At 60.9% G+C, this 57,671-nt stretch carries 46 protein-coding genes (2 of these 46 cut by a window edge); 19 read left to right on the top strand and 27 right to left on the bottom strand.

What is annotated here, in order from left to right; genetic code table 11:
- From HX783_RS06585 to HX783_RS06575, 3 genes are all read right to left on the bottom strand, one after another.
- Positions 1 to 428: the 5' portion of a dermonecrotic toxin domain-containing protein gene (locus HX783_RS06585; RefSeq protein WP_177016360.1), read on the bottom strand. It extends 4,642 nt beyond the left edge of the window; the window shows 428 of its 5,070 coding nt (coding positions 1-428); it begins with the start codon at positions 426 to 428; its stop codon lies beyond the left edge, outside the window.
- 119 nt (positions 429 to 547) lie between these two features.
- On the bottom strand, positions 548 to 3,640 hold the full coding sequence (locus HX783_RS06580; RefSeq protein WP_177016359.1) for a biosynthetic peptidoglycan transglycosylase: 3,093 nt from the start codon (positions 3,638 to 3,640) through the stop codon (positions 548 to 550).
- A 209-nt stretch (positions 3,641 to 3,849) separates the two neighbouring features.
- Entirely contained in the window at positions 3,850 to 4,152 is a 303-nt protein-coding gene (locus HX783_RS06575; RefSeq protein ID WP_177016358.1) for a DUF6124 family protein, read from the bottom strand.
- Positions 4,153 to 5,434: 1,282 nt separating this feature from the next.
- Between HX783_RS06575 and HX783_RS06570 the strand changes: the two genes are divergently transcribed.
- Positions 5,435 to 6,856 (top strand): amino acid permease, encoded by a 1,422-nt coding sequence (locus tag HX783_RS06570; RefSeq protein ID WP_177016357.1) that lies wholly within the window; start codon positions 5,435 to 5,437, stop codon positions 6,854 to 6,856.
- Positions 6,857 to 6,979: 123 nt separating this feature from the next.
- Here HX783_RS06570 and HX783_RS06565 read toward each other — a convergent pair whose 3' ends face one another.
- From HX783_RS06565 to HX783_RS06545, 6 genes are all read right to left on the bottom strand, one after another.
- Positions 6,980 to 11,485: an NEL-type E3 ubiquitin ligase domain-containing protein gene (locus HX783_RS06565; RefSeq protein WP_256347114.1), complete on the bottom strand. Its 4,506-nt coding sequence runs from the start codon at positions 11,483 to 11,485 to the stop codon at positions 6,980 to 6,982.
- Positions 11,486 to 11,515: 30 nt separating this feature from the next.
- Positions 11,516 to 13,411: a dermonecrotic toxin domain-containing protein gene (locus HX783_RS29915; protein ID WP_256347113.1), complete on the bottom strand. Its 1,896-nt coding sequence runs from the start codon at positions 13,409 to 13,411 to the stop codon at positions 11,516 to 11,518.
- A 63-nt stretch (positions 13,412 to 13,474) separates the two neighbouring features.
- Entirely contained in the window at positions 13,475 to 14,614 is a 1,140-nt protein-coding gene (locus HX783_RS06560) for an OpgC family protein (RefSeq protein ID WP_177016356.1), read from the bottom strand.
- Between the two features lie 132 nt (positions 14,615 to 14,746).
- Positions 14,747 to 15,043 carry a cupin domain-containing protein gene (locus HX783_RS06555; protein ID WP_177016355.1) on the bottom strand — a complete coding sequence of 99 codons (297 nt, stop codon included), beginning with the start codon at positions 15,041 to 15,043 and terminating at the stop codon, positions 14,747 to 14,749.
- 65 nt (positions 15,044 to 15,108) lie between these two features.
- A complete protein-coding gene (locus HX783_RS06550; protein WP_177016354.1) occupies positions 15,109 to 16,728 on the bottom strand; it encodes an FMN-binding glutamate synthase family protein in 1,620 nt (539 codons plus the stop codon).
- Positions 16,729 to 16,931: 203 nt separating this feature from the next.
- Positions 16,932 to 17,696 (bottom strand): LuxR C-terminal-related transcriptional regulator, encoded by a 765-nt coding sequence (locus HX783_RS06545; RefSeq protein ID WP_177016353.1) that lies wholly within the window; start codon positions 17,694 to 17,696, stop codon positions 16,932 to 16,934.
- Between the two features lie 93 nt (positions 17,697 to 17,789).
- On the opposite strand from HX783_RS06545, the gene HX783_RS06540 reads away from it, so the two are divergent.
- The 5 genes from HX783_RS06540 to HX783_RS06520 all read left to right on the top strand — a co-directional run bounded on the left by HX783_RS06540 (position 17,790) and on the right by HX783_RS06520 (position 22,754).
- Entirely contained in the window at positions 17,790 to 18,611 is an 822-nt protein-coding gene (locus HX783_RS06540) for a carbon-nitrogen hydrolase family protein (RefSeq protein ID WP_177016352.1), read from the top strand.
- A gap of 196 nt (positions 18,612 to 18,807) precedes the next feature.
- The gene (locus HX783_RS06535; protein WP_177016351.1) at positions 18,808 to 20,133 is read left to right on the top strand and encodes an APC family permease; all 1,326 of its coding nucleotides are present in this window, start codon (positions 18,808 to 18,810) and stop codon (positions 20,131 to 20,133) included.
- 200 nt (positions 20,134 to 20,333) lie between these two features.
- On the top strand, positions 20,334 to 21,674 hold the full coding sequence (locus tag HX783_RS06530; protein ID WP_177016350.1) for an HD domain-containing phosphohydrolase: 1,341 nt from the start codon (positions 20,334 to 20,336) through the stop codon (positions 21,672 to 21,674).
- A 169-nt stretch (positions 21,675 to 21,843) separates the two neighbouring features.
- The gene (locus HX783_RS06525) at positions 21,844 to 22,254 is read left to right on the top strand and encodes an NUDIX domain-containing protein (protein ID WP_177016349.1); all 411 of its coding nucleotides are present in this window, start codon (positions 21,844 to 21,846) and stop codon (positions 22,252 to 22,254) included.
- Positions 22,248 to 22,754 (top strand): GNAT family N-acetyltransferase, encoded by a 507-nt coding sequence (locus HX783_RS06520; protein WP_177016348.1) that lies wholly within the window; start codon positions 22,248 to 22,250, stop codon positions 22,752 to 22,754. The genes HX783_RS06525 and HX783_RS06520 overlap by 7 nt, the downstream gene beginning before the upstream one ends.
- A gap of 113 nt (positions 22,755 to 22,867) precedes the next feature.
- Here the strand turns inward: HX783_RS06520 and metR are convergent, their stop codons facing one another.
- A complete protein-coding gene (gene metR / locus HX783_RS06515) occupies positions 22,868 to 23,785 on the bottom strand; it encodes a transcriptional regulator MetR (protein WP_122773596.1) in 918 nt (305 codons plus the stop codon).
- A 193-nt stretch (positions 23,786 to 23,978) separates the two neighbouring features.
- Between metR and HX783_RS06510 the strand changes: the two genes are divergently transcribed.
- On the top strand, positions 23,979 to 24,998 hold the full coding sequence (locus tag HX783_RS06510; RefSeq protein WP_177016347.1) for an alpha/beta fold hydrolase: 1,020 nt from the start codon (positions 23,979 to 23,981) through the stop codon (positions 24,996 to 24,998).
- Positions 24,999 to 25,056: 58 nt separating this feature from the next.
- A complete protein-coding gene (locus HX783_RS06505) occupies positions 25,057 to 25,710 on the top strand; it encodes a DsbA family oxidoreductase (RefSeq protein ID WP_177016346.1) in 654 nt (217 codons plus the stop codon).
- Positions 25,711 to 25,781: 71 nt separating this feature from the next.
- On the opposite strand, the gene HX783_RS06500 is transcribed toward HX783_RS06505, so the two are convergent.
- Complete coding sequence (locus HX783_RS06500) at positions 25,782 to 26,552, bottom strand: MipA/OmpV family protein (protein WP_177016345.1); 771 nt, start codon at positions 26,550 to 26,552, stop codon at positions 25,782 to 25,784.
- Positions 26,553 to 26,783: 231 nt separating this feature from the next.
- Between HX783_RS06500 and HX783_RS06495 the strand changes: the two genes are divergently transcribed.
- Genes HX783_RS06495 through HX783_RS06470 form a run of 6 tightly spaced genes read left to right on the top strand, consistent with a single transcriptional unit; the run spans position 26,784 to position 34,040 of the window.
- Entirely contained in the window at positions 26,784 to 27,485 is a 702-nt protein-coding gene (locus tag HX783_RS06495; RefSeq protein WP_159954476.1) for an MtnX-like HAD-IB family phosphatase, read from the top strand.
- Positions 27,478 to 28,872, top strand: coding sequence for an aspartate aminotransferase family protein (locus HX783_RS06490; protein ID WP_159954477.1), 1,395 nt, complete (start codon positions 27,478 to 27,480; stop codon positions 28,870 to 28,872). The genes HX783_RS06495 and HX783_RS06490 overlap by 8 nt, the downstream gene beginning before the upstream one ends.
- Positions 28,869 to 29,735, top strand: coding sequence for a carboxylesterase (locus tag HX783_RS06485; RefSeq protein WP_159954478.1), 867 nt, complete (start codon positions 28,869 to 28,871; stop codon positions 29,733 to 29,735). Before HX783_RS06490 ends, HX783_RS06485 begins: the two co-directional genes overlap by 4 nt.
- A 15-nt stretch (positions 29,736 to 29,750) precedes the next feature.
- Complete coding sequence (locus HX783_RS06480) at positions 29,751 to 30,875, top strand: GNAT family N-acetyltransferase (RefSeq protein WP_177016344.1); 1,125 nt, start codon at positions 29,751 to 29,753, stop codon at positions 30,873 to 30,875.
- Positions 30,875 to 32,653, top strand: a complete 1,779-nt coding sequence (locus HX783_RS06475; protein WP_177016343.1) for a HAMP domain-containing sensor histidine kinase — start codon at positions 30,875 to 30,877, stop codon at positions 32,651 to 32,653. Before HX783_RS06480 ends, HX783_RS06475 begins: the two co-directional genes overlap by 1 nt.
- Positions 32,643 to 34,040, top strand: a complete 1,398-nt coding sequence (locus tag HX783_RS06470; RefSeq protein ID WP_177016342.1) for a sigma-54 dependent transcriptional regulator — start codon at positions 32,643 to 32,645, stop codon at positions 34,038 to 34,040. Before HX783_RS06475 ends, HX783_RS06470 begins: the two co-directional genes overlap by 11 nt.
- Before the next feature lie 142 nt (positions 34,041 to 34,182).
- Here HX783_RS06470 and HX783_RS06465 read toward each other — a convergent pair whose 3' ends face one another.
- From HX783_RS06465 to HX783_RS06430, 8 genes are all read right to left on the bottom strand, one after another.
- Positions 34,183 to 34,521 (bottom strand): GlpM family protein, encoded by a 339-nt coding sequence (locus HX783_RS06465; protein ID WP_177016341.1) that lies wholly within the window; start codon positions 34,519 to 34,521, stop codon positions 34,183 to 34,185.
- Positions 34,521 to 35,870 (bottom strand): sigma-54 dependent transcriptional regulator, encoded by a 1,350-nt coding sequence (locus HX783_RS06460; RefSeq protein ID WP_256347112.1) that lies wholly within the window; start codon positions 35,868 to 35,870, stop codon positions 34,521 to 34,523. The genes HX783_RS06465 and HX783_RS06460 overlap by 1 nt, the downstream gene beginning before the upstream one ends.
- On the bottom strand, positions 35,867 to 37,768 hold the full coding sequence (locus HX783_RS06455; RefSeq protein WP_177016340.1) for a sensor histidine kinase: 1,902 nt from the start codon (positions 37,766 to 37,768) through the stop codon (positions 35,867 to 35,869). The genes HX783_RS06460 and HX783_RS06455 overlap by 4 nt, the downstream gene beginning before the upstream one ends.
- 171 nt (positions 37,769 to 37,939) lie before the next feature.
- Entirely contained in the window at positions 37,940 to 38,674 is a 735-nt protein-coding gene (locus HX783_RS06450; protein WP_007916729.1) for an amino acid ABC transporter ATP-binding protein, read from the bottom strand.
- Entirely contained in the window at positions 38,671 to 39,342 is a 672-nt protein-coding gene (locus tag HX783_RS06445; protein ID WP_053254637.1) for an amino acid ABC transporter permease, read from the bottom strand. The genes HX783_RS06450 and HX783_RS06445 overlap by 4 nt, the downstream gene beginning before the upstream one ends.
- The gene (locus tag HX783_RS06440; protein ID WP_159954486.1) at positions 39,342 to 40,088 is read right to left on the bottom strand and encodes an amino acid ABC transporter permease; all 747 of its coding nucleotides are present in this window, start codon (positions 40,086 to 40,088) and stop codon (positions 39,342 to 39,344) included. The genes HX783_RS06445 and HX783_RS06440 overlap by 1 nt, the downstream gene beginning before the upstream one ends.
- A 194-nt stretch (positions 40,089 to 40,282) precedes the next feature.
- Entirely contained in the window at positions 40,283 to 41,209 is a 927-nt protein-coding gene (locus HX783_RS06435) for a glutamate/aspartate ABC transporter substrate-binding protein (protein ID WP_177016339.1), read from the bottom strand.
- A 409-nt stretch (positions 41,210 to 41,618) separates the two neighbouring features.
- Positions 41,619 to 43,940, bottom strand: a complete 2,322-nt coding sequence (locus HX783_RS06430; RefSeq protein ID WP_177016338.1) for a TonB-dependent siderophore receptor — start codon at positions 43,938 to 43,940, stop codon at positions 41,619 to 41,621.
- A 126-nt stretch (positions 43,941 to 44,066) separates the two neighbouring features.
- On the opposite strand from HX783_RS06430, the gene HX783_RS06425 reads away from it, so the two are divergent.
- Entirely contained in the window at positions 44,067 to 44,792 is a 726-nt protein-coding gene (locus tag HX783_RS06425) for a tetratricopeptide repeat protein (RefSeq protein WP_177016337.1), read from the top strand.
- A gap of 46 nt (positions 44,793 to 44,838) precedes the next feature.
- On the opposite strand, the gene glpD is transcribed toward HX783_RS06425, so the two are convergent.
- The 4 genes from glpD to HX783_RS06405 all read right to left on the bottom strand — a co-directional run bounded on the left by glpD (position 44,839) and on the right by HX783_RS06405 (position 49,922).
- Positions 44,839 to 46,377: a glycerol-3-phosphate dehydrogenase gene (glpD, locus tag HX783_RS06420; RefSeq protein ID WP_177016336.1), complete on the bottom strand. Its 1,539-nt coding sequence runs from the start codon at positions 46,375 to 46,377 to the stop codon at positions 44,839 to 44,841.
- A gap of 252 nt (positions 46,378 to 46,629) precedes the next feature.
- The gene (locus HX783_RS06415) at positions 46,630 to 47,385 is read right to left on the bottom strand and encodes a DeoR/GlpR family transcriptional regulator (RefSeq protein ID WP_010212755.1); all 756 of its coding nucleotides are present in this window, start codon (positions 47,383 to 47,385) and stop codon (positions 46,630 to 46,632) included.
- Positions 47,386 to 47,480: 95 nt separating this feature from the next.
- Positions 47,481 to 48,986: a glycerol kinase GlpK gene (gene glpK / locus HX783_RS06410; protein ID WP_177016335.1), complete on the bottom strand. Its 1,506-nt coding sequence runs from the start codon at positions 48,984 to 48,986 to the stop codon at positions 47,481 to 47,483.
- An 81-nt stretch (positions 48,987 to 49,067) separates the two neighbouring features.
- Entirely contained in the window at positions 49,068 to 49,922 is an 855-nt protein-coding gene (locus tag HX783_RS06405; protein WP_177016334.1) for an MIP/aquaporin family protein, read from the bottom strand.
- A 326-nt stretch (positions 49,923 to 50,248) separates the two neighbouring features.
- Between HX783_RS06405 and ybaK the strand changes: the two genes are divergently transcribed.
- Positions 50,249 to 50,719 (top strand): Cys-tRNA(Pro) deacylase, encoded by a 471-nt coding sequence (gene ybaK / locus HX783_RS06400; RefSeq protein WP_177016333.1) that lies wholly within the window; start codon positions 50,249 to 50,251, stop codon positions 50,717 to 50,719.
- Positions 50,720 to 50,861: 142 nt separating this feature from the next.
- Here the strand turns inward: ybaK and HX783_RS06395 are convergent, their stop codons facing one another.
- Both HX783_RS06395 and argF read right to left on the bottom strand, forming a co-directional pair.
- Positions 50,862 to 51,971, bottom strand: coding sequence for an ABC transporter ATP-binding protein (locus HX783_RS06395; protein ID WP_177016332.1), 1,110 nt, complete (start codon positions 51,969 to 51,971; stop codon positions 50,862 to 50,864).
- Positions 51,968 to 52,888, bottom strand: coding sequence for an ornithine carbamoyltransferase (gene argF, locus HX783_RS06390; protein WP_177016331.1), 921 nt, complete (start codon positions 52,886 to 52,888; stop codon positions 51,968 to 51,970). Before argF ends, HX783_RS06395 begins: the two co-directional genes overlap by 4 nt.
- A gap of 433 nt (positions 52,889 to 53,321) precedes the next feature.
- Here argF and HX783_RS06385 point away from each other — a divergent pair, with 433 nt between their 5' ends.
- Both HX783_RS06385 and grxD read left to right on the top strand, forming a co-directional pair.
- Positions 53,322 to 55,430 (top strand): molybdopterin oxidoreductase family protein, encoded by a 2,109-nt coding sequence (locus HX783_RS06385; protein ID WP_177016330.1) that lies wholly within the window; start codon positions 53,322 to 53,324, stop codon positions 55,428 to 55,430.
- Between the two features lie 84 nt (positions 55,431 to 55,514).
- Positions 55,515 to 55,853 (top strand): Grx4 family monothiol glutaredoxin, encoded by a 339-nt coding sequence (gene grxD / locus HX783_RS06380; protein ID WP_106577269.1) that lies wholly within the window; start codon positions 55,515 to 55,517, stop codon positions 55,851 to 55,853.
- A 183-nt stretch (positions 55,854 to 56,036) separates the two neighbouring features.
- On the opposite strand, the gene bfr is transcribed toward grxD, so the two are convergent.
- On the bottom strand, positions 56,037 to 56,507 hold the full coding sequence (gene bfr / locus HX783_RS06375) for a bacterioferritin (RefSeq protein WP_053133448.1): 471 nt from the start codon (positions 56,505 to 56,507) through the stop codon (positions 56,037 to 56,039).
- Positions 56,508 to 56,708: 201 nt separating this feature from the next.
- Entirely contained in the window at positions 56,709 to 56,927 is a 219-nt protein-coding gene (locus tag HX783_RS06370) for a bacterioferritin-associated ferredoxin (RefSeq protein WP_010564137.1), read from the bottom strand.
- Positions 56,928 to 57,170: 243 nt separating this feature from the next.
- Between HX783_RS06370 and HX783_RS06365 the strand changes: the two genes are divergently transcribed.
- Positions 57,171 to 57,671, top strand: the 5' portion of a protein-coding gene (locus tag HX783_RS06365) for a peroxiredoxin (RefSeq protein ID WP_003172097.1). It continues 102 nt past the right edge of the window; 501 of the gene's 603 nt are visible here — the first part of the coding sequence; its start codon is at positions 57,171 to 57,173; its stop codon lies beyond the right edge, outside the window.

Here is a 57,671-nt window from a genome sequence, read left to right as displayed (position 1 = left end):
TGCAACGCCGCGTCCAGCAGCGACACCGTGCGGCTTTGCACGCCGCCGCTGAGGTTCTTGACCCACCACGCTTGCTTGGCCGGCGCATAGAGCCGCAAGCAGGTGCGCTGCACATCCACGTCGAGGTTGTAGTGCCGTTTCAGCGCGGCTTTTAACAAGGGCTCGGCAAACCCTTTGAGGTCGGTGACCGGGGTCAGTTTCTGGTCGACCAGCGTTTGGGTTTTCCAGTGTTCGGCTATCGCGGTTTTCAACAGCTGGTGCTGCTGGGGCGAGGCGCTTTTGTACCAGGCCGGAAGGCTTTTCCGGCTGGTTTTCAAGGCGTTGATGCGTGAGGTTGAGACTGTTTTTATCCAGTCGGGCAAGGCGTCCCGGATCAGTTCGTAGTGCGGGCTTTGAGCTTCGAGGGACGTGGTAGCAAGTGTCGTCATGACGGTGTTTTCTGTGGCAGGAAGGGCCCTCAGACTAGGCCCGTGCAGGGGCCTGCCAGGCGGTAATTGTCTATCGACAGGCGCTGCCGAGCGGCCTGCTGGTCAGCCCGGCGATTTTTTCACTGCCGACTAGCCATCGGCGCGCACAGTGTCTGCTCACCCGGCTTCAAGTACGGCATAAGAATCGGCGCCATGCCCTTGAGCACCTGCACGGGCAGCGCCGAGGTGAAGCGGAAGCCTTGCGCCGAGCTGCCGGGTACAAACGCGGTGAGTGTGCCGAAGTGCCGGTCGCCGATGTAAAACACAAAGGTGGCGGTGCGGTTGATCGACTTGGAACTGAGCACCCGCCCGCCGGCGCCGATGGCTTCGATGCGGTTGTCGCCGGTGCCGGTCTTGCCGCCCATGGCCAATGGTGTGCCGTCGTCCAGCTTGAAGCTGCCGGCCACGCGCTTGGCGGTGCCGGCATCCACCACTTGCGACAACGCCCCACGCAGCGCCCGCGCGACTTCTATCGGCATCACGCGTTTGCCTTCGGCCGGGTCGTTGATGACCTGGGTTTCATAGGGCGTGCCGGCCGCAAAGTGCAAGCTGTCGATGCGTACCACTTTTGCGCGCAGGCCATCGTTGAGGATGATCCCCATCAGTTCCGCCAACGCCGCCGGGCGGTCGCCGGAACTGCCGATGGCCGTGGCCAGGGACGGCACCAGGTGATCGAACGGATAGCCCACCGCCTGCCAGCGCTGGTGAATTTCGAGGAAGGCTTCCACTTCAAGCATGGTGCGGATACGGCTGTCGCGGGCGCTCTGATGGCGGCTCTTGAACAGCCAGCTGTAGACCTCCTGGCGCTCGAACTGGCTGGCTTTGACCACCTCGCTGAAGGACGCTTCGGGATGGTTGAGCAAGTAACCCAGCAGCCACAGGTCCAGCGGGTGAACCTTGGCGATGTAGCCCTGGTCGGGCAGGTCGTAGGTGCCGGGGCGGTAATCGTTGTAGAGCTTTTGCAGGCGTTCGTCGCTGAGTTTTTCGCCGGTTTTGACGCCGGTCAGGTGCGCGCGCACAAACAGGTTGAAGCTGGCCTGGCTGGCCTCGGGCAACAAGTAGCGGTGCACGGCGGCCAGGCGAATCGGCGTGGGGCGCAGGCCGTCGAGGAACGTGTCGAGGCGCGCCTGGGTGTCTTTCTTCTGGTACTTCTTCCAGAACTTGCGCAGGAAAGTGGTGCCTTCGCGGTCGGCGAAACCGGCGAGGTATTCCTGGCGGCGCGGGTCGCTGTCGTCCTTGAGCAGCGCGGCGCTGTTGTTGGCGCCGGAGTAGGTGGTGAAGCGCACCAGGTCACGCATCAGGCGAATGAACGGCAGGTTGATCGACTCGCGCAATGCGTCGCGCAGGGTCGGGCTGCGGCCGTTGTCTTCGTTGCGAAAGTTATGGAAATGATGCAAACCGCCGCCGGTGAAAAAGCCTTCATTGGGGCTGGCCGAGTAAGTGCGGTTGAGCGCGGCGTCGAGCATTGTCGCGAGGTCATGGTCGGGGTTTTGCGCCAGGTAATCCACGGCCCAACGCGAGAGCGGATCCTGTTCGGGCACCTCGACTTTTTTCAGCGCAGCGGGGGCGAGCGCGGCGTATTTGTCGTGCAGCTCGGTGATGATTTGCAGGTAAGTGGTCAGCACCCGCAACTTGGCGGTGGAGCCCAGTTCGAGCTTGCTGCCTTCGTTGATGTCGAAGGGCTGGTCGGTGTTGTCGGTTTGCACGCGCACCCGTGAGCCGTCCGGGGTCAGCTCGAACAAGGTGAAGCTGTAGCGCACTTGCGCGGTGTTGGCCGGGGTCAGCAGGCGTTCGCCGAGCAGCCCGACCTGGCGCGCGAAGTCGGGGTCGGCGAGGTGCTTGAGGTAATCGCTGACCTGGCCCTGCAACGGTGCTTGCAGGGTAGTGGTGGCCGACAGGTCGAGGCGGTCCAGGTCGTACAGCGGCCGGTCGAGCAGGGCGGCCAGGCGCGCGCGGGCCATGCTGATGCCTTTGTTGGTTTCCACCGGCTGCACGGTGGGTTGTTGCACCCAATCGCGGTAGCTGACGCTGGCCGCCAGCGCGGCCTGCAACAGCGCAGGGGTAATGACGCCGTTCTGCGCCAGCAGGCGCAGATGGCTGTTGGTCAGCTCGGCCAGTTCTTCGCGACCTTTGGCCAGGTAGTGAGAAGGGCGGCGTTGGGCAATGATCAACGACAGCACTTCCCGCAGGGCCAGGCCTTGTTCGGCGCTGACCGGGCCGACCAGCGCCTGGTTGACCCTGTTGAAATCGGCGCCGTACCACACCCGCAAACCTTCGGCCAAACCATGCACTTCGCCGTGGCCGGGCACCGCCGACAGCGGCACGCTGTTGAGGTAGTCACGCAGGATATTCTGCCGCGCCGGCAAGGTTTGCGGCCCGTCGCGATAGGCACGCACGGCGGCGGAAAACATCTGCCGCAGTTTTTCCTCGCCCGACACCGTCAGGCCATCCGGGGAGTGGCGGTATTTTTCCAACTGCGTCGCCAAGGTGCTGCCACCGGCACTCTGGCCGGGCAGGTGCAGCACTTTGGCGGCTTGCGACCATGCGGCCTTGGCAAAGCGCGGCCAATCCACGGCGGGGTTGGCCTGGGGCTGGCTGGGGTCAAGCAGGTCGCGGTTTTCGATGAACAGCAGGCTGCTGACCACCACCGGTGGAATCGCCGCGAAACTCGCATACAGCTGTTGTGGATAGTTGTACTGGTACAGCGGTTCGGCGCGGCAGTCGGTAATGGTCAGCCCGGCCTGGATTTTTTCCGCATAGGGCACAAACAGGCCTTTGGCGCTGTAGTCCATCAACGCGGGCGAAAAGCGCGCCTGGGCCTCAATGACATAGCCGCGCTTGAGCAGGCGCGGCAGAAAAGTGCCGAGGTCGCTGTAACCCAGGCGGCGGTCGAAGGGGCCGGCGCCGGGATAGCGCATGGCCTGGCTGGGGCCGGGCTCGACCTGCCACGTGAGGTCGTGTGCCAGGCGGCTGAGCTGCTGGGCCTGCAGGCGCGAGGTGCGCATCTCTTTAACGGCAGCAAACCCCAAGGCCACCAACGCCATCAGCACGATCAACCAGAACAGGCGCCGCACATAGCGGGGCCTGGGTTTGTTTTTGGGTAGAGGCGCTGGGTCCGAACTGCCTTGTAATTTCGCAGCCTTGCTCGATTCGGTTTGCCACAGTGCGCCCATAGTCGATTGATCCTTAACGCAGATTGATCGGACTTGTATGGAGCTTAGTCGCTGGGGGCTGAGTGCGAGGGAAATGTGTGTGATCGTTCCCACGCTCCGCGTGGTAACGCACCCTATGACGCTCCGCGTCACGATTTTAGGAGCCGGACGCAGAGCGTCCGTAGCGGCATTCCCACGCAGAGCGTGGGAACGATCAAGATCAAATGTGTTCAGGCAGGCGTTTTTACCGGGTTCAGGCACTCGATAGAGCGGTCCACGGTGGTCTTGGCCATTTCCAGCAAATGCCACACCGCCAGAATCTTCGCCCGCTCGGGGCCAGGCAGCAGCTCACTGCAATCGAGCGTTGTGGCCGAAGCGCTGTCGAGCAAGCTTGCGGTGTAGAGCAGGGCGTCTTCGAAGCTCAGGTCTTCGATGTGAACGCCTTGGGTGGGCAGGTAATGGTCGATGGCGCGGTTGAAGGCGGCGCGGGCTTTGGCTGAAGTGTGGGGTGGGTCGGGGACGATTTTTTTCATGGGTTAATTCCTTGTGTGAAATAGGAACCAACACCTGTCGCGACTAAACGATGGGTGGCGGCTGTACGCAGGTTAGTCGACCGGCCACAAGGAAACCGGCGCACCCGAAGGTGCCCTGCGCACAGCCACCATAAACTTCATGTGGCCATGCGCCTTGTGTCAATCCGAGCGACTAAACCCGATCACTGATGAGCAGTGACGGACCGCAGACTAGCCATCGATTCCAACAGGCACAAGGCGGCAGGGATTGTCTAGGAAACGTCCTGCAATTTAAAGAGACGCGCCTTGCTGGCCTTTTAAAAAACCATGACCAGATGCCACTAACCCCACCCATTGATCGTTCCCACGCTCCGCGCGGGAATGCCCCCTGTGACGCTCCGCGTCACGCCTTCAAGGGCCGGACGCAGAGCGTCCGTAGCGGCATTCCCACGCAGAGCGTGGGAACGATCGCGGAGATCGACGGTGTTGATCGTTCCCACGCTCCGCGTGGGAACGCACCCTGTGACGCTCCGCGTCACGACTTCAAGAGCCGGACGCAGAGCGTCCATAGCGGCATTCCCACGCAGAGCATGGGAACGATCGCGGAGATCGACGGTGTTGATCGTTCCCACGCTCCGCATGGGAATGCACCCTGTGACGCTCCGCGTCACGCCTTCAAGAGCGGGACGCAGAGCGTCCGTAGCGGCATTCCCACGCAGAGCGTGGGAACGATCGCGGAGATCGAACCCCACCCATTGATCGTTCCCACGCTCCGCGTGGGAATGCATCCTGTGACGCTCCGCGTCACGACTTCAAGAGCGGGACGCAGAGCGTCCGTAGCGGCATTCCCACGCAGAGCGTGGGAACGATCGCGCCAGATGCCACTAACCCCACCCATGATCGTTCCCACGCTCCGCGTGGGAACGCACCCTGTGACGCTCCGCGTCACGACTTCAAGAGCCGGACGCAGAGCGTCCATAGCGGCATTCCCACGCAGAGCGTGGGAACGATCATGCACCTAGTGCGTGGGAACGATCGGGCAGTGGCTGTGCGACGTTTTGCCGCTCAATGCAGGTTAGATGCTCCTGTAAAATTGCAATTTGACCGGCACTTCCCCTAAATTGCCCCGTTTTTATAGTGAAAGAACCTGCTCTTGGCTTTTTATACTGCACGCCCGTTGATCTTGCCTGGCAAGAAGGGCCCGTCCATGAGGCGGCCCCGGTTTCGGCAAGGGCGCAGGCTTATCGGTTTGCACCCTGGAGACTCGACGGACACTCCAATAACAAAATGAGGTTGTACCCTTATGCCAGTCGGCAACCCACTGCCCCATGGCGAGACCGCTCAAGGCGGCCCGCTCAAACGCGAACTTGGTGAGCGGCATATTCGCCTGATGGCCCTTGGCGCCTGTATCGGTGTCGGCCTGTTCCTCGGCTCGGCCAAGGCGATTGAAATGGCCGGCCCGGCCATCATGCTGTCCTACATCATTGGCGGCCTGGCGATCCTGGTGATCATGCGCGCCCTCGGCGAAATGGCGGTGCACAACCCCGTCGCCGGCTCGTTCAGCCGTTACGCCCAGGATTACCTCGGCCCGTTGGCGGGCTTTCTCACCGGCTGGAATTACTGGTTCCTGTGGCTGGTGACCTGCGTGGCGGAAATCACCGCCGTCGCCGTGTACATGGGCGTGTGGTTCCCCGATGTACCGCGCTGGATCTGGGCCCTGGCGGCCCTGGTCAGCATGGGCACGATCAACCTGATCGCGGTCAAGGCCTTCGGCGAATTCGAGTTCTGGTTCGCGCTGATCAAGATCGTCACCATTATTGCGATGGTCATCGGCGGCGTCGGCATCATCGCGTTCGGCTTCGGCAATGACGGCGTGGCGCTGGGCATTTCCAACCTGTGGGCCCACGGCGGCTTTATGCCCAATGGCGTGCAGGGCGTGTTGATGTCGCTGCAAATGGTGATGTTCGCCTACTTGGGCGTGGAGATGATCGGCCTCACCGCCGGTGAAGCGAAGAACCCGCAGAAGACCATCCCGAGTGCCATCGGTTCGGTGTTCTGGCGCATCCTGCTGTTCTACGTGGGCGCGTTGTTCGTGATTCTGTCGATCTACCCGTGGAACGAAATCGGCACCCAGGGCAGCCCGTTCGTGATGACCTTTGAGCGCTTGGGCATCAAGACCGCCGCCGGCATTATCAACTTCGTGGTGATCACCGCCGCACTGTCCTCCTGCAACGGCGGCATCTTCAGCACCGGGCGCATGCTCTACAGCCTGGCGCAAAATGGCCAGGCGCCGGCCACCTTCGGCACCACCTCGAGCAACGGCGTACCGCGCAAGGCGCTGCTGTTGTCGATTTTCGTGCTGTTGCTGGGCGTGCTGCTCAACTACATGGTTCCGGAAAAGGTCTTTGTGTGGGTGACGTCCATCGCCACCTTCGGCGCGATCTGGACCTGGCTGATGATCCTGCTGGCTCAGCTGAAATTCCGCAAAAGCCTGAGCGCGGCCGAAGTGGCCGGCCTCAAGTACCGCATGTGGCTGTACCCGGTCAGTTCCTACCTGGCGCTGGCGTTCCTGGTGTTGGTGGTGGGCCTGATGGCGTACTTCCCGGACACCCGCATCGCGCTGTACGTGGGCCCGGTGTTCCTGGTGCTGCTGACGGTGCTGTTTTACGTGTTCAAGTTGCAGCCGACCAAAGCCGGCCTGGGCGCAACCTGTAGCCAGCAGTAAACCCTTAACCTGTGGCGAGGGAGCTTGCTCCCGCTGGCCTGCGTAGCAGGCCCATTTTCAGGGCCGCTCCGCGGCCCAGCGGGAGCAAGCTCCCTCGCCACAGGTGATCAGCGTTCGCCAGACTTAGGCGTGTTGCAAAGCCGCTTGTGTGGCGACGGTCAGTTGCCGCACCAGGCGGTTCTGTTCTTCCTGCTCCAGGTCCACCAGTGACTGGCGCCGCTCCAGATACTCGTCCGAACGTTTGTCGGGTATTTCCTCATTCAGCTGCCTCTCCTTGTGCTTGATAGCGTCCTTGACCGTAGAAAACGGCTCCGGGTGACTCCTGGCCAGGTATTCGATCCAGAACGCTTGCATCAATAACCACTCCTGCAAGGCCTCGGTTTGGCCCAGCCGGCGCAGTTCACTGCGCGCATTGTCGAGTACGTCCTGGGTGACGTCCTCAGCGGCGTACAGCAACTCCAGCGGCTCGAAGGGCAGTTTGAACTCATTGGCCAATTGGGCGCGGAAGTAAATGATGACTTCGGCCCGATCAACTTCCAGGCCGGCCGCTTCCTGACTGCGAATGAACCTGTCAGTAATCTCGTCCAGTTGGTCCAGATAGAAGCACCCGTTGGACAACGCGATCAGAGCTCGGTCGGCGTCGTAGGTGCGACTTTGTTCCTTGGCCCGGTGGATCCGATGTTCAAGCTCCATATTGGTAAAGGCCAGCAAGGCGCTGTCACCGCACTGGCCGGCGCCTCGGGTCTTGAGGCAAACATTATTGCGCAGCTCCGTGGACTCGCCCATGGCCAGCAGCAAGGTCCAGACGCGTGCGGTCAGCGCTTCCCGAGACGCAATCGACGACCTGTAGGCATGGGTCTTGGGCAGGTCCCGCAGGACCTGGAACACGTCGTCTGCACTGACCTGTTCATTGGCGAGCAGTTGTTCCCATAGCAATGTGCGTTCGGCCTGTGCGGTGACGGAGACGCCGGCCAGCCATTGGCTGACCTCGTTCGGTACAACGGGTGCGTGCTGTATTCCTGGTAGTGCACCGCCCAGCCGGATGCCCTCACGCTGCCAGTATTCGTCAAGCAGCACCTGCATCCCCGGTTCCAAGTCGTTGCCATGCAGCACGGTATTGCGGTTGGTGCCGCGCATGCGCGCATCGGTGAACAGCACGAGGGGCACGCTGGTGATCAGGTTTTCCTGCAACAACAATGCGTGCATGTCGGGCCGCCGTTCGGCGCCAATCGGCCACTGGCTGATACCGGTGCGTTGCAGGCTCAGGGTGCGCAGGCGCGTCATGGCACTGACATCCGGCGTCAGTTCCAACGGGTTGTCGTTCAAATGCAACTCGCGCAAGCGGGTCATGCCGGCCAGGTTTTGGCGGGACTCTTGCGTCAGTCGAATGTTGTTGTCGTCAAGGGTCAGGTGTTCGAGCTGGGTCATGTCGGTGATGCTGGTCGGCAGTTCGGTGAGCCCGCACTCGACCTGCAGGTACCTGAGGTTGGCGAACTTGCTAAGGAACGCGTTGCCGGTAGCGGGGAACGCGTCACCCGTCAGCATCAGCGATTCGATGTGCGCGAACCCTCGCGTACCCAGGATAAAGTCAGCGTCGGGCAGGTCGTTACCGTCCAGTTGCAGCACCAGGTGGTGCGTGTCAAACAGACCGTTGTCGAAAAGTTGCCGGGTTTCTCGGCGCCAGGCGCTGCGGATCTGTTGGGCAATGAAGCGCCGCCTGCCGAGGTTTACGCCCTGGGGGGCGTTGGCGTCGTTGGCATGGGGCGCTTCGGCCCAGCGGGTCAGGCCGTAGTCCAGTGCCTGGTACTCGGCCTTGCGCCGCTGCAGTTCGAGCAACGCAGCGGGTTCGCTCATGCCCAGCTCGGCTATCAGGTCATTGACGCCGGCCCGGCTGAGGCTGGGGTAGAGCTCGCGCACTTTGCTTTGCAGGTCAACCGGCTGCTGGCTGCTGAACGACCACAGGTTTTGTAATGAGAAAGGATAGGCGCTGAACGAGGTGTCAACCTGCATGGGCGGTTGCAGCCAGAAGGGAACATGGGGGATGCCCAGCAGGGCCTTGATGGCGATGCGTTGGTTAAGGGCCGCATCGGCGATGCCGTTTTGCAAGGTGGATAGGTCGCCGCCCCCCAGCACTTGGTGGATGGCGCTCAGTAAGCCCTCGCCCATGCCGCTGATCAGTTGCCCCTGGTCGTCGCAGGCTTGGTAACGCCCGTCGACCTTGGCCAGCACTTTGCGTTGAGTGCCATCCAGATGCCCTGCGCTGCTGAGTAACTGGCCGCTGGCGTCGCCTTGATGGATGTCCAGCCGCGTGTTGGCCGGCCAGCCCGCAGCCGAGGCGAGTACGTGCAGGATGATGGTTTCGCTGTCGGGGTTGCCCGAGGATTGCAGGTACAACCCCTCAAATGCGCGGTTCAGGCGTACATCGTTGCGGGTCAGGCGCACCTGTTCGGCCAGGCGCAGGCCGATCTCGTCATGTTCGTGAAGTTGCTTGATCTCGCGTGGGCTGGCTTGCTCCAGAATCGCGTCGAGGGCGCTGCCGGGCAGGTCGGGGTAGTGCTGTTTGAAGCGGCGTTGCAGCACCGTGCCGTTGTTTTCGCTTTGGGCGTAGAGGCTGTCGAACAATTGCGTGCGCTCGCGATAGGCATGTTCCGCGACCTTCCTGGCCAGTTTGAACAGGCGTTCTTCAAGGCTTGCGGGTAGCTCACCCAGCAGGGCGCGTATCACGGTGTCGTCTTTGGCAATGTTGGTCAGCGGGGCGGACCCGCGGCTTTGCCTGACGGTCATTTGTAGTGTGTGTGCGGCGCCGACGTTGGCACTCGGGAAGCTGCGAATGATTTGGCCGTCAGTGTCGACCACTTGCAGCACGTGGCTCTTCGGCCATTCGCGCAGGGCGCAGACCAACAGTAATTGCAGCGCCGGCCGTGCGTTGCCGGTGGCCGAGTAGGTGGTCATGGCCTGGATAAAATGCTCGATTTCGCGTTCGATGCGAAAGCGTTTGCTGGTGTCTGCCAGCAGCGGCGGCGGTGGCCGGTTAGCGCTGTGCACCTCGCGCAAGGCGCGCGCCGGGGTGTCGGTGACCCGCAGGATGCGCGCGGCGGTTGGCTGGTCGACATAGTAGCCCAGTGGGCCGAGGCGGTAGAACAGCGAGTAGTCACTCCAGGCTATTGGGTTCTCGCTGGACAGTCGCCACGCGCCTCGACGGTTGTGCTCAAGGCGCGGGGTGTCGACGCCGACTTTTTCCGGGTGCTTGAGGCGCCATTTGAGCAGCGTGTTATCGAAGGTGATCGGGTACAGCGAGCCGTACAGCGGCATCAATTGCTGGCCCTCGTAGTCGTACAGGCCTTCGGCACTTGGCTGCAGGTCGGAGGGCAGGACGAGGCGCTGTTCGTATTGGACCAGGGAGGTGTTCAGCAGGCTGATGTGGCCGTCGGGGCTGCGTTGAGCACTCATCAAGTCGCCGAGGGTCTTGCGCAAACCTTCGGCATCACTGGCCGATTGCATGCCCAGTTGCAGGCGTTCGTGGGGTTGCAGCACCGAGCCGATAGCCAGGTAAAAACTGTCCACGGCCGGTGTCACCGGGATAGGCCCGCCGTTGAGCATGTCGTAGGCTTCGTAGCGGCCTGCGCCGTAATGCAGCAGTTCGACGGTGGTGTCATCCGGCCCGGTGGAGACGTAGCTATCGGCCTGCCTGCCTTTGCTCATCTCGGTGACCACGAAGTGCCGCTTGAGCGTGTTGCGCACCAGGCTGGCGGCAAACTCACGGGCCCATAGGTCGGTGTCGTGATGGAACGCCCGTGGGTGGTAGAGGCCGTCGATGACCGCGTCGATCCGTAGAGCGGTGCGGTGGTGTTCCAGGCTTTGCCTCACCGACGCGGGCAGCTTGCCGTGGCTGAGAAATTCGGTTTGCTGCTGCGGGTTCAGGGGCGTCTGCAGCAACAGTTGCTGCAGGTTGGTGGGCGTCAGCGGCGGGTACAGGTCGCGCAGTTTTTGCAGCACCGGGGTCAGTTCCACCAGCGGTGGCGCGACCTTGATCGCCACCAGGTCGCGGGCGCTGTCGGTCACCGGGACTTCGTCGCGGGCTTTGCCGGCGTAACGGGTCATGGCGCTGAACAGGTCCACCTGGCGCGTCTTGGCCAAGGCGCTGATCTGCAACCGCAGGCGGGCGATACGCTGCGCCAGGCTCAGGTGTGTGCTGCCTTCTTTGCCCAAGGTGGAATTGCCGGGTTGCCTGGCGATAATCAGCTCGAACAACTGCTCCTGCGGCGCGGCGCCAATCGTCGTGTCGCCCAACGCCAAGTAGGTGCCGTCATCGCGTCGTGTGAGGTCGATGGTGTGGGCGATGGGCGGCGTGTAACGGTTGCCGGCATAGGTCTCAATGTGGCTGCCCGACTCATCATGCACACGGATGATCGCGTCCTGCGGCCAGGTCTCAAGCTGTGTCAGCAGGCACAGCACGCTGCTGTCGGCATGCGGCGGCATATGGCCGCGACGGTGGAAGTCGTGGATCAATTGCTTGATCAGTTGATCGACCTGCAGGCGGCGCACGCCTTCGGTGAGGTTAATCGGCGCGGGCTCGCCGCTCCAGATGCGATTCAGTGTGGCGCGGCTGGGGGCGGTGCTGCGCAGCATGCGCTCCATGGCAGCGCGAGGCACCGGGCTTTAGCCTTCGGGCAGCATGCGTTCGGTCAACTCTACGTCCGACAGGGTGTGAGCATTTTGCAGGTCCAGCGTCCAGGCTTGCTGCGCCGGGTCGAAGATAATCGGCGGCGCGTAGGCACCGCTGTTGTGTTGCTTGAGGGCCATGCGCTTGGTCTGCGGATCAAGGTGCACCTCCACCACCACACGTTGCTGGGCATGGACCAGCCAGACGTATTGATTGCCCTTGACCTGATACACGCCTTGAGGGTTGGCGACCTGGCCGTTGAGCAGGTTCTGGTCCAGCGTGGCATAGGCACTGATATCGGGTTTCCACAGCTCGAATTCGCCGTCGGCACGCTGCACTTTGCGTGGGTTGCCCAGGCTCTGCATTAACCCGTTGATACGCTGGCGATGGACGCGGCCGGCCGTGGAGATCAACAGGCTGTTGACCGCCAGGTCGGCAACGTCGGTTATGGCCGCGGCAAAGTTGCTCGCGTCACCCTGGGCGGCTTCAGTGATGCCGACCACCACGCTGTAGGTGAGGCTGCCGAACACCACCACTTGCATGATCCGGTTCAACCCGGTGACGCCGCCGGGTACGGGCGTGAGCAACAGCTGCAGGATTTCGTCGGCGACCGCGGCGGCGCCGTCGATCACGGCTTGCAGGTCACGTTCGGAGCGGGTGGTCGCCAGGGTCGACAGGTTGGCGTGGTAACGCTGCACCTGGCGCAAGGCAAAGGCGTTGGCCAGGCTTTTTACCGGGCCGGTTTTCGGGTCGATGCTAAAGCGCAGATGGCCCAGGCTGCGTTCCGGGAACCAGTGATGGAAGGTGTCATAGAGGAACTCCGCCGCATCGCTGAGGCCGACGGGGCGCGGTGCTTCGCTCGGCAGTTGCTTGAACGCGCGCATTTGCGTCATCGGCAGTTGCCGGGAAAACCAGCCCAGGTCACCGCTGCGATGGCTGCTCTTCAAATCGTCGAGGAACTGAGCGTTGGCAGCCCTGGCATCCGCATGAAAGCGCAGTGCGCCGCCAGGGCGAAACGGAAAGTAGGACACGACGCCCAGGCTGGCCACCTGGATCAGCAGCAGCGGCAACGGCGTGGCGATGTCGTAGGGCGAGGCATCCATGCTCACGGTGTCGAAGGCCAGGGCCGGGCCGCTGCCGTCGATGGCGTGCACCAGTTCTTCGTAGAGGGCCAGGGTGATGCCGGTGCTGGCGTGGTTACGGTAGGCCTCCAACGCTTCGAACCGCAGGCAGGCATGCGCGCTGGTTTCGATCAGGGCCTGGAGATTACCGCCTGGGGCAAGCGCCGCTTTCAGAAGGGTTTGCAACTGGCCGCCCAAGTCCAGCTCGCGGCTGATGGCGACAAAGCGCGGCACGTCCAGTTGGTCGCTCTGCACCCCGGAGAGGTAGGTCGAATCGACAAAACTGTGCCCGGACCTTTGCTTCGTCTGCGTGGCAAAATCGAAGTTCAGGCAGGCGGCGTCCCAGAGTGACAGCGTGGACAGGTGGGGGCGGTATTTCCATTCATCATAGGTGCGGCGAAAGCGTGAGCCTGAAACGGGCTTGGCGATGCTGGTGCGCGGTTCCCAGGGCAGTGGCACACTCACTTCCTCCAGGTAGCGGGTATGCAGGAATATCGCCTCGGGGTCCAGGCCACCGAGTTTGCTGCGCAATTGCGCCAGGCCCTGGGTTTTGAAGGTGTTGATCAGTGCGGTGTTTGCCGTTTCCACCGCGTTCAGTGCCAGCAGCGCTTCGCGTTGCAGCCGCACATAGGTGTGCTGCTGGCCAGGCGTCAGGCCGGTGAAGTTGCGCGTGAGGGTGTGGCGAATAAACTCCAGGGCCTGTTGGCGGGTCCAGGATTCGTTGGACTGCAGGTTGCCCGACAGTCCGTCGAGCAGTAGATGGGTAGCCATGGGCGTTTCCTTTCACAGTCAAGTGGAAGGCCAATGGAAACACCCGGCCGGGGCAGGCTGGCGCTAGCTATGTAGTGCTGCTGCGCCAGGCGCGCGCGGCGCCTGGTTGAGGCGTTTGTTGAACTCCATCCAGGCGGCAAGGGCAGACATCAACACCACACCGGCCAGGGCCGTCAGCAATTGCACGGCCACGGCGTCACCCGCCAGGGCGTTGAGCATGTCCGCCAGGGGCGCCAGCACCACGCCCAGGCAGAACACTTCCAGGGAATACCGGCCCATCTGGCAAACCCGTTCGGCCAGGCGGTTTTGCGTCCACTCGCGGCCGGGCAGCAGCTTGGCGGTCACGTAGGCCAGGGCCAGGAAATGCACGAGACGCACCGGTGACAGGTCGGTTTTGCTGATGGGGTACAGCCAGTTGCTGAGCGTCTGCGGCATCACTGCGTCATGGATGTGCGGCCAGAGCCAGGACAGCGTGATCACCCCGGCGACCACCACATACAGCGCCGCGGCGACGAACAGCGGTTGCCGTTGCAAGGGGCGCGTCTGGGGCACCTTGGGTCGTTGGCTGTAAATCGCCGCCGCGCCCCCCAGCACAAACAGCAACTGCCAGGTGACCGGGTTGAAATACCACACGCCATCGGCGATGGCCCGCAGGTTCCAGCCCATCCACGGCGCCATCAGGTACACCGCCAGCGAGACGCCGACCACCGCCCAGGTGGCGCGCACCATCAGCGGCAGCACCACCGACAAGCCGGCGAGCAAGACGATGTACAGCGGCAACGGGTCCATCAGGTTGGGCTTGAAGCGCAACAGCAGTTCATCGGTCAGCGCCTGTTGCGGGTGCGTGACGAAGTGCGTCAGGCCCATCTCTTCGACCAGATCGCGGGTTTCCACATGGCTGTTGGCGAAGAATACGATGCCCATCAACATCGCCAGCAGGAAGATATGCACCACGTACAACACCCAGGTGCGGCGCAGGATTTTCAGGCAGGCCAGCCAATAGCCTTCGCGCTGCAGGACTTTGCTGTAGGCCAGCACCGAGGCGAACCCGGCGAGGAACACGAAGACTTCCGCCGCGTCGCTGAAACCGAAGTTGCGCAGGGTGATCAGGCCGAGAGGATTGTGGGGGACGTGATCCCAGAAAATGAAGATCAACGCCAGGCCCCGAAAAAAATCGATGCGCGGGTCGCGTCCGTTCAGCATGGCAGCGGGCTCTTGAACAAAAGGTTTATTAATGACAGGTGAATGCGCGCGTTGTCGTACGCCACACGTCGGGCGGGCGCAGGTTGGCGGTATTTGTAAGCAATTGCAAAGGCTGGGTATTACTGAATGTCTCTAGACATCAATGATCACCAATATGCCATGGCTGCCGGCGAGTACGGCATGGGCGATACCGGCCTCCATCAGGTACATCTGGCCGGCTTCCACGCGGATTTCCTCATTGCCGATGCTCAGGCGCAGCAGGCCGCTGACGACCAGCAGCCCTTCGTTGTAGTCGTGGGTTTCTTCTTCGTACGCCTGCTCATCCATGCGCAACACCTTGATCCGCGCCGGGCCGACCTGGCCCAGGCGGGTGGATTTCCAGCTATCGGGCAGTTGCCCGGCGATGGCGGCGAAGTCGAGTAACGGCATGTGAATCTCCTTGTTTCAACGATGCCGTCGGTGGTCCGGTTCAGCAGTCAATAATTTCCAAATGATTACGCAGCGACCACTTCATGCGGCTCAAAACTGTCCGCCCGCGCCATTTGCCACATGCGCGAATAGAACTCGCCGTTCACTTCACCCGTGAGCAATTCACCGGGCTTGAGGAACACATGCAATTGCGAGAACAGCTTGATTTCAGTCGCCGACATGCGTCGTACCAAGTGCTTGGCCGACAGTTGCGAAGGGTGATCCAGGCCGGCCGCCGCGAGCATTTCCGCCAGGGCCTTGAGGGTGTTGCGGTGGAAGTTGAACACGCGCTGGGCTTTGTCCGGCACGACCAGCGCGCGTTGGCGCAGTGGGTCTTGGGTGGCGACGCCGGTCGGGCATTTGTTGGTGTGGCAGCTTTGCGACTGGATGCAGCCGATGGCGAACATGAAGCCGCGCGCCGAGTTGGCCCAGTCGGCGCCGATGGCCAGCACGCTGGCGATATCGAACGCGCTGACGATCTTGCCGCTGGCGCCCAGCTTGATCTTGTCGCGCAGGTTCAGGCCGACCAGGGTGTTGTGCACAAACAGCAAGCCTTCACGCAGCGGCACGCCGATGTGGTCGGTGAACTCCACCGGCGCGGCGCCGGTGCCGCCTTCCTTGCCATCGACCACGATAAAGTCCGGGAGGATGCCGGTTTCGAGCATGGCCTTGGCGATGCCCATGAACTCCCACGGGTGGCCCAGGCAGAACTTGAAGCCCACCGGTTTGCCGCCGGACAGCTCACGCAGTTGGGCGATGAACTGCATCATTTCAATCGGCGTGGAAAACGCGCTGTGACGCGACGGCGAGATGCAGTCTTCGCCCATCAGGATGCCGCGGGTTTCGGCGATCTCTTTTGTGACCTTGTGCTTGGGCAGGATCCCGCCATGGCCTGGCTTGGCGCCCTGGCTCATCTTGATTTCGATCATGCGCACTTGCGGGTTTTGCGCCTGTGCGGCGAAGCGCTCCGGGTCGAAACGGCCGTCGCTGGTGCGGCAGCCGAAGTAGCCGCTGCCGAGTTCCCAGGTCAGGTCGCCGCCGTTTTCACGGTGGTAAGGGCTGATGCTGCCTTCGCCGGTGTCATGGGCAAAGTTGCCGAGCTTGGCGCCTTGATTAAGTGCGCGAATCGCATTGGCGCTCAGTGAGCCGAAGCTCATCGCCGAGATGTTGAACACCGACGCCGAGTACGGTTGCGTGCACTGCGGGCCGCCGACCATCACACGGAAGGCGCTCGGGTCACTCAACGGCGCGGGGCGCATGGAGTGACCGATAAATTCGAAGCCAGACTGGTACACATCGATCAAGGTGCCGAAGGGTTTGTCGGCGGTTTCGTTCTTGGCGCGCGAATACACCAGCGAACGCTGCGAGCGCGAGAAGGGCAGCGCATCGCTGTCGGACTCCAGCAGGTATTGGCGGATTTCCGGGCGGATGGCTTCCACCAGGTAACGAATATTGCCCAGGATCGGGTAGTTGCGGCGCACCGCGTGGGGGCTTTGCAGCAAATCGAAAATGCCAATCAGGCTGAGAATGCCGGTGACCACGGTAATCGGCCACAGCCATTCATGTTCAATAAACGGGAGGCTTGCGAGGGTGAAAATGACGCACACGGCAAAGAAGGCGTAACGGCTTAGCAGGGACAGGCTCATACGTTTTTCCTTGGTTCACTCATCAGGACCGGTAGCAGCCGGCTTGTTGTGGCGAGGGAGCTTGCTCCCGCTGGGTTGCGCAGCAGCCCCAAACCAGACGATCGCGATGCATCAGATGCAGGGTTGCGACTGGTTTGGGAGCGCTTCGCACTCCAGCGGGAGCAAGCTCCCTCGCCACATAAACCGGCGCCTACAAGGCTCGATCAGGCGTTTTGCGCCTGAAGAAAGATCGAGAACAGCTCCGACTGGGATTTGATCCCTAGCTTGCTGTACATGTGTTTCTTATGGACTTTCACGGTTTCAACAGAGATTTCCAGCTTACGAGCGATTTCCTTGCTGGAGCAACCGCTGAGCATCAAGCGGCCCACATCCAGCTCACGGGCGGTGAGTTGCGCGCCCCAGTCATCATTCTGGATCGGCGGCTGTGGCGCGCTGACCTGCTTGAGTTCATAGGGCAGGCGCTGGCGCAGCAGGCTCAGCACCCAGGGTTGGATCAGCGACAGCAGGGCGATCTGCTGCGGGTCAAAACGCTGTTTCGAGCCCAGAGACAGGCACAGGGTACGCCCATCCGCCAATTGGCAATTAAATTGGATTTCATCAGCCACCACGTTCAGGCGGAAGTAGCGCTGGTAGTACTCGGTGAGTTCAAAGTGCTCCGGCGCCACTTCGGCCAGGCGAAACAGGCCGGTGCGCGAGTGCTCGCGGCTGGCGATATAGAAGGGGTCGAGCAGGTACAGGCCGTTGAGGTAATCCTGGAACAACTGGTCCGGCGTGCCGTCGGCACCTGGGCATTCGGCGAATACCAGGGGCCGGTGCTCACTGCTGAACAGCAACGCCACCCAACTGTCGAACGGCACGTAGGGGGCCAGCAAGCGCACAAGCTGGGTCCAGAAATTGGCCTGGTCGAGGGCGTCTATCATTTGCCCCACCGAGCGGTGCCAGGCGATGTCATCCAGCGACATGGTCATTGATCTACCCCTATCGAGTTACCCCCGCCGCGTAATTCCCTGGCAGGTTGTGGCTGCGCATACTGCGGCACAGATAAAGAACAAGGAATACTCATGAAGGTCGAATTTGCCCAGTTGGCAGGCCGTGATAACGACACAGCTTACAACCTTGAGCGCGCCTTGGCGGCAATTGCTGCGTGCGCCGCCGACACACAACTGATCGTTTTTCCTGAGACCCACTTGATGGGCTTCCCGTCGGCCGAGACCGTTGCTGCCATCGCCGAGCCGGTGGATGGCCCCACGGTACAGGCCGTTATCGACGCCGCCCGCGCGCGCCACATCGCCGTGGTGATCGGCATGGCCGAGCACGACGCTGGTCAATTCTATAACACCACGTTGCTGATCACCCCCGAGGGCATCGCCCTGCGTTATCGCAAGACCCACTTGTGGGCCTCGGACCGCGGCGTGTTCACGCCGGGTGATCGCTACGCCACGTGCCTGTGGAACGGCGTGCGCGTCGGCCTGTTGATCTGCTACGACATCGAGTTCCCGGAAACCGCCCGCGCCAACGCGCAGCTGGGCGCCGAACTGCTGATCGTCACCAACGGCAACATGGACCCGTACGGCCCCACGCACCGCACCGCGATCATGGCCCGCGCCCAGGAAAACCAGGCATTTGCGCTGATGGTCAACCGCGTGGAAGAGGGCGATGGCGGGCTGTTGTTTGCCGGTGGCAGCGCCTTGGTCGACCCGATTGGCACGCTGCTGTTCGAGGCCGGGCGCGAAGAGGGGCAATTTACCGTCGAGCTGGATCTCGACCAATTGGTGGCGGCTCGCAAGGACTACCGCTACCTGGACGACCAGCGCTTGAAATTGCCGGGTGAGGTGATTGAGCGCATGGATGGGACACGCGAACTGCTCATCCCCCAAATGTAACGCATTGATGATCGTTCCCACGCTCTGCGTGGGAATGCCTCCTGTGACGCTCCGCGTCACGGTGTTAAACGCGGACGCGGAGCGTCCCGAGCTGCATACCCACGCGGAGCGTGGGAACGATCGAATAAGAAAAATGACATCCGCTTCACCGACTTCAGTTCTGCCATAAATCTAATAAATCAGCGGAGAATCGCTCATGGCTCGTTTGCAACGCACCCTGTCGTTAGGGTCGGTGGTGCTGTTTGGCATCGCCTATATGACGCCGATCATTGTGCTCGGCACCTTCGGCATCCTCGCGCAATCCACCGCCGGCATGGTCCCGGCCGCTTACCTGGCCGCCCTGGTGGCGATGTTCTTCACCGCCATGAGTTACGGGCGCATGGCGTCGGCCTTCCCGGTGGCCGGGTCTGCCTACAGCTACGTGCGCAAGGCCATCAGCCCCAAGCTGGGCTTTATCGCCGGCTGGGCGGTGTTGCTCGATTACCTGTTCCTGCCCATGGCCATCTGGCTGATCGGTGCTGCGTACCTGCACTCGGCATTCCCGGCGGTGCCACAGTGGGTCTGGGTGTTGGCGTTTATCGGGATTACCACGGCGATCAATATCATCGGCCTGAAACTGGCCAACGGTATTAACGCGCTGCTGATGCTGGTGCAGTTTCTGGTGCTGATCGCGTTTGTCGCGCTGTGCATCCATTACATCGGCGGCGATGCGAGCAAACCGCTGTGGACGATCACGCCATTCTTCAACGGCCAGATGCAAATGCCGCTGATCATGAGCGGGGCGGCGATTGCCTGCTATTCGTTCCTGGGCTTTGACGCGGTCAGCACGCTGACTGAAGAAACCCGCGACCCACGCCGCACCATTCCTCGGGCGATCATGCTGATTACCTTGATCGGCGGGCTGATCTTCGTCGGCGTGTCGTATTTTGTGCAGATCGCCCACCCGTCCTTCGAGTTTGCCGATGTGGATTCGGCGGCCTATGAAATTGCGCGCAATATCGGCGGTGACCTGTTTGTGTCGATCTTCCTGATCGGCCTGATCGTCGGCCAGTTCGCCTCGGGGCTGTCGGCCCAGGCCAGTGGTTCGCGCCTGTTGTTCGCGATGGGCCGTGACGGCGTGTTGCCCAAGTCGTTCTTTGGCACCTTGCATGCGCGCTTCGGCACGCCGGTCAACAGCATCCTGTTGTGTGCAGTTGTGGCGCTGCTGGCGTTGAAACTGGACGTGACCACCTCCACCTCGTTCATCAACTTCGGCGCCTTCCTGGCGTTCAGCCTGGTCAACCTGTCGGTGATCTTTCACTACTGGATTGGCGCGAAACAACGCGGTGTACGGGAGTTGATCCTGTTCCTGCTGTTCCCGACCATTGGCCTGCTGGCGGATGTGTGGCTGATGGTCAGCCTCGATCACCTGGCGATTTACCTGGGTGTGGTGTGGTTGGCGATCGGCCTGGTTTACCTGGGGTTCCTCACGCGCGGCTTCTCGCAACAGCCGCCGGAAATGGACTTCCAGGAAGCCGCATAGAAGCCCCAGCCCGAAAAACGCCGAGGCGTGAGGGTTTCATGTTTCACCTCAAAGGCCGCTCCCGTTTCTGGAGCGGCTTTTTTTTGCGTTGATATCGCAGTGCCATTATTTCTTCTGAAAACCAACTAAACTACTCAGTAATCGCCAGGAGGCATTGCCCCAGACCGTAAGGAACGCACATCGACGATCCGAGGTGTCCCATGGGAGAGTCAGTTACCTTCACCGATGCCGACCGTCCAGTGGTGCTGTTGATCGATGCCCACCCGGATGTATTGCACAGCCTCACGCAATTGCTGAGCCTGGAACCCTTCGAACTGCACAGCGCTACCTGTGCTGCTGATGCTCTGGCCATTCTCGCCAAGCGACCCATCGACCTGGTGATGAGCGCCGCGCGCCTGCCGGACATGGACGGCGCGTCCTTGCTGGCGCATATCCATCAGCACTACCCGCACACGGTGCGCATCCTGCTGACCGGCGAGACCGACCTGACGTTGATCATCAAAGCGATCAACGAGGGCCAGATCTACCGCTACCTGAGCAAACCCTGGAACGACGAAGAATTGCTCCTGGCCCTGCGCCAGTCCCTGGCGCATCAACACTCGGAGCGTGAACGTGGGCGTCTGGAACAACTGATCCAGCAGCAGAACGATGAGCTCAAGCAACTCAACGCCACCCTGGAAAAACGCGTGGCCTCGCGCACCAGCGAACTGCAGCAAACCGCCGACATGCTTGACCTGGCCTACGAAGAGCTCAAGCACAGCTACGCCACCGGGACTGAAGTGTTTTCGTTGCTGGCCAACCTGCGCCTGCCGCGCGCCAAGCAGACCAACCGGCAGATCATCGAGCTGGTGCGCACCTGGTGCGTGGCCCACGGCGTAGACGAGGCGAGCAATCGCGACCTGACCATGGCGGCCGCGCTCTATAACATCGGCAAGCTGAGCTGGAGCGACAGCATGATGGCCTCGCCCTCGGACCTGTTGCACAGCAGCGACCGTGAACGCTATCGCGCCTATGCCACCCAAAGTGAATCGTTGCTGATGACCCTGGAGCCGATGAAAGACGCCGCGCGCCTGATCCGCCATCACCAGGAACGCTGGGACGGCAGCGGTTTTCCCGACCACCTCAAGGGCGAGGCGATTCCTGCCGGTTCACGCTTGCTGAAACTCGCCGTGGACTTTATCGAGCTGCAAAAAGGCCTGATCCTGGAGCGGCAGATGAACAGCGACGAAGCGCTGCTGTACATCCGCAAATACGCCGGAAGGCTGTATGACCCGGTGATGGTCGAAGACTTTGTGCTGGTGTGTGCCACCTACCTTAATGACGTGACGCTGGGCGACCCGAACGTCAAAGTGCTCGGCACCCGCGAACTGGAGGAAGGCATGGTGTTGGCGCGCAACCTCAATGCCGACAACGGCATGTTGCTGCTCAATGCGGGCAAGGTCTTGAACCTGCCATTGGTGGATAAGTTGATTGCGTTCGAAACCATGGAGGGCGCGCGGTACAGCGTGTTCATCAAGCAAGACGCAGTCATCTTTGGTTGAGCAGCGCTTATTAAGGTGGGAGCTGGCTTGCCTGCGATAGCGGTGTGTCAGTCAACTCAGGTACTGGCTGATAGACCGCTTTCGCGAGCAAGCCCGCTCCCACATTGGATTGCAGCATGCCTGTGGGTCATGTGATCCTTGCGGCCTTTGCAGCCAAGGAAGACCTCCCATGCCATCCACCCTGCGCATTGCCGCCGCCCTCCTGATCGGCAGCGACGGCCAAACCCTATTGGTGCGCAAGCGCGGCACCCAGGCCTTCATGCAGCCGGGCGGCAAGATCGACGCGGGCGAGCAACCCGCCGAGGCTCTGGCCCGTGAGCTGTTTGAGGAACTGAACCTGCGCATCGAGCCGCGCGAAGCGGTGTACTTAGGGCACTTTTCGGCGCCTGCCGCGAACGAGCCGGGCTTTACCGTGGAAGCCGAACTGTTCCAGGTGAATATCGACGTGGCGGTCAGCCCGGCCGCTGAAATCGAAGAAGTGCGTTGGATCGACCCGGCCGGCGATGGCGGCTTGCACTTGGCGCCGTTGACGCGCGATGTGATCCTGCCGTTTTATCGCGCATCGCTCGCTGTATGCTGATTCGCACGCTAGGCGCCGGCGACGCCGAAGGCTATCGAGCGTTAATGCTTGAAGCCTACGGCGCCTATCCCCAAGCGTTCACCTCCAGCGTGGCCGAGCGCGCGCTGATGCCGTTGAGCTGGTGGCAAAAGCGCCTGGACAACCCGCTGGATAGCCTGCTCGGCGCTTTCGAAGGTGACGTATTGGCGGGCATTGTCGGCCTGGCCTTCGAACCGCGTGAGAAGGCGCGGCACAAGGTGACCTTGTTCGGCATGTACGTTAACGAGGCTTACCAGCGCAACGGCCTGGGCCGCCAGTTGGTGGAGGCGGCACTCGCCGAAGCGCGCAAGCATCCGCGCCTTCAAGTGATCCAGTTGACCGTCACCGCCGGCAACGACGCCGCCTTTGCGTTGTACCAGCGTTGCGGCTTCATCCAGTACGGCCTGGAGCCACTGGCGGTGCGGGTGGGCGAGGATTATTTCGACAAGATCCACATGTGGCGTGAATTGAGCGACAGGTGATGGACAATGTGGGAGCGGGCTTGCTCGCGAAGACGTTGTGTCAGTCAATACATGTGCTGACTGAACCACCGCTTTCGCGAGCAAGCCCGCTCCCACATTTTAGCCTGCGGCGCTTAACGCACGACGCTGACCCCGTCCAACGTAGAAAACGACGTGTCCTTGGCCGTCAGCAAAAAGTCGCGCATGTACGGCGCATCCAGCATGTCCGCACGAATCCCCGCATACAACGTCGCAAACAGGCCTTTCTCGCCCAAGCGCTTGGCCTTCACGTAACCGCGCGAGCTGTATTCATGCAGCGCCCAATGCGGCATGCCACACACGCCACGGCCGCTGGCCACCAGTTGCATCATCATCACCGTGAGTTCCGAAGTGCGCACCTGGGCGGGTTCCACATCGGCAGGTTCCAGGAAACGCGTGAAGATATCCAGGCGGTCGCGCTCCACCGGGTAGGTAATCAGGGTTTCCGTCAGCAGGTCTTCGGGCACGATGTACGACTTGTTCGCCAGCGCGTGCTGGTTGGCCACGGCCAGCATGGCTTCGTAAGTGAACAGCGGCACATAGGTGATGCCCGGCAGTTCCAGCGGGTCGGAAGTTACCACCAGGTCCAAATCGCCGCGCGCCAGCGCCGGCAATGGGGCGAAGGCAAACCCTGAGGCCAGGTCCAGCTCGACTTCCGGCCACGCATCGCGGAACTGGTCGATGGTCGGCATCAGCCACTGGAAGCAGCTGTGGCATTCGATCGCCATGTGCAAACGTCCGGCGGTGCCACCGGCCAAACGCGCGATATCACGCTCGGCGCCGCGCAGCAGCGGCAGGGTGGCGTCGGCCAATTGCAGCAGGCGCAAACCGGCGCTGGTGAAACGCAGCGGTTTGGTCTTGCGCACGAACAGCGGCATGCCCAGGCGCTCTTCCAGTTCCTTGAACTGGTGGGACAGCGCCGACTGCGTCAGGTGCAGGCGCTCGGCGGCATCGACCAGGCTGTCGGCTTCGCGCAGGGCGTGCAGGGTTTTGAGGTGACGGATTTCGAGCACGGGCTCTCCATGAAGACAATTTGTGAAGAAACTGAATAGCGTGAGTTTGTCTCATGTTGTGAGGCCTGTCGATAACGCGTCGATTGTGACCGCTGGGCACTCTTCATCAAACTGTCACGCAACTGTGGCAGCGCGCTTGAACAAACTTCATCAGACTCGCGCTCTACTGGGGTTCTGCGTTTCGGTGTTTTTCATGCGCGTGTTGTTTTTACTGGCCGCTCTATTGTTCGGCCAGCCGTCTTTTGCGGCTTCTCGATGTGATGTCAATGTCCCGACACAAACGGTCGACCTGGCTCAGGTAAGCATCGCCTACCAGAGCATCGGCCGTGCGTCCGACCCGGCGTTGCTGCTGGTGATGGGCCTGGGCGGGCAGTTGATCCACTGGCCGGATGAAGTGGTGGTGGCGTTGTGCGAACAGGGTTTTCGGGTGATTCGTTACGACAACCGTGACGTCGGCCTGTCCACCTGGCGCCAGGCGCCGGCCAGCGCCAACCTGACTTTTGAAGTGCTGCGCTACAAGCTCGGCCTGCCGGTGGCGGCGCCCTATACGCTGACCGACATGGCCGACGACGCGCTGGGGTTGATGGACGCGTTGCAGGTCCAGCAATTCCACGTGCTGGGCGCGAGCATGGGCGGCATGATCGCCCAGCACTTGGCAGCCATGGCGCCGCAACGGGTCGAGAGCCTGACCCTGGTGATGACCAGCTCCGGCGCCGAAGGCCTGCCGGCGCCCAACGCAGCGTTGGTGCAGTTGCTGTCGCGGCGCAGCGCGCCGAATCGTGAAGTGGCGCTGGAGCAGCAGGCGGATTTGCTCGCAGCCTTGGGCAGCCCGTATGTGAAAGATGACCGCCAAGCCTTGCTGCACCAGGCGGCGCTGTCCTACGACCGCGCCTTCAACCCCGAGGGCGTGAAGCGCCAGATCATGGCGATCCTCGCCGAGCCTAGTCGCGTGCCGTTGCTCAACCAATTGCGCGTGCCGACGCTGGTGGTGCATGGCACGGCCGACCCGTTGTTGCCGGTGATGCATGGTGTGCATCTGGCGGCGCATATCCAAGGCAGCCAGTTGAAGCTGATTCCAGGCATGGCCCATCGTTTTCAGGAAGCGTTCAAGGCGCCGCTGCTGACGGCTGTGCTGCCGTACCTCAAAGCCCATCGCGAAGACGCCGCACATTGGGCGCAGATTGACTTGGGCGAGCCTTCGAAGGTGTTGTGAAGTTGGTGTATCGTGCAACCTTTACGGCACATTAATACTGCCAGCGAGGTTGCCTGTCATGAGTACTCCCCTGAAAATCGATTTCGTCAGCGACGTGTCTTGCCCCTGGTGCATTATCGGCCTGCGTGGGCTGACCGAAGCCTTGGACCAGCTGGGCGCCGAGGTGCAGGCCGAGATCCATTTCCAGCCGTTCGAGCTGAACCCGAACATGCCTGCCGAAGGGCAAAACATCGTCGAACACATCACTGAAAAATACGGCTCCACCGCTGAGCAATCCCAGGCTAACCGTGAGCGCATCCGCGACATGGGCGCGGCGCTGAATTTTGCTTTCCGCACTGACGGCCAGAGCCGCATCTACAACACCTTTGATGCGCATCGCTTGCTGCATTGGGCGGGGTTGGAAGGGCTGCAGTACAACCTCAAGGAAGCGTTGTTCAAGGCGTATTTCACCGATGGGCAGGATCCTTCCGATCATGCGACCCTGGCGATTATTGCTGAAAGCGTGGGCCTGGATATCAAGCGTGCGGCTGAGATTCTGGCGTCTGACGAGTACGCCGCCGAGGTGCGTGAGCAGGAACAGTTGTGGATTTCTCGCGGGGTGACGTCCGTACCGACCATCGTTTTCAACGACCAATACGCGGTCAGCGGTGGGCAGCCGGCGGATGCCTTTGTGGGGGCGATTCGGCAGATCATCAGCGAAGCAAAAGGCTAAGCGCAGATGATCGTTCCCACGCTCTGCGTGGGAATGCCGCCCCGGACGCTCCGCGTCCTGCCCTCGATGCGTCAGTCAAACTTGTAGCTGATCGCCGTCTGCACCTGTCCCTGATTCACATCACCCTTTTCCTTAACAATGGTGCTGTTGGCCGCCGAACCCACCAGGTGCGTCCAGCTGGCGCTGGTCAGCAACGACCAATGCGTATCCAGCGGGAATTCAAAACTCTGGGTCAACGTCAGGTTCTGGAAGCCCGCGCTGGCGTTATAGGCGCGAATACCCGAAGCCGCAGATTCCTTGTCATCAACCCCAAAAAAGGTCTGGGTCTGGCGGGCGTCGGCAAAGTGCGCCATCAGCCCGGTACTGCCGATGATGCCGCCGCCGAGCGGGTAGCCCAGCTCGCCGCCGAGTTTGCCCAGCACACCACTTTGATCACGCCCGCCGCCCACGGCCTGGCCGACTTGCGCGTACACACGCCAGAACTCGGCCGGGGCGTATTGGATAAAACCGCCGACTTCGGCCATGTCCGACACATCGCGCAGGCCGCGCAGTGAGCCATTCGCCGTGCGCCCCGACAGGTAATTGATGTACGGGCCGGCGGTAATGCCGTGGGTGTTCAGTGCGCTCCAGGTCAGGCCGTCGTCGGTACCCAGGCTGACATTGCCCCAGTCGAGGTCGAAATAGGGAATCGGCCGGGTTTCGTAGCGGCTGCCGGTCGGGTCGTGGGGCTGATAGCTGACGCCCGCGCCGACTTCACCGCTAATGCCGTCAGCCCATGCCGAGCTGGAAAAGCTCCACAGCCCAAGCAAACCAGCGAATACAGCAGAAGTAACCTTGAACATGCAGCGTTTCCTTATCTGAACTTGCGCGCATTCACGCGCGAAGCGCATCCCTGACGCAAGCACTCATCTTGTTTGTAGCAAGCTACAAAAATTGTAGCTCCTGCGACACAAATCACCCTGCAAATCGACCAAAGCCCCAGCCCTGCTGGGCTTTAACCAGTTGGCACAGTCCCTGCTATAGCCCTGATACAAGCGCACAGAGCGCTACTCTTCAAGGTCAAGGTAAACGCAATGATCCAGTGGCATATCGTGTGCGACTTCGACGGGACCATCACCCCCACCGACGTCATCGACAACGTCCTCCAACGCTTCGCAGGCGAAGAGTGGGAAACCATCGAACAGGAATGGCTGGATGGGCATATCGGTTCACGCGAATGCCTGAGCCGCCAGCTGGCGCTGATCAAGGCGACCCCGGCTGAACTGCTGGCGTACTTCGACAGCGTTGAGATCGACCCGGACTTCCCGGATTTCGTCGACCACGTCATGGGCCTGGGCGCAACCATCGAAGTGGTCAGCGACGGCATTGAACAAGGCATCGCGCGCATCCTGTCGCGCAACTACGTGACCTTGCTGCCGATCCTCGCCAACCGCCTGCGCCAGGTCGACCAGAACAGCTGGCGCATCGACTTCCCGTATTCCAGCGACGCCTGCCGTGCCGCTTCCGGCAACTGCAAGTGCAAATCCACCCCGCGCAACAAGCGCGTGCTGGTGATCGGCGACGGCAAGTCCGACATGTGCGTGGCCTCCACCGCCGACTTCGTCTTCGCCAAAGGCAGCCTGGCTGACTACTGCGAAACCAACAAGATCCCCCACGCGCGCTTCGACACGTTTGCCGAAGTGACCGCATTGCTGGCCAAGCTGCCGCAAGGCATTGCCGCCAACGCCACCACCTTTACTGCTGCTGACAATCAGGAACTCTTCCACCATGTCTGATATCCGTATCGCCACCCCCGAAGACCAGATCCTTCTGGATAAAGAAGCCAAATACTGCTCCTACGGCGACACCGTTCACTACATCGAGCCACCGCGTATTTTCAGCCGTTGCGAAGGCTCCTACGTGTGGGACACCGAAGACCAGGCCTACCTCGACCTGCAAATGTGGTACTCGGCCGTTAACTTCGGCTACGCCAACCCGCGCCTGAACAACGCGCTGAAACAGCAGATCGACACCCTGCCGCAAATCGCCAGCCAGTACCTGCACAAAGGCAAGATCGAGCTGTCGGAAATGATCGCGGTCGACGCCAAGAAGAAATTCGGCCTCGACGGTCGCGTGCACTTCAACGTCGGCGGTTCGCAGTCCATCGAAGACTCGTTGAAAGTGGTGCGTAACGCCACCAACGGCAAGAGCCTGATGTTCGCCTTCGAAGGCGGCTACCACGGCCGTACCCTTGGCGCTTCGTCGATTACTTCGAGCTACCGCTACCGTCGCCGCTACGGCCACTTCGGCGAGCGTGCGCAGTTCATCCCGTTCCCGTATCACTTCCGTGGCCCTAAAGGCATGACCAAGGAAGAGTACGGCAGCCACTGCGTGCAGCAATTCGCCCGTCTGTTCGAGACCGAATACAACGGCGTGTGGGACCCGAAAGTCGGCCAGAGTGAATACGCAGCGTTCTACGTCGAGCCGATCCAGGGCACCGGCGGCTACGTGATCCCGCCGATGAACTTCTACCGCGAACTCAAGCATGTACTGGATCAGCACGGCATCCTGATGGTCTCGGACGAGATCCAGATGGGCTTCTACCGCACCGGCAAACTGTGGTCGATCGAGCACTTCGACGTGCAGCCGGACGTAATCGTCTTCGGCAAGGCGCTGACCAACGGCCTGAACCCACTGGGCGGTATCTGGGCCCGTGAAGAGTTGATCAACCCGAAGATCTTCCCACCAGGTTCGACCCACTCCACCTTCGCCTCCAACCCACTGGGCACGGCGGTAGGTTTGGAAATGTTCAAGATGACCAGCGAAGTCGACTACGGCGCGATGGTCATGGCCAAGGGCAAATACTTCCTCGAAGGCCTGCAAGACCTGCAGAAACGTTTCCCGATCATCGGCGACGTCGACGGCCTGGGCCTGGCCCTGCGCTGCGAAATCTGCGGCCCGGATGGTTTCACGCCGGACAAGGCGACCCTCGACTACATGGTCGAAGAAGGCATGAAGGGCGACATGGTGGTGGATGGCCAGAAACTCGGCTTGATCCTCGACGTGGGCGGCTACTACAAAAACGTGATCACCCTGGCACCGTCGCTGGAAATCAGCTACCCGGAAATCGACCTGGGCCTGAAGCTGCTCGAGCAACTGCTGGTGCGAGCGACTAAGCGGTGAACAGCTTCGGGATCGACCTCGGTGAAGGTGATGCCGGCTTCGTTCTCGGTGAAGGTCCGGTCGGGATCCTGTTGATCCACGGCCTGACCGGCACCCCGACGGAATTGCGCCAGGTCGCCAAAGGCCTGGCCAAAGCGGGTAACTGCACCGTGTATGTGCCGACCCTGGCCGGGCATTGCGGTGACAACAGCGACCTGCAGGCCACCGGCTGGCTGGACTGGTACGAAGGCGTGCGCAAGACCTTCGTACAGGTCAAGCAACGCCACGAGCAGGTGTTTGTCGGGGGCTTGTCCATGGGCGCGGTGATGTCCATGTACGTCGCCGCCGAACACCCGGGGCAAGTGGCCGGGCTGCTGATGTATTCCACCACCTTGAAGTACGACGGCTGGAGCATTAACAAGCTGGCGTTCCTGACGCCGTTGCTGATGAAGATTCCGTTCGGCGTGCACATCTGCCGCTTCGAAGAGAAGCCGCCTTACGGCATCAAGAACGAGCGCCTGCGGGCTATCGTCGAGCGCCAGATGAAGGAAGGGGAGAGCAGCGAGGCCGGTTTGCTGACCATGGAGGGCATCACGGTGCGCGAGTTGCACCGCATGAACGCTGTGGTCAAGAAACGCATGCCCGAGGTCAAGGCGCCGGCGTTGGTGTTGCACTCCATCGAGGATGACATCACCAGCCGTTGGAACGCCGACTACGTGGAGCGCCACTTGGGCGGCCCCGTGACCAAGATCCTGCTGGACAACTGCTACCACATGATCACCGTCGACCTGCAATACCGCCGGGTGATCGAGTTGAGCGCGGAGTTTGTCGAGCAACATGCCGAGGCTATCCAGGCACCCGTAGACTATCGACAGCGGGCTTAAGCCTAAGGACGCGACGTGATCACCGCCCAAGCTTTTTCAACCATCCGGGCCATCCCGCGCAGTGCCTGGAACGACTGTTTTCCCGGAGCCCTGGAGGATTGGGATTTTTACGTTGCCGTGGAAAACGCCGCTATCGATGATTTCAAGTGGCGCTACCTGGCTGTCTACGACGATGAAACGCTGGTGGCCGTGGCCGCCGCGTTCATCACCTATTATCGTCTCGACACCACGGTGTCGGGCGCCGGCAAGCGCTTTACCGAGCGCCTGGAGCGACTGTGGCCGGGTGTTTTACGCTTGCAGCTGTATGCCATCGGCTCGCCAATCGCCGAGCGCTGTGACGCAGGAGTCGCCAGCAGCGTGCCTGAAGAGCAGCGCCCGCTGTTGCTCAAGCATTTAATTAACGCCGCCCGCCATGACGCCACTACCTTCGGCATCGGCCTGGTGGCGGTCAAGGATGTGCCGACCAAAGACCCGCACTGGGCGGCCAGCTGCCGTGCAGCCGGCTTCCAGAGCATGCCTAGCTTGCCCAGCGGTTTGCTGGCCGTGCCTTACGGTTCGGTGGACGCCTACCTGGGCTCGTTGTGCAAATCGACCCGCAAAGACTTGCGACGCAAACTGCGCGCGCCGGGCCCGCGGGTGGAATGGCGACACAACATTGATGACGTGCTGGCGGACGTGATGCGCTTGTACGAAGCCACGCTCAGTCGCGCCGACTTGCAGTTTGAACGCCTGCCGGCGAGTTACTTCACTGGCATCCTCGAACGGCTTGAAGAGCGTGCGGTCTGTGTGCTGTATTGGGTGGACGAGCGGTTGGTGGCGTTCAACCTGGTGCTGTTGGACCAGCACCGTATGATCGACAAGTTTTTCGGGCACGACATGGCGTTCAGCCGCGAGTACAGCTTGTACTTCCGCTATTGGCTGACCAATGTCGACTATTGTATTGAGCACAATATTCCTGTGTACGAGTGCGGTCAGGACGGTTACGCCAGTAAGCTGCGCCTGGGTTGCGAGTTCCGGGGCAACAGCATGTTTTTCCGTCACCGTAATCGGCTGGTCAATGGCCTGCTCAAACTCGTGAAAATGTACCTCAGACCGGATCGTTCCGACCCTGCCATGGCTGCTGCGATAAGCGAAACCTGATGATCACCAAGACCCGCCAGAAAGCCCGCCCCTTTGCCATTTCGCGTTGGAGCGTCCAGCGCAAGCTGGTGCTGGCGTTTTGGCTGGTCAGCGTTATTCCCACCATGATCGCCGCCGAGCTGGCGGCGACCACGTTGTCGCAGATTTTCGACAGTAACGTGCGCATCTGGCTGCAAGAGTCGACCAAGATCGTCAAGGACGAAATCGGCGATATCCTTCATGACAACGCGCGCATGGCCAAGCTGTTCCTGCGCTACACCAGCCCGCCGTCGAACAAGCAAGCCGCCAAGCATGACCGGCTCACCGCCGACATCGCCGACGCCACCGACATCGACGTGGTCGCGCTGATTCGCGTCAGTGACCACAAAGTGATGTTCAGCACGGCAGCCGACGACGTCGTCAAGCAGATCGACCTGACCAGCAATGCGGTACTGCAGACCGTGCAGGTGGCTGGGGTGAGTACGGGCCTGGTGGTCTCGACGTTCGAAACCAATCAGGAGGGGGTTGATTACCTGCTGTTGGTGGCCACTTACCTGGACAGCAGTTTCCTCACCAGCGTGGCCGATGTGCACTCCCTCGACCTGCGCCTGTACCTGGCCAACCCGTCGGGCTTCAACGAGATATTCTCGACCCAGCGCTTCGAGAATCACCCGTCGCGCATCCCCAAGGATGTCGAGACGGCCATGCGCAGCACCAAGCAGCCGAGTGAGCAGTTCACCAACAACTACAGTGGCTTGTACTGGCCGATCTTCAATGACGCCGGCGACCTGCAAGGCGTGATCTTCAGCGGCCTGTTGCGCCATACCAGCCTGGTCGGGCTGGTGAACCAGAGCAACCTGTTCGTGCTGATTTTCCTGCTCAGCTCAGCGTTGTCGCTGGGCGCCGGCGTACTGGTGTCACGGCGTCTGACCAAGCCGCTGCGGGACTTGTCCCAAGGCGTGAACGCGGTGATCTCCGGTAATTACGAACACCGTGTGTTGGTCACTGGCGGCGATGAACTCGCGCAACTGAGCAGCACTTTCAACCACATGACCGAGCGCCTCGGTGAGTTGCATCACCTTGAGGCGCAGTTGCGGCGTCGCGATCGGCTGCACGCCTTGGGCGAAGTAGCCATGGGCCTGGCCCATGAGATCCGCAACCCGTTGGGCATCATCAAGACGGCCACGCAGCTGCTGCACCGCCGTGTCGACCTGCCGGACACCGACAAGCGCCACCTGGAATACGTGATCAGTGAGGTCAGCCGCATCAATGACCTGATCACCGAGTTTCTCGATTTTGCCAAACCCAACCCGCCGCTGCGGGTGTTGCAGGCGGCGCGGCCGCTGGTGGAAGAAATCCTCGGTTTCTGCAGCCCTGAGCTGTCGACGCATAACATCGATGCGCAAATCGACGACCAGGCGCCGGGCGCGACGATCTATGCCGATGCCAAACAGCTCAAGCAGGCGTGCCTCAACCTGATCCTCAACGCGATTGACGCGATGCCCGAAGGCGGCCGCCTGACCCTGGGCATTCGCAGCGTCGACGGCAACACGGTGATCAGCATCGCCGACACCGGCCAGGGCATTCCGTCGGATATGATCGAGCGGATCTTCACCCCGTTCGTCACCACCAAGGCCTCCGGCACGGGCCTGGGCCTGGCCAAAGTCTATTCGATCATGGAAAGTCACGACGGCAGCATCGAATGTGCCAGTGAGAAAGATGCCGGCGCCACCTTCAGCCTGTACATTCCGGCCCAAGGTGAAGACGACGGCGACGATGAGGAAGGTCATGACGCATAACGTATTGGTAGTCGACGACGAGCCCAAGCTCTGCGACTTGCTGTCGTCGGCATTGAGCCAGAACGGCATCCAGGTATTCACCGCAAGCAACGGCCTGCACGCGCTCAAGGTGCTGGAACAGGAAGACATCGACCTGGTCATCAGCGACTGGCGCATGCCGGGCATGGACGGCCCGGCGTTGCTGGCCGAGATCAAGGTGCGGTTCCCGGTGTTGCCGGTGATCGTGATGACCGCCTACAGCACGGTGAAAAATGCCGTGCAGTCGATGCGCAATGGCGCCTATGACTACATCGCCAAGCCGTTCGACATCGACGAACTCGACATCACCGTGGCCAAGGCCCTGCAGTTTCGCGACATCATGCGCGACAACGCGCGGCTGCGTGCCGAGCTGGACCACCACGCACAGTTCGACAGCCTGGTCGGCGACAGCCCGGCGTTTCGCCAGGTGTTGCACGCGATTGACTCGGTGCGTGACAGCAGCGCGACCATCCTGCTGACCGGCGAAAGCGGCACCGGCAAGGAAATGGTCGCCCGCGCCATTCACAAGCATGGCAGCCGTGCCGACAAGCCCTTCGTGGCGGTCAATTGCGCGGCCATCCCGGAAGGCTTGCTGGAAAGCGAGATGTTCGGCCACCGCAAAGGCGCGTTCACCGGCGCCGTGGCGGATCGGGTCGGGCGCTTTATGCAGGCCGACAAAGGCACGCTGTTCCTCGATGAAGTGGGTGATATGCCGCTGGCGTTGCAAGCCAAGATTCTGCGCGCATTGCAGGAGCGGGTGATCGAGCCGGTGGGCGACCCACGCGAGCGCAAGGTGGACGTGCGGGTCATCGCCGCCACCAACAAAAACCTGCTGGACGCGGTGGCCAATAAAGAGTTTCGCGAAGACCTGTATTACCGCCTCAATGTGTTCCCGATCCCGTTGCCGGCCCTGCGCGAACGCGCCGAAGACATCGTGCCCCTGGCCCGGCACTTCGCCCAGACCCTGAGCGCTACTGCCGGCAAACGCATCACCGGTTTCAGCCCCGAGGCGTTGCAGGCCATGGCTGCCTACAACTGGCCGGGCAATATCCGCGAGCTGCAGAACTGTGTGGAGCGCGCGACCATCGTCGCAGCCAAACCGGTGATCGAAGACATCGACCTGCCGGCTTACCTGTTTGCGTCCCGGCCGGCCGAAGAGGGCGTTGCGGCGCTGCTGGGTGACAACCCAAGCGTGCCGGCGGACCTGGACGCGGCGCTGGCGGAAGTCGAGAAAACCTACATTCTGGCGGCGTTGAACGAGAGCAACGGCGTGCAGGCTGCAGCGGCGGCGAAGATCGGTATTTCCGAGAGGAGTTTTTGGTATCGGTTGAAGAAGCTGGGGATTCAAGTCGACAAGATCGTGCGCTGATCTATCAGGCTCACCACTGAACCAAATGTGGGAGCGGGCTTGCTCGCGAAGACGGTGTGTCAGCTCATACAAGTGCTGACTGAACCACCGCTTTCGCGAGCAAGCCCGCTCCCACATTTTTGATTGAGGTGTACCAGGAGTGTCAGGCGTGTAAACGCACCCACACACTCACCAACACCGTCGCCGCCATCAACCACGCCACCGCCGCCACGGCGAGCGATGCCTCCAGGCGCATGCGGTCGACGATCACATACAACGTCGCCAAGTACACAAAATACGGAATGATCGACCACATCCCGAACAGGATCGTGGTCTTCAAATCGTCCACCGAACGGCCCTTGCCGACGATGTAGTGGGCAATCAGCGCAAAGGTCGGAAACAGCGGCACCAATCCTGCGATGTAATAGTTTTTGGTCTTGGCCAACGCCGCCAGGATCAACACCACTGCCGCACCAATGGCGGCCTTCAAGAACAGATCCATCAGTGGCTCAACCCGTATTTTTTGACCTTGTCGAACAGCGTGGTCTTGGCCATTCCCAGTTCCTGGCTGGCCTGGGTCAGGTTGCCGCCGCTGCGTTGCAGTGCGTCGTTGAGCAGGTTGCGCTCGAAGGCTTCCACCGCTTCGGTAAAGGCCAGGCCATGGTTGACGTTGCCGCTGCCGCTTTTCTTGAAGGCGGGCAGGCCCAAGGCAAAGCGTTCGGCGACGTTGCGCAGTTCACGCACGTTGCCGGGCCAGTCGTGGCTCATCAGGGTCGACACGGTCTGGTTGTCCAGCTCCGGCGCGGTGCGGTCGAAGCGTAGCGATGACTGCAGCAGGAAATGTTCGAACAACTGCAGGATGTCTTCGCGCCGTTCGCGCAGGGGCGGCAGTTCCAGGGTGACCACGTTGAGGCGGTAGTAAAGGTCGCTGCGAAATTGGCTGGCGCGGCTCAGTTCGTCGAGGTCGGACTTGGTGGCGGCAATCACCCGGCAATCCACCGCCACGCTCTGGTTCGAACCCAGGCGTTCCAGGGTGCGCTCCTGCAGCACGCGCAGCAATTTGATCTGCAGGTTGATCGGCATGCTCTCCACTTCATCGAGAAACAGCGTGCCTTCGTGGGCGTGCTCGATCTTGCCGATGCGGCGTTTGCCGGCGCCGGTAAAGGCGTTGGCTTCGTGGCCGAAGATCTCGCTTTCAAACAGGTTTTCCGGCAGGCCGCCGCAGTTCAAGGCGACGAACTGATGGGAATGGCGACGGCTGAAATCATGCAGGCAACGCGCGACCAGTTCCTTGCCGGTGCCGGTCTCGCCTTCGATCAGCACGTTGGCCGAGGTGTCGGCCACATTGGCGATCAATTCGCGCAGGTTCTGCATGGCCGGCGAGCGCCCGATGATGCGGCCTTCCAGGGAGTCGCGCTCGGCCAACTGGCGGCGCAGCGACCAGACTTCCCGCGCCAGCCCGCGTTGCTCCAGGGCGCGACGCGCGACCTCGACCAGGCGCTCGGGGGAAAAGGGTTTTTCCATGAAATCGTAGGCGCCATTGCGCATGGCACCCACGGCCATCGAGATATCGCCATGCCCGGTAATCAGCACCACCGGCAGGCTTTTATCCAGCGCCTTGAGACGGGTCAACAGCTCCAGGCCATCGATGCCCGGCAGGCGGATATCGCTGATGACGATGCCGGCGAAGTTCGCGCCGATGCGCTTGAGGGCTTCCTCGGCGCTGCCCACGCCCACGCTGTGAATGTCTTCCAGCGCCAGGGCTTGCTGGCAACCGAGCAGCACATGGGGGTCGTCTTCGACGATCAGGACGGTCAGGGCGTCTTTTGCGGCTGTAGTGTCTGTATTCATGTCGACTCAGCTTTTTGAGTGCCCACCAACGGCAGGCACAAGACAAAGGCCGTACCACCACTGGCCGGGTGTTCCACGGCGAGGTTGCCGCCGGTGGCCGCCGCGAGGCTGGCGGACAGGGTCAGGCCCAGGCCCAGGCCCTGTTCGCCGGGTTTGGTGGTGAAGAACGGTTCGAATAGGTGTTTACGGGTTTCGGGGTCGATGCCGTGGCCGTTATCGCGCACGTGCAGGCGGTATTTGCCTTCGCTGCTGTGGCCGTCCAGCCACAGTTCGGGGGCCGGCTGCGCTTGCATGGCGTCGAGGGCGTTGCCGATCAGGTTGACCAGAATCTGCTCCAGGCGCGTTTGGTCGATCTGCAACTGAGCATTGGCGAAATTGCGGTGCACGGTCAACGGCAGGCCGTCGAGGCGCGCGCCAAGCACCTGGAACGCCGCGTCCACGGCTTTGGCGAGGTTGGCTTCGCCCTGGTCATCACCGCGCCGGGCAAAGGAGCGCAGGCTGGCGGTGATGCGCCCCATGCGGTCGATCAGTTCGTTGATGGTCTTGAGGTTGGCGCTGGCGGTGTCGAGGGCGCCACGCTCGAGGAACCGCACGGTATTGCCCGACAGCGTGCGTAACGCTGCCAGCGGCTGGTTCAACTCATGCGCGATGCTGGTGGACATCTGGCCGATGGCGGCGAGCTTGCCGGCCTGCACCAGTTCATCCTGGGCGCGGCGCAAGGTCTCTTCGGCCTGGCGTCGTTCGCGAATCTGGCCCTTGAGCCGTTCATTGCTGGCGCGCAGGTCGGCGGTGCGTTCGGCAATCCGACGCTCCAGCTGGCTGTTGGCTTCCTGCAAGGCTTCGCGCGCGGCGAGGCGGGTGGCGATGACCTTGCGCCGCTCGTTCCAGGCGATCAGCAAAAACGCGACCAGGCCGAATGCGACGGCCACCAGAATGCCCTGGTTGATCGCCGCGCGGCGCAGGTCGTTGAGCGGGGTGAGCAGGGTGAAATTCCACGGTGTGTCGTTGAGCGGGCGGGTTTGGGCGAGGTAGCTGACTTCGTGCTCGTCGTTGACCACTTCGCTGTTGGCCGGGAAGGTCAGTTTTTCAGTGCCTTCGTTCAGGCGCTCGCGGGCCAGGGGCTCCAGCTCGTTCAGCGTTGCCCAGTAATATTGCAGGCTGTGGGCCAGGCGTTCCTTGGTGTCATCGCTCAGCGGGCGCACGGCTTTGAGACGGCGGGCCGGGTCGCTGGAGAGGATGATGATGCCGTTTTCGTCGCTCACAAACGCTTCGAGGCGCGCACGCTGCCAGCGTTCTTCAAGGGCTTCGAGGCGCACTTTAACCACCGCGACGCCAATGATTTTGCCGTGCTCTTCCAGGCCATGGGCCAGGTAGTAGCCGGGTTCGCCGTTGGTGCTGCCGATGCCGTAGAAACGCCCGGGCTGACCACGTACGGCATTCTGGAAATAGGCACGGAAGGACAGGTCTTCACCCTGGTAACTGTCGGCATCGCGCCAGTTACTGGTGGCCAGCACGCGGCCGGTGGTGTCCATCACGTAGATGGCACGACTGCGACTGCGTCGGTTCAGGCCTTCGAGGTAATCATTGACCGTCTGCCGGGTTTCCTGGTTGGGGTCGGCCAGCAGCGCGGAGACGCTGGACTCCAGTTCCAGCAGGCTGGGCAGGTAGGTGTATTTGCTCAGTTCGCTTTCGACGGTGCGCGCATGCAGTTCCAACTGGCGTTCGCCGTTGTCGCTGAGGGTGCGGATGCCATAGTACTCACTGACCCAGAAGCCGATATAGCCCAAGCCGATCATCAGGGCGATGATCAACGGCGGCAGGAACAGTTGGCGGATCAGGCGTGGTTTCACGGCAAGTGATGGCGGTGCGGCGCGAAATTGGTTGGGGTCGCATTTCATCACAGATGCCTTGGGTCAACCAGAGCTTGCCGGCCTGCTCGGTCCAATGTGGGAGCGGGCTTGCTCGCGAATGCGGTGGGTCAATGAAAAATGTACCGATTGACACGACGCCTTCGCGAGCAAGCCCGCTCCCACATGGGCCCGGTTTCTGCAGTGGAAGCTGTGTAGGGCTTAGTGCTGCAGGATTTTCTCAAGGAAGTGCTGCGCGCGTTCGGAGCGGGCGCTGATGTCGCCGAAGAACTCCTCTTTCGGGCAGTCTTCGATGATCTTGCCGGCGTCCATGAAGATCACGCGGTCGGCCACTTTGCGGGCAAAGCCCATTTCGTGGGTCACGCACATCATGGTCATGCCTTCGTGGGCCAGTTGCACCATCACGTCGAGTACTTCGTTGACCATTTCCGGGTCGAGGGCGGAGGTCGGTTCGTCGAACAGCATGACGATCGGGTCCATGGCCAGGGCGCGGGCAATCGCCACACGTTGTTGCTGGCCACCGGACAGCTGGCCCGGATGCTTGTGGGCGTGCGCCGACAGGCCTACGCGCTCAAGCAGTTGCAGGCCTTTTTTGGTGGCTTCTTCCTTGCTGCGGCCGAGCACCTTGATCTGCGCGATGGTCAGGTTTTCGGTGATGGTCAGGTGCGGGAACAGTTCGAAGTGCTGGAACACCATGCCCACGCGCGAACGCAGTTTCGGCAGGTTGGTCTTCGGGTCGGCGATGGAGGTGCCGTCGACCACGATGTCGCCTTTCTGGAACGGTTCCAGTGCGTTGACGCACTTGATCAGGGTGGATTTACCCGAGCCGGACGGCCCGCACACCACGATCACTTCGCCTTTTTTAACCTCGGTGCTGCAATCGGTCAGCACCTGGAAGTCGCCATACCACTTGTTGATGTTCTTGATAGAGATCATACGGCAAACCTTTTTTGCAGACGCTTGACCAGCAGCGAGGCGGAAAAGCTGATGATGAAGTAGACGACACCGGCGAAGATCAGGAACTCATTGGAGCGGCCAATGATGTCGCCGTTGGAGCGGGCGGAGTTGAGGAAGTCCACCAGGCCCACGGTGTAGACCAGCGAGGTGTCCTGGAACAGGATGATCGACTGTTGCAGCAGCAACGGGGTCATCTTGCGGAACGCCTGGGGCAGGATGATCAGACGCATGGTCTGGCCATAGGTCATGCCCATCGCTTGGGCGGCGCCCATCTGGCCCTTGGGAATCGACTGCACGCCGGCCCGCACGATTTCACAGAAGTACGCGGCTTCGAACATCATGAAGGCCACGACGCAGGAGGTGAACGCACCGATTGGCGTGTCTTCACCGGTGATCCAGCGCAGCACGAACGGCACCGCCAGGTAGAACCAGGTGATCACCAGCAGCAGTGGGATCGAGCGGAAGTAGTTCACATAAGCGCCGGCCAGGCGCGACAGCAGTTTGTTGGACGACAGGCGCATCAGCGCCAGGACCGTACCCAATGCGATGCCGCCGATCACGCCCATGACCATCAACTGCAAGGTCATGACCATGCCGTTCCACAGGCCAGGGATGGCGGGGATGATGCCGCTGAAATCGAAGTCCATTATTTACCCCCCACGGAGATCAGGCCGGGCACCGCGACTTTCTTCTCGACCAGGCGCATCAGCAACATCAGGCTCATGTTCAGGGTGAAGTAGATCAGCGTGGCCAGGGTGAAGGCTTCAAACAGGTTGGCCGAGAACTCGGCGGTCTGTTTGGTTTGCGCCAGCAGTTCCATCAAGCCGATCAAGGACGCCACGGAGGAGTTCTTGAACACGTTGAGGAATTCCGAGGTAAGCGGCGGAATGATGATGCGGTAGGCCTGGGGCAGCAGCACGTTCCAGTAGATCTGCGGCAGCTTGAAGCCCATGGCACGCGCGGCGGCTTCCTGGCCACGCGGCAGCGCCTGGATGCCGGTGCGCACTTGTTCGCACACACGGGCGGCGGTGAACAGGCCCAGGCACACGACAACGCTCAGATAAGCCGAGGTGGTCGGGTTGAGGTCTTGTTTGTACCAGTCCTGCAGGTTTTGCGGCAGCAGGTCGGGTATCAGGAAATACCAGATGAACAGCTGAACCAGCAGCGGCACGTTACGAAACAGTTCCACGTAGCAGGTCGCGATGCCCGATACGATGCGGTTTGGCACGGTACGCATGACCCCCAGAATGGAGCCAAGCAACAAGGCGATAATCCATGCCACGACAGCGATGGCGATGGTCCAGCCCAAACCGGCGATGTACCAGTCGAGATAAGTCTCGCTGCCCACGCCAGTGGACTTGAAGAACACGCCCCAGTCCCAGTTGTAATTCATTAGGGTCTCCCCTCGAGATCGATCGATGTACAAGCACCCGCTTGGGGAAGATCCTTTCCCGCCTGACGTTGAACGCCAGGCACACGCGATCGGCTCGAAAACCGCCAGGTCGAGTGTTCCAAATTAAAGCCCGCAGGTAGTAACAGACGCCTGAGGGAACGTTGGCCCCCTCAGGACATAAGCTTAGTCAGGTATCAGATTTTTACGTCAGGCGCTGGCTTGTCGCTTGGGTTAGCGATCAGCTCCTTAACCTTGTCGCTCATCGGGAAGTTCAGGTTCAGGCCTTTTGGTGGGATCGGGCTCTCGAACCACTTGCTGTAGATCTTGTTGATTTCGCCGGATTTGTACAGGGCGACAATGGCGTCATCCACGGCTTTCTTGAACTCAGGATCGCCTTTACGCACCATGCACGCGTAGGCTTCGAAGGACTGCGGCGTACCGGTGATGACCCAGTCGTCCGGCTTCTTGGCCTTGGCTTCTTCGCCGGCCAGCAGGGCGTCGTCCATCATGAAGGCAACGGCGCGGCCGCTTTCCAGCATCTGGAAGGATTCGCCGTGGTCTTTGGCGGAGATGACGTTCATGCCCATCTGCTTGTCGGCGTTCATCGCCTTGATGATGCGCTCGGACGTGGTGCCGGCGGTGGTCACCACGTTTTTGCCTTTCAGGTCGGCAAAGTCAGCGTAGGACGGCTTGCCATCCTTGTCTTTCTTGACCAGCAGACGGGTGCCGATTTCGAAGATGTTGACGGTGAAATCAACTTGCTGGGCGCGCTCGGCGTTGTTGGTGGTCGAACCGCACTCCAGGTCCGCAGTGCCGTTCTGGATCAGCGGGATACGGGTTTGCGAGGTAACCAGGTTGTACTTGGTTTTCAGGTCGGGTTTGTTCAGGTCTTTTTTCAGGGCTTCAACAACAGCCAACTGAACGTCGTGGGAGTAGCCCACGGGTTTGCCCGAGCCATCCGCGATGTAGGAAAACGGAATGGAGCTGTCGCGGTGAGCGAGAGTGATGGTGCCGGAGTCGTTGATTTTCTTCAGTGTGCCGGTGAGTTCGGCGGCGAAAACTGGAGTGCTGATCAGAGCAGCAGCGATAGCTGCGCCCAGGATATGGGGAACGATGCGCATCAATACTTCCTCGACATTTGTTTTTTTTATGAAGCCGGCTAGACGGCTCTCTTTTGTACAGCGAATGCCCATGACGGCTCCTGAAGCGTCGCAGGCAATCGTCAGGGAGTGTAGAGCATGAGTCGTGCCATACCTGAAATAAATGGATATATCTCTGATTTATAAGGATATTAAGTTTTTGTTGCGGGGGATTTGTAACGGTGGGGTCCGGCAAACCGAATGGTCCGGGGTATGTCGTTCGGAAAACCGAATAGGAGATGCGGTGGGTGCTTGTGGTCTACCTGATAGATGGAGATCTAAATGTGGGAGCGGGCTTGCTCGCGAAAGCGGTGTGTCAGTCGATGTGGCTTTAACTGATCCACCGCATTCGCGAGCAAGCCCGCTCCCACATTTTTTACCCAGTTCGGCTTTAGAAGGTGTAGTCAGCCGACACAACCGCCGCACGCCCATCACCCGGCACCGCCCAGCCGTTGTTACGGATGCGGGTCAGGTATTGCTTGTCGAACAGGTTGTTGACGTTCAACTGCAGGTTCAACTGCTTGTTGACCTTGTAACCGAGCATCGCGCGCTGCACCGCATAGCCCGGCGCGGTTGGTGCCCCGGCGGCGCTGACCAGGTATTGCTTGGATTGCGCCGTGATGCCGTAGCCCACCTGGAAATCGTAGGGCAGGTCGTACACGGTCCACAGGCTGGCCGCATGTTTGGGTGTGAACGGCAGCGGCTCGCCTTTCTGCGCGTCAAACCCGGTGTTGGCCAGGGTGAAGTCGCTGGCGCTGCGCAAGACGCGGGTGTCCAGGTAGGTGTAGTTGGCGAAGACCTTCCACTTGTCGGTGATCGCACCGCTGAGGCCAAGTGCCACGCCGTCTGCGCGCGCTTTACCGTCCAGCGATTGCGTGCCGCTCAGGTTGGTGGGGTCGGGGTCGGCGACTTTGTAGTTGGTGCGGTCATTGCGGAAGATCGCGCCGGTGACCGACAGGGCATTGTCGAGGAAGTCCCACTTGGTGCCGATCTCATAGCTGACCGCGGTTTCCGGGGCAACGTTGCAGTTGTTGGTGGACGTGCCTGAGGATTTCGCCGGGGTGAAGCAGCCACCGTTGACGCTGGCCTGGGACGGCGTCTTGCTGTTGCCGTAGGCGATGTAGAAGCTGCCGTTTTCCACCGGCTTGTACACCAGCGCGAGGCGGTAGGACGTCAAGTCATCCGCTTGGCCGTAGCGCACACCAGGCGTCTCGACGCCGGTGCTCGAATAGGCATTGGTCACCGAACTGCCGGCGTTGTGCTCGTAACGCACGCCGCCGTTGATTTCCCATTGCGGGTTTAGCTTGAGCGTGTCGAAGGCGTAGGCGGCGCGGTTGTTCAGTGCGCCGTCGACGTGGGCGGCACGGGTGAAGTTGACGGGGCCTGCCCACTCGGAGTTGGGGTCGCTGAAACTGACCGGTGGCGGCACGATGGCGCTGCCATTGCTGTTGGTCAGCCATTTGCCGGTGTCCGCCTCGTATTCCTCACGGCTGATGGCGATGCCGGTCACCAGCGTGTGGTCGATAAAGCCTGTGCTGAAGTGGCTGGTCACGTCGGTCTGGTTGGTGAACATTTTGTTCTGGGTGTTGCGCTCGTTACCCAGCGAGCCACCGCTTGGCTGGAAATAGCCCGGCTTGAGGCCAGCGGCGCAAGGCGCGCCGGTGATCTGGGTGCCGGTGGCCAGGCAGCCGGCCTGGGCGCCTTCGGGGCCGGAGGCGCGCAGGTCCTGGCGCACGCGCTCGACGCGGGTGAAGTTGCGCACCGACACGGCGTCGTTGAAGTCGTGTTCGAGCTTCAGGCTGAACGCGTCCGAGGTGATTTTCTGGTCATTGACGTTGTGGTAGCCGTAGTAGTCGCTCCAACCCACGCCCGGCATCGGCTTGCCGTTGTAGATGGGGATGCCGTATTGCGGCGTGTTGTCGTCTTTCTGGTGTTCATAACTGACGGTGACACGGGTCGGCGTACCCAGGCCAAAGGCGATGGAGGGCGCAATGCCCCAGCGCGAGTAATCTTCATAATCGCGGCCGGGCACGTCGTTACCATGGGCCATCAGGTTCAAGCGGAATGCGGTGGTGTCGTTGAGGGTCTGGTTGGTGTCCAGGGTGGTGCGCTTGTAGTTATCGGTGCCGATGCCGGCGCTGAGGGTGGTTTTGTCGCGCAGTTCTGGCTGCTTGCTCACCAGGTTGATGGTGCCGCCGACCGCGCCGGAGCCCGAATACACCGAGCTTGCGCCGCTGACGACTTCGACCTGTTCGAGGTTGAACGGGTCGGTGCGGCTGTATTGCGCGCTGTCGCGCACGCCGTCGACGTAGATGTCGCCACTGGCGGAGAAACCGCGCAGGTTGATGCTGTCGCCATAACCGCTGCCGCCTTCGCCAGCACCAAAGGTGATGCCTGGCACGGTGCTGAGCACGTCGCGCAGGGTCAGCAGGTTCTGGTCGTGAATGACTTCCTTGGGCACCACCGTGATCGTCTGCGGCGTGTCGCGCAGGGCTTCGGTGTATTTGGGGGACGAAGGCGCCACAGGGTTGTAAGTGCTCTGGCTGGGCGCCTGACCTTCAATGCTGGTCGCGCCGAGTTGAATCACACCTGTGCCGTCGTCTGCAGTCTCCGCTGCATAACTGAATCCTCCTTGCGCAGCCACTGCCAAACCCACCGCCGACGCGAGCACATGCCGCGATGAAAGGGGGGCAGAACTGATCCCGGTAGCCATTGAATATTCTCGTGTGAGTGAAAGTGAGATGTAATCGTAATTGATAAAGGATCTCAAATGTAATAGTTTGTAACGAAATAATTCATGAAAATTTATCGCGGTCCTGGATCGCCATGTGGGGCAGGCATGCAAGGTGGGCAATCAGGCAGTGATGCGTCTGAAATCGGCGACAACCCGCGCGCCTATGCGCGCTGGGTCATGCATGCCGCGCAGCTGGGCGATGCCGACGCGCAAGCGACGCTGGCCCAGCTGTTGCTCGACGGCCGTGGCATCCAGAAGGATCAGCCGCTGGCGTTGAGCTGGTTCCGCATTGCCGCGCAGCAACGCCACCCGATGGCGATCAACATGGTCGGGCGCTGCCTGGAGAATGGCTGGGGCTGTGAAGTCGACCTGGCCGAGTGCGCCCGGCATTACCGGCAAGCCGCCGACCTGGGTTTGGATTGGGGTTTGTACAACTACGGCCAACTGCTGACGCGCGGGCGCGGTGTGGAGCGCGATCTTCTCGCCGCGTATGAGCTGTTCGGTCAGGCTGCCGCAAAAGGGCATGCCAAGTCGATGAACCTGCTGGGGCGCTTTCACCACGAGGGCGTGGTGGTGCCCAAGGATGTGCAAGTGGCGCGGCAGTGGTATCAGCGTTCGGCTGAGGCCGGGGATTTTCGCGGGCAATACAACCATGCCGCCGAGCTGGTGGAAGCGGGCGATGAGGCCCAAGCCTGCGTATGGCTTGAGCGCGCCCTGACAACCGCGACGCCGGGTTTTCTGCTGGCGGCTTACCCGGTGTTGTTGGGCTCGGCTTTCAGCGCGATTCGCGAAATGGGCCTGCGTTATCAGCGCCAGGCGCTCGAGGCATAAAAAAGCCCCTGGACCTTTCGGTGCAGGGGCTCTTCAAAACGGCCTGTCAGGCCGCTTCAATCTTTGCGCGGTTGTGTTCAACCTTGGACAGGTAACGCTGCACGTTGTCCTGTTCTTCCGGCGTGGTGAACAGGCCCAGTTTGGTACGGCGCCACAGCACGTCCTGCGGTTGCGTCACCCATTCTTCGGCACACAGGTAATCGACTTCGCGGGTGTACAGGCCACCGCCCAAGTGGTCGCCCAGGTCGGCCAGCGATTGCACGCCTTCCAGCAAGCGCCAGGTGCGGCTGCCGTAGGTGGTGGACCAGCGACGGGCGATCTCGCTCGGCACCCAGTCGAACTTGGCGCGAATCGCCTCGGCCAACGCTTCTGGCGTGCTCATGTTCTCGCCGCCTGGCAGGCTGGCCGTGGCCGTCCAGCTTGGGCGCATCTGCGTGAAGTACGGCGCCAGCTGGGCCATCGCCGACTCGGCGAGTTTGCGGTAGGTGGTCAGCTTGCCGCCGAACACCGACAGGATCGGCGCCTCGCCGGTGCCCCCAGACAGCGACAGGGTGTAGTCGCGGGTGATAGCCGATGGGTTATCTGATTCGTCGTTGCACAGCGGGCGCACGCCGGAATAGGTGTGCACGATATCGTCGCGGTTCAACTGCTTCTTGAAGTGGGCATTCACCACTTTCAGCATGTAGTCGGTTTCGCCTTCGGTAATCGCAACTGCGGCCGGGTCGCCGGTGTATTCGCGGTCGGTGGTGCCGATGATGGTCAGGTGGTTCAGGTACGGAATGGTGAAGACGATACGCCCGTCTTCGTTCTGCAAAATGTGCGCGTGGGCGCCTTCGTACAGTTTCGGCACGATCAGGTGGCTGCCCTGGATCAGGCGGATGCCGTACGGCGAATCCAGCTTCAGGTCTTCCTTGATGAACTTGGCGACCCATGGGCCTGCCGCATTCACCAGTGCCCGGGCACGAATCGAGAACAGGCTGCCATCGGCGCGTTCCATGTTCATTTCCCACATGCCGTTGCTGCGGTGCGCGCTGACGCAACGGGTCTGGGTGTGGATATGCGCGCCTTTTTCGCGGGCGGCCATGGCGTTCAGCACTACCAGGCGGGCGTCGTCGACCCAGCAATCTGAGTATTCGAAGCCTTTGGTGATTTCGCTTTTCAGCGGGCTGTCAGGGCCGAACTTGAGGCTTTTCGAGCCGGCGAGCTTTTCGCGCTTGCCCAAGTGGTCATACAGGAACAGGCCGGCGCGGATCATCCACGCGGGGCGCAGGTGCGGGCGATGCGGCAGCACAAAGCGCATCTGCTTGACGATGTGCGGGGCCTTGGCCAACAGCACTTCACGTTCGGCCAGGGCTTCGCGCACCAGGCGGAATTCGTAATGTTCGAGGTAGCGCAGACCGCCGTGGATCAGCTTGCTGCTGGCGGAGGAGGTGTGGCTGGCCAAGTCATCCTTTTCGCAAAGGAATACCGACAAACCGCGACCGGCTGCGTCTGCTGCAATGCCGACGCCATTGATCCCGCCGCCGATTACGGCAACATCATAGACTTCGGCAAGCGGTGGAGCAGGCAAGGTGGAAGGGTTCATCGGCTGGCCTCGCGAATTTTTCGTCTTGGAATTCGAACATTAATGTTCATTTGCGAAAATGGTAGCTGATAAACGCGCGCACAGCCACCCGACTTCGATTGAAAAAACTCATCGAAGGGCGAGGAAAGGAAGAATTGCGAACTGATAGTTCCCACGCTCTGCGTGGGAACTCAGCCCGTGACGCTCTGCGTCACAGTGGACGCAGAGCGTCCTTTGATGCATTCCGACGCGGAGCATGGGAACGAGAGAGGGTTAAACGACTTCCAGCCGAACCTTGTGCTGATTCAACAACTGCACCAACGCCGGCACCGGCTGTTGATCTGTCACCAAACAGTCGACCAGACTGATCGGCCCCAAGCGAATCATGGCGTTGCGCCCGAATTTGCTTGAGTCCGCCGCCAATATCACCTGGCGCGCATTGGCGATAATCGCCTGGGAAACCCGCACTTCCTGGTAGTCAAAGTCGAGCAAACTGCCGTCTTCATCGATGCCGCTGATACCCACCAACGCAAAGTCGACCTTGAACTGGTTGATGAAGTCGACACTCGCCTGACCCACCACACCGCCATCACGGCGCACGTTACCGCCGGTCAGCAACACATCGAAATCGTCCTTGGCACTGAGCATGGTCGCGACGTTGAGGTTGTTGGTGATGATTTTCAGGTGATTGTGATTCAGCAGCGCACGCGCGATCGACTCGGTGGTGGTGCCGATGTTGATAAACAGCGAGGCATGATCGGGGATTTGTGCGGCGATGGCTTCGCCGATGCGTTGTTTCTCATCACGCATCTGGTCGGCACGCATGGCGTACGCGGTGTTTTCGACACTGGAGTCATAGGCCGCGCCGCCGTGGTAACGGCGCAGCAGATTGGCGTCCGCCAGCTGGTTGATATCGCGGCGGATGGTTTGCGGGGTGACAACGAATAGCTGCGCCATCTCCTCGATACTGACGTAGCCGCGTTCGCGGACCAGTTCGAGGATTTGTTGTTGGCGGGGAGGCAGATTCATGGGGCGTCCTTTGGGCTGCCATACAAAAGTGGCCCATGATGACGCAGGAATCTGCTCCCTGCCAGTTACAACCCTCTATCGGTCCGGCGCTTGGCTTATTCAGCGCCTTCGTGCGGTTCCCAGTCGCGGGTGCGGCTTACCGCTTTTTGCCAGCCGGCGTAGAGTTTCTCTTTGGCGGCTTCGTCCAGCGCAGGTTCGAATTCGCGCTCGATCACCGCCTTGCCGCGCAACTCGTCCAGGCTGCCCCAGAAGCCACAGGCCAGGCCTGCCAGGTAAGCCGCGCCCAGTGCGGTGGTCTCGCGCATTTGCGGGCGCTCGACCTGGGTGCCGAGGATGTCGGCCTGGAACTGCATCAGGAAGTTGTTGGCCACCGCACCACCGTCCACGCGCAGGGCTTTGAGGCGTTCGCCCGAGTCCTGTTGCATGGCGTCCAATACGTCGCGGGTCTGGTAGGCAATCGACTCCAGGGCTGCACGAATAATGTGATCCACGCGTACGCCACGGGTCAGGCCGAACAGCGCGCCACGCGCATACGGGTCCCAGTACGGAGCGCCCAGGCCGGTGAAGGCCGGCACCAGGTACACGCCGTTGCTGTCCTTGACCTTGCCGGCGAAGTATTCGGTGTCGGTGGCGTCGGCGATGATCTTCAACTCGTCACGCAGCCATTGCACGGTGGAACCACCGTTGAACACCGCGCCTTCCAGGGCGTAAGCCACTTCGCCGCGTGGGCCGCAGGCGATGGTGGTGAGCATACCGTGCTTGGATTTCACCGCCTTGTCGCCGGTGTTCATCAGCAGGAAGCAGCCGGTGCCGTAGGTGTTCTTGGCCTGGCCGGCTTCCACGCACATCTGGCCGAACAGGGCGGCTTGTTGGTCACCAGCAATGCCGCCGATGGCGATACCGCTTTTGGTGCGGCCGTAGATTTCCGAAGAGGACTTCACTTCCGGCAGCATTTCGCGCGGCACGTCGAGAATCTCCAGCATCTTCGCATCCCACTCCAGGGTGTGGATGTTGAAGAGCATGGTGCGCGAGGCGTTGGTGTAGTCGGTGACGTGGGTTTTGCCGCCGGTAAATTTCCAGATCAGCCAGCTGTCGATGGTGCCGAACAGCAGCTCACCGTTGCGCGCACGCTCGCGGCTGCCTTCGACGTTGTCGAGGATCCACTTGAGCTTGGTGCCGGAGAAGTAGGGGTCGGTGACCAGGCCGGTGGTGTCATTGATGTATTGCTCGTGGCCGTCGCGCTTGAGCTGCTGGCAGATCTCGGTGCTGCGGCGGCACTGCCAGACGATGGCGTTGTAGATCGGGCGGCCAGTGACCTTGTCCCAGACCACGGTGGTTTCACGCTGGTTGGTGATACCGATGGCGGCGACTTGGTCATGGTGCAGGCCGGCTTGTGCCAGGGCCTCGACCATCACCGCGCTTTGCGTGGCGAAGATTTCCATCGGGTCATGTTCAACCCAGCCGGCTTGCGGGTAATGCTGAGTGAATTCGCGCTGGGCGGTGCAGACCACGTTGGCGTCACGATCAAAGATGATCGCCCGCGAACTGGTGGTGCCCTGATCAAGGGCAATGATGTAGTTCTTATTCTGAATGTCGGTCATGTCGATTGCCTTAGACGGAAAATAAGGAAGTAAGGAATCAGCCTGGGCCGCAAAGAGGCAGTGCGGACCAGGCCGGCGCTATCAGGAAATACGCGTCTTGCCGTTGACAGCCGTGTCAGGTGTTTCATCTATAGCAGGTGCGGCGCTTGGCAGATGACGGGCAATCAGCCCGCGATAGGCCGCAGCACCGAGGCAGGCGCCGACAATCGGCGCGAAAATCGGAATCAGGAAGTAGGGAATATCGCGACCGCCAGTAAAGGCTATTTCACCCCAGCCGGCGAAAAAGGTCATCAGCTTGGGCCCGAAATCCCGCGCCGGGTTCATCGCAAAGCCGGTCAGCGGGCCCATGGCGCTGCCAATCACCGCGATTAACAGGCCGATCAGCAGCGGCGCCAGCGGGCCGCGTGGCAGGCCATTGTTGTCGTCGGTGAGGGCCATGATCACGCCCATCAAGATGGCGGTGATGACCATTTCCACCAGGAACGCCTGGGCCGTGCTCAACAGGGCATGCGGGTAAGTGGAGAACACCGACGCCAACTCCAGGCTGGCCTGGGAGCCGCGTACCATGTGGTGGGTTTGTTCGTAATCGAAAAAAAGATTGCTATACAACGTGTAGACCAAGGCGGCCGAGCAGAAGGCGCCCGCGACTTGGGCAAGGATATAGAAGGGCAGTTTGCGCTTTTCGAAATCGGCAAAAATGCACAGGGCAATACTCACCGCTGGATTGAGGTGAGCCCCGGAAATACCGGCGCTCAGGTAGATCGCCATACTCACGCCGATCCCCCAGATGATACTGATTTCCCACAACCCAAAGCTGGCACCCGCGACCTTGAGCGCAGCAACACATCCTGTACCGAAGAAGATCAGAAGCGCAGTCCCCAGGAATTCGGCCATGCATTGGCTCGAAAGTGAAGGCTGTTGAAGAGCAGTTGTCATGGAAAACCTCGATTGTTGTTCTTGTTTGGCGCGCGGCCTCAACGGGCTGTTGCGCGATTTTCACCGTGGCGAGGATCCCCATCCAAACCATGGCTTACTGCTGGAGTACTGCAGCTCTATTCCTACAGTATTCGGAAACGAAAAAATATAGACAAGAATGACGGCTGTCAAAGGTCGAAAGTGAACCATTGGTCATTTTCAAACTATTAGTCTGATGAATGATCACGCTTGTCCCCGCCAGTACTCATTTCAGGAGTGGCGCACTAGAGCGTTTTGCATGGCCTTGGCCTAGAATTGACCCTCTGTTTTCCACGCCCGGAATAGCCATGACCCCCGCACTGGACCTGTTGAAAAAAGTTCGCGCCGAACATCACATCCACAGTTACGAACATGATCCCAAGGCGGCGTCCTATGGCCTGGAGGCCGCGGAGAAATTGGCGCTCGACCCTGCCCAAGTGTTCAAAACCTTGCTGGCCAGCAGTGAGAAAGGTGAATTGTTGGTGGCGGTGGTGCCGGTCGTCGGAAGTCTGGATTTAAAGGCGTTGGCGCAGGCGGCTGGGGTAAAAAAAGTCGAAATGGCCGACCCGGCGGCGGCGCAGCGCTCTACCGGTTACTTGTTGGGTGGCATCAGCCCGTTGGGGCAGAAAAAGCGTCTGCGCACTTTTATCGATGTGACGGCGCAGCCGTTTGCGACGATTTTTGTCAGTGCCGGGAGGAGGGGGTTGGAAGTTGAGTTGCCGGCGGCGGTGCTGGCTGAGCATACCCAGGCTAAATTTGCGCCGATTGGCCGGGCCTGAAACTTAATTTTGAATGCGACGAGATCCAATGTGGGAGCGGGCTTGCTCGCGAATGCGGTGTGTCAGTCAAAGATGCAGTGACTGATGTACCGTATTCGCGAGCAAGCCCGCTCCCACATTTTGATTCGGTTTCAGCAGATTATCAGTTCGCTGGGCTATAACGTCTTACGCCGGATTCAGACTGAGGAATCTGCGCTGCCACGCTGCCCGAGGCCTGGAACAACACCAAATGCTCAGCCGCCACCCGAATCCCCACCTGCGCACCTACCTGATGATCAGCATGGCTGGGGAAAATCGACTCCAGCTGTGCGCCGGTCGGCAGTTGCAGGCGGTACAACGTCGAAGCACCGAGGAAGGTCTTGCCGACGATCCGCGCTTTCAGCGCGCTGTCCGGCGCATAAACGATGTCATCCGGGCGCAGCAATACATCCACCGCGCCGCCTGTAGGCCAGGTGTAGGCGCGATTGCCGCGCAGGTCACCCAGCTCGGTAGTCACCGATTCCGGTGAGCTCAGTTGGCCACGGATAAAGTAGCCCTGGCCAATAAAGCTGGCGACATACGGCGTCTGCGGTTCGTGATAGAGGTTGTAAGGCGTGTCCCATTGTTCCAGGCGGCCTTCCTTGAATACGCCCACCTGATCGCTTACTGCGAAGGCTTCTTCCTGATCATGGGTCACCAGAATCGCACTGGTGCCGCGCGCCTTGAGAATGTCACGCACCTCGTGGCTCAGCTTGCGCCGCAGTTCGCCGTCGAGGTTGGAGAACGGTTCATCCAGCAGCAGCAGTTGTGGCTCCGGCGCCAAAGCGCGGGCGAGGGCGACGCGTTGTTGCTGGCCGCCGGAAAGCTCGTGGGGGAAACGCTTGCCGAGGTTCTTCAGGTTGACCAGTTCCAGCAACTCGGCGACCACGCGGTCTTTTTGCGGGTGCTTGCGGATGCCAAAGGCGATGTTGTCGGCCACGCTCAAATGCGGAAACAGCGCGTAGTCCTGGAACACCATGCCGATCCGGCGCTTCTCCGGCGCGAGGGTGAACCCGGCGCTGGAAATCACTTCGCCGGCCAGGCTGATTTCACCTTCGTGCACGGGTTCGAACCCGGCAATCGCACGCAAGGTGGTGGTTTTGCCGCAGCCAGATGAGCCGAGCAGGCAGCCGATGTCACCGGCGTTAAGGTGCAGGTTGAGGTTCTGCACCACCCGTTGATCTTGATAGCCGCATGCCAGATTGCGCAGGTTCAGCAGTAACGGCTGGCTCATGCTTGGCGGTACGAAGGCTGGACGAGGAATTCGAGCAGCGCCTTTTGCGCGTGCAAGCGGTTTTCGGCCTGGTCCCAGGCGACCGAGCGTTTATCGTCGAGCAGGTCGAGGCTGATTTCTTCGCCACGGTGGGCTGGCAGGCAGTGCATGAACAGCACATCCGGCGCGGCCAGGTCGAGCAACGCGCGGGTTACCTGGAACGGCGCGAACAGGGCCAGGCGCTTGGCGGTTTCTTCTTCCTGGCCCATGGAGGTCCAGACATCGGTGCTGACCAGATGGGCGCCAAGCACGGCATCACGTGGGTCGCGCACAAGGGTCACGCGACTGCCGGCCTGCGCCAGGAAGCGCGCATCCGGCTCGTAGCCTTCGGGGCACGCGATGCGCAGGTGGAAGTCGAACTGGATCGCCGCTTCTATATAGCTGTTGCACATGTTGTTGCCGTCGCCGATCCAGGCCACGGTCTTGCCCTGAATCGAACCACGGTGCTCGAGGAAGGTTTGCATGTCGGCCAGCAACTGGCACGGGTGCAGGTCATCGGACAGGCCGTTGATCACCGGTACGCGGGAGTTGGCGGAAAATTCGGTCACGGTGCTGTGGGCAAAGGTACGGATCATCACCGCATCGAGCATGCTCGACATCACGATGGCGCTGTCGGCAATCGTCTCGCCACGGCCCAGTTGGGTATCGCGCGAGGACAGGAAGATGGCCTGGCCACCCAGCTGAATCATGCCGGCTTCGAACGACACGCGGGTGCGGGTCGACGACTTCTCGAAAATCATCCCGAGCACACGGTTTTTCAAAGGCTCGAACAGTACGCCGCGGTTACGCAGGTCTTTAAGCTCAATGCCTCGACGGATCACGCTGACCAGCTCTTCGGGCGTGCAATCCATCAGGGAGAGAAAGTGCCTTGCGCTCATCATTAACTACCTTTTTGCAACAGACCGCAGATACTCAAAGCCTTGTTTATTGTGACAACGGGCGAGACCTGCGGCGAAAGCCGCACGGGGCGACGAAATAGGGGAAGGCGCGATCTTATAATTAAATGTCGCGTCTTACCAATAGGGCTACGGTTTTTAAGGGTGTTCAAGAAGGGCGCCGAGACGCTTTTGAAGACTGATTCCTGACAGCAGCAGCCCATTTGTACACTGGCGCCGAGACCTTTTGCAATGTGTGGGGGCGGCTCCGGGCCAGGCTGTGTCGGTTTTAGCCGTGGCGGGCAGGGTTCTGAAACATTTGCTCACGCTTAGCCATGGCCTGGCCTAATGCTTGCCGATTCACAGCACTGACGTTGCTGGTGCCTGCGCCGGTCGCGGCCCATAGTGAAGTCAAAGCCCTAATAAGAGACTGGCCATGACCAAGACTCTCCATCACCGTGCCTGCCATCTGTGTGAAGCCATCTGTGGCCTGACGCTGGAAACCACCCAAGCCGACGACGGCAGCCTGGCGATCACCTCGATCAAGGGCGACCCGCTGGACACCTTCAGCCGTGGGCATATCTGCCCCAAGGCCGTGGCGCTGCAGGACATCCAGAACGACCCGGACCGTTTGCACCAGCCCATGCTGCGAGTGGGCAGCGAATGGCAGCCGATCGCGTGGGACGAGGCGTTCAAGCTGGTCGCCGAGCGGCTGGCCGGTATCCAGGCCCGGCATGGGCAAAACGCGGTGGCGGTGTATCAGGGCAACCCCAGCGTGCACAACTATGGGTTGATGACTCACAGCAACTACTTCCTCGGCCAGTTGAAGACGCGCAATCGGTTTTCCGCGACCTCGGTGGACCAGCTGCCCCATCACCTCACCAGCCACTTGATGTACGGCCATGGCCTGTTGCTGCCGATTCCGGATATTGATCACACCGGCTTCATGCTGATCCTGGGCGGCAACCCACTGGCCTCCAACGGCAGCATCATGACCGTGCCCGATGTGGAAAAACGACTCAAGGCCATTCAGGCGCGAGGCGGCAAAGTGGTGGTGGTCGACCCTCGGCGCAGCGAGACGGCGGCGATTGCCGACCAGCATCTGTTTGTGCGGCCAGGCGGCGACGCGGCGCTGCTGTTCGGCGTACTCAACACGCTGTTTACCGAGCAACTCACGCGCGACAGCCATTTGCCGGTTGAAGGCCTCGACGACGTGCGCCACGCCATTGCCGGGTTTACCGCTGAAGCCATGAGCCGCCAATGTGCGGTGCCTGCCGAGCAGATCCGCCAATTGGCGCGTGACTTCGCGGCGGCGGATAAGGCGGTGTGCTATGGCCGTATGGGCGTATCGACCCAGGCGTTCGGCACCTTGTGTCACTGGCTGGTGCAACTGATCAATTTGGTGACTGGCAACCTCGACCGGGTCGGCGGTGCGTTATGCACCAGCCCGGCGGTCGACCTGGTGGCCTCCACCGGCGGCGGGCATTTCAATCGCTGGCAGAGCCGTGTGTCCGGGCGCCCGGAATATGGCGGCGAGTTGCCGGTCTCGGCGCTGGCCGAAGAAATGCTCACCGAAGGCGAAGGGCAAATCCGTGCCTTGGTGACCGTGGCCGGCAACCCCGTACTGTCGACGCCCAATGGTCGCCAACTGGAGCAGGCGCTGGATGGCTTGGAGTTCATGCTCAGCATCGACCTGTATATCAACGAGACCACGCGTTACGCCGACCTGATTCTGCCGTCGACATCGGCGCTGGAAAACGATCATTACGACACCACGTTCAACATGTTCGCTGTGCGTAACGTCACCCGCTTCAATCGCGCGATTCTGCCCAAGCCTGCCGGCGCGTTGCATGACTGGGAGATTTTTGTCGGCTTGGCCGAGGCCTTTGCGGCGCAGACGGGCGTGGCGCTTAAACCGACCATGGCACCGGCGCAGATGATCGACTTCGGGTTGCGTGCCGGGGCTTACGGTGATGCATCCGAGCACAAATTGTCGGTGGCCATGCTGGCGGACCATCCGCATGGCGTGGACTTGGGGCCGCTCAAGCCCAACCTTGGCGCACGCTTGAAAACCGCCAGCGGCCAGGTGCAGGCGGCGCCGGCAGTGATTCTGGCGGACTTGGCGCGCTTCGCCTCCCAGCCTGTGCCGGTGGCGGATGAACTGCTGCTGATCGGCCGTCGCCATGTGCGCAGCAATAATTCGTGGATGCATAACTATCACCGCCTGGTGAAGGGCAAGCCGCGCCACCAGTTGCATATGCACCCTGATGACCTCAGCCGCCGGCAGTTGAGCGACGGCCAGCGGGTGCGGGTGAGTTCGCGCATCGGCATGATCGAAGTGGAAGTGGTGGCCAGCCTGGACATGATGCCCGGCGTGGTCAGTTTGCCCCATGGCTGGGGCCATGGCCGCCCGGGTGTGCAGATGAGCATCGCCAGCGGCCAGCCGGGGGCGAGCGCGAACGACCTGACCGACGAGCGGCAATTGGATGAATTGTCCGGAAACGCCGCACTCAACGGCGTGCCGGTGCAGGTGGCCGCCGCATAAGGCCTGAGCACCGCGCTGGAATTTTGCGTTACAATGCGCCACCGTGCCGACCTGTGAGTCGCAAAGTTCCAGCCGAGGTGTTCCATGGATATCATCGAAACGATCAAAGAGCAGATTGCCAACAACACCATTCTGCTTTACATGAAGGGCGCCCCGAACGCTCCTCAGTGCGGTTTCTCCGCGAAGGCTTCCCAGGCCATCATGCAGTGCGGCGAGAAGTTCGCCTACGTGGATATCCTGCAAAACCCTGAAATCCGCGCCAACCTGCCGAAGTACGCCAACTGGCCAACCTTCCCACAACTGTGGGTAGCCGGTGAGCTGGTCGGCGGTAGCGACATCATCACTGAGATGGCGGCTGATGGTTCGCTGCAGGCTCTGATCAAAGAAGCAGCAGCCAACGCGGCAGCCAAGACTGACGCGTGATTTGCATGCAATAAAAAGCCCCGCGTCTCGAAAGAGAGCGGGGCTTTTTTATACCTGCGCGCTTGATCGTTCCCACGCTCCGCGTGGGAACGCATCCTGTGACGCTCTGCGTCACCCTGCTCAGCATCAAAGACACGCTTAAGCAGTATTCCCCGCGCAGAACGTGGGAACGATCTTCAGCGCTTATTCACCCATCTGCGATTGCAGGTAGTTCTCCAGGCTGACCTTATCGATCAGGCCCAATTGGGTTTCCAGCCAGTCGATATGTTCTTCCTGGTCTTCCAGGATATCTTCCAGCAGTTCACGGCTACCGAAGTCGCCCTTGGTTTCGCAGTGAGCGATGGCGGCCTTGATGTCGCTGTGGCTCTTGCGTTCAAAGCCGAGGTCGCTGCTGATCATTTCCTGGGTGTGCTCGCCGATATTCAGCTTGCCCAGGTCCTGCACGTTCGGCAGGCCTTCCAGGAACAGGATGCGCTTGATCAGCGCATCTGCGTCTTTCATGGCCTTGATGGATTCTTTGTATTCACGCTTGCCAAGCTTTTCCAGGCCCCAATCGTCATACATGCGCGCATGCAGAAAGTACTGATTGATCGCGACCAGTTCATTGGCAAGGATTTTGTTGAGTTGCTGGATGACTGAGATGTCGCCTTTCATGACTGGGGTCCTGCCCTGTAATAGCTGTATATACGGCGGAGTTTGAGCGGCGAAATCCCTAGTGTCAAACCTAAGTTATTGAATAATAAATGAAAATTAATCGGAATAAGAATGTTTGTGTTCCGCGTCTTGGCGCTAACTAATTGAATTACGGGCATAAAAAAACCGGACACTAAGTCCGGTTCTTCAAAACACGCCTGATTAAGCGTGTGTAAATTCTGCTGAGTAGGGGAGCGCGGCCTGGGCTGTTTGCAGCTGCGTCAGGGTTTCCCGTACCACTTGCTTGGCGAGGCAGGCACATTTACCGCACTGGCTGGCAACGCCGGTGGTTTCACGTACTTCCTTGTAGCTGCAGCAACCTTCATAGATTGCTTCGCGGATTTGTCCGTCGGTGACGCCAGTGCAGAGGCAGACATACATAAGGGAGAACCATCGCGGGTTTAAGGCTTAAGTGCGATGGATCTTAATGTTAACGAGAATGATTGTCAAAGTAGATTCGTAGGGTATTCGCTGGCACTGCGCCCTCACTGACGAACGGTTTTTTCAGTGTATGATGGTCGGTCTTCACGAAGCGTGACTGCGTCACAGGGCTGTCGCTTAGCTGCGCCAGACTTGGGCCGGTCCTTTTACTTCAATCGTCACCCTTACATCAGGAGATACCCAATGAGCGTACTCGTCGGCAAACAAGCCCCGGATTTCGACGTACCTGCCGTCCTCGGCAATGGCGAAATCGTAGACAGCTTCAAACTGTCTGAAGCCATCAAAGGCAAATACGGCCTGGTGTTCTTCTACCCGCTGGACTTCACCTTCGTCTGCCCGTCCGAGCTGATCGCTCTGGACCACCGCATGGACGATTTCAAGGCGCGCAACGTTGAAGTGGTAGCCGTTTCCATCGACTCCCATTTCACCCACAACGCCTGGCGCAACACCGCCATCAATGATGGCGGCATCGGCAAAGTCAAATACACCATGGCTGCCGACATGAAGCACGACATCGCCAAGGCCTACGACGTTGAGTCCGAAGGCGGCGTGGCGTTCCGTGGCGCATTCCTGATCGACGACAAGGGCGTTGTGCGCTCGCAGATCATCAACGACCTGCCGCTGGGCCGTAACATGGAAGAGCTGATCCGTCTGGTCGACGCCCTGCAATTCCACGAAGAGCAC

Origin of the sequence: Pseudomonas sp. D2002, assembly GCF_013385735.1 — a bacterium.
In the GTDB taxonomy this organism is placed as follows: Bacteria; Pseudomonadota; Gammaproteobacteria; order Pseudomonadales; family Pseudomonadaceae; genus Aquipseudomonas.
This window is presented reverse-complemented; position numbering and strand designations above follow the sequence as displayed.

Coding starts and splice junctions, on each gene's coding strand:
- HX783_RS06435 (WP_177016339.1), bottom strand. CDS start 41,209: ATGCGCATCGTTCCCCATATCCTGGGCGCAGCTATCGCTGCTGCTCTG.
- HX783_RS06440 (WP_159954486.1), bottom strand. CDS start 40,088: ATGAATTACAACTGGGACTGGGGCGTGTTCTTCAAGTCCACTGGCGTG.
- HX783_RS06580 (WP_177016359.1), bottom strand. CDS start 3,640: ATGGGCGCACTGTGGCAAACCGAATCGAGCAAGGCTGCGAAATTACAA.
- HX783_RS06555 (WP_177016355.1), bottom strand. CDS start 15,043: ATGCCGTTACTCGACTTCGCCGCCATCGCCGGGCAACTGCCCGATAGC.
- HX783_RS06500 (WP_177016345.1), bottom strand. CDS start 26,552: ATGTTCAAGGTTACTTCTGCTGTATTCGCTGGTTTGCTTGGGCTGTGG.
- HX783_RS06560 (WP_177016356.1), bottom strand. CDS start 14,614: ATGCTGAACGGACGCGACCCGCGCATCGATTTTTTTCGGGGCCTGGCG.
- HX783_RS06495 (WP_159954476.1), top strand. CDS start 26,784: ATGATCCAGTGGCATATCGTGTGCGACTTCGACGGGACCATCACCCCC.
- HX783_RS06370 (WP_010564137.1), bottom strand. CDS start 56,927: ATGTATGTCTGCCTCTGCACTGGCGTCACCGACGGACAAATCCGCGAA.
- HX783_RS06385 (WP_177016330.1), top strand. CDS start 53,322: ATGACCAAGACTCTCCATCACCGTGCCTGCCATCTGTGTGAAGCCATC.
- glpK (WP_177016335.1), bottom strand. CDS start 48,986: ATGACCGACATTCAGAATAAGAACTACATCATTGCCCTTGATCAGGGC.
- HX783_RS06540 (WP_177016352.1), top strand. CDS start 17,790: ATGAAGGTCGAATTTGCCCAGTTGGCAGGCCGTGATAACGACACAGCT.
- HX783_RS06415 (WP_010212755.1), bottom strand. CDS start 47,385: ATGAATCTGCCTCCCCGCCAACAACAAATCCTCGAACTGGTCCGCGAA.
- HX783_RS06530 (WP_177016350.1), top strand. CDS start 20,334: ATGGGAGAGTCAGTTACCTTCACCGATGCCGACCGTCCAGTGGTGCTG.
- HX783_RS06520 (WP_177016348.1), top strand. CDS start 22,248: ATGCTGATTCGCACGCTAGGCGCCGGCGACGCCGAAGGCTATCGAGCG.
- HX783_RS06470 (WP_177016342.1), top strand. CDS start 32,643: ATGACGCATAACGTATTGGTAGTCGACGACGAGCCCAAGCTCTGCGAC.
- HX783_RS29915 (WP_256347113.1), bottom strand. CDS start 13,411: ATGGCTACCCATCTACTGCTCGACGGACTGTCGGGCAACCTGCAGTCC.
- HX783_RS06505 (WP_177016346.1), top strand. CDS start 25,057: ATGAGTACTCCCCTGAAAATCGATTTCGTCAGCGACGTGTCTTGCCCC.
- HX783_RS06395 (WP_177016332.1), bottom strand. CDS start 51,971: ATGAGCCAGCCGTTACTGCTGAACCTGCGCAATCTGGCATGCGGCTAT.
- HX783_RS06460 (WP_256347112.1), bottom strand. CDS start 35,870: ATGAATACAGACACTACAGCCGCAAAAGACGCCCTGACCGTCCTGATC.
- HX783_RS06545 (WP_177016353.1), bottom strand. CDS start 17,696: ATGACCATGTCGCTGGATGACATCGCCTGGCACCGCTCGGTGGGGCAA.
- HX783_RS06450 (WP_007916729.1), bottom strand. CDS start 38,674: ATGATCTCTATCAAGAACATCAACAAGTGGTATGGCGACTTCCAGGTG.
- HX783_RS06575 (WP_177016358.1), bottom strand. CDS start 4,152: ATGAAAAAAATCGTCCCCGACCCACCCCACACTTCAGCCAAAGCCCGC.
- HX783_RS06425 (WP_177016337.1), top strand. CDS start 44,067: ATGCAAGGTGGGCAATCAGGCAGTGATGCGTCTGAAATCGGCGACAAC.
- bfr (WP_053133448.1), bottom strand. CDS start 56,507: ATGAAAGGCGACATCTCAGTCATCCAGCAACTCAACAAAATCCTTGCC.
- argF (WP_177016331.1), bottom strand. CDS start 52,888: ATGAGCGCAAGGCACTTTCTCTCCCTGATGGATTGCACGCCCGAAGAG.
- HX783_RS06430 (WP_177016338.1), bottom strand. CDS start 43,940: ATGGCTACCGGGATCAGTTCTGCCCCCCTTTCATCGCGGCATGTGCTC.
- grxD (WP_106577269.1), top strand. CDS start 55,515: ATGGATATCATCGAAACGATCAAAGAGCAGATTGCCAACAACACCATT.
- HX783_RS06535 (WP_177016351.1), top strand. CDS start 18,808: ATGGCTCGTTTGCAACGCACCCTGTCGTTAGGGTCGGTGGTGCTGTTT.
- HX783_RS06455 (WP_177016340.1), bottom strand. CDS start 37,768: ATGAAATGCGACCCCAACCAATTTCGCGCCGCACCGCCATCACTTGCC.
- HX783_RS06550 (WP_177016354.1), bottom strand. CDS start 16,728: ATGAGCCTGTCCCTGCTAAGCCGTTACGCCTTCTTTGCCGTGTGCGTC.
- HX783_RS06510 (WP_177016347.1), top strand. CDS start 23,979: ATGCGCGTGTTGTTTTTACTGGCCGCTCTATTGTTCGGCCAGCCGTCT.
- HX783_RS06445 (WP_053254637.1), bottom strand. CDS start 39,342: ATGGACTTCGATTTCAGCGGCATCATCCCCGCCATCCCTGGCCTGTGG.
- HX783_RS06405 (WP_177016334.1), bottom strand. CDS start 49,922: ATGACAACTGCTCTTCAACAGCCTTCACTTTCGAGCCAATGCATGGCC.
- HX783_RS06475 (WP_177016343.1), top strand. CDS start 30,875: ATGATCACCAAGACCCGCCAGAAAGCCCGCCCCTTTGCCATTTCGCGT.
- HX783_RS06490 (WP_159954477.1), top strand. CDS start 27,478: ATGTCTGATATCCGTATCGCCACCCCCGAAGACCAGATCCTTCTGGAT.
- HX783_RS06570 (WP_177016357.1), top strand. CDS start 5,435: ATGCCAGTCGGCAACCCACTGCCCCATGGCGAGACCGCTCAAGGCGGC.
- HX783_RS06565 (WP_256347114.1), bottom strand. CDS start 11,485: ATGCTGCGCAGCACCGCCCCCAGCCGCGCCACACTGAATCGCATCTGG.
- HX783_RS06465 (WP_177016341.1), bottom strand. CDS start 34,521: ATGGATCTGTTCTTGAAGGCCGCCATTGGTGCGGCAGTGGTGTTGATC.
- glpD (WP_177016336.1), bottom strand. CDS start 46,377: ATGAACCCTTCCACCTTGCCTGCTCCACCGCTTGCCGAAGTCTATGAT.
- HX783_RS06525 (WP_177016349.1), top strand. CDS start 21,844: ATGCCATCCACCCTGCGCATTGCCGCCGCCCTCCTGATCGGCAGCGAC.
- ybaK (WP_177016333.1), top strand. CDS start 50,249: ATGACCCCCGCACTGGACCTGTTGAAAAAAGTTCGCGCCGAACATCAC.